The organism is Flavobacterium chilense (assembly GCF_001602525.1).
In the GTDB taxonomy this organism is placed as follows: Bacteria; Bacteroidota; Bacteroidia; order Flavobacteriales; family Flavobacteriaceae; genus Flavobacterium; species Flavobacterium chilense.
Genome location: NZ_LSYT01000001.1, coordinates 1,153,428 through 1,210,922, shown reverse-complemented (window position 1 = coordinate 1,210,922; position 57,495 = coordinate 1,153,428). Strand labels below are relative to the sequence as shown.

Annotated in this window: 54 protein-coding genes and 1 pseudogene (1 of these 55 cut by a window edge); 38 read left to right on the top strand and 17 right to left on the bottom strand. The window is 33.1% G+C overall.

Translation table 11 applies throughout. From position 1 onward, the window contains the following. From A4F88_RS05080 to A4F88_RS05060, 5 genes are all read left to right on the top strand, one after another. On the top strand, nt 1-2,055 hold a 2,055-nt coding region (locus tag A4F88_RS05080), incomplete at its 5' end, for a T9SS type B sorting domain-containing protein (protein ID WP_156062653.1). Nucleotides 2,056-2,101: 46 nt separating this feature from the next. Further along, nucleotides 2,102-3,034 carry a PorP/SprF family type IX secretion system membrane protein gene (locus A4F88_RS05075; RefSeq protein WP_068841409.1) on the top strand — a complete coding sequence of 311 codons (933 nt, stop codon included), beginning with the start codon at nt 2,102-2,104 and terminating at the stop codon, nt 3,032-3,034. Between the two features lie 12 nt (nt 3,035-3,046). Continuing rightward, entirely contained in the window at nt 3,047-4,984 is a 1,938-nt protein-coding gene (locus A4F88_RS05070) for an OmpA family protein (RefSeq protein WP_068841408.1), read from the top strand. Between the two features lie 246 nt (nt 4,985-5,230). Further along, nucleotides 5,231-7,237: an NAD-dependent DNA ligase LigA gene (gene ligA / locus A4F88_RS05065; RefSeq protein ID WP_068841407.1), complete on the top strand. Its 2,007-nt coding sequence runs from the start codon at nt 5,231-5,233 to the stop codon at nt 7,235-7,237. After that, complete coding sequence (locus A4F88_RS05060) at nt 7,224-7,919, top strand: lysoplasmalogenase family protein (protein ID WP_068841406.1); 696 nt, start codon at nt 7,224-7,226, stop codon at nt 7,917-7,919. The genes ligA and A4F88_RS05060 overlap by 14 nt, the downstream gene beginning before the upstream one ends. Here A4F88_RS05060 and A4F88_RS05055 read toward each other — a convergent pair. Both A4F88_RS05055 and A4F88_RS05050 read right to left on the bottom strand, forming a co-directional pair. Next, nucleotides 7,905-8,816 carry a bifunctional metallophosphatase/5'-nucleotidase gene (locus A4F88_RS05055; protein ID WP_068841405.1) on the bottom strand — a complete coding sequence of 304 codons (912 nt, stop codon included), beginning with the start codon at nt 8,814-8,816 and terminating at the stop codon, nt 7,905-7,907. The genes A4F88_RS05060 and A4F88_RS05055 overlap by 15 nt on opposite strands. 56 nt (nt 8,817-8,872) lie before the next feature. Continuing rightward, the gene (locus A4F88_RS05050; protein WP_068841404.1) at nt 8,873-9,652 is read right to left on the bottom strand and encodes a 5'-nucleotidase C-terminal domain-containing protein; all 780 of its coding nucleotides are present in this window, start codon (nt 9,650-9,652) and stop codon (nt 8,873-8,875) included. A 47-nt stretch (nt 9,653-9,699) separates the two neighbouring features. Between A4F88_RS05050 and A4F88_RS05045 the strand changes: the two genes are divergently transcribed. From A4F88_RS05045 to A4F88_RS04965, 17 genes are all read left to right on the top strand, one after another. Further along, nucleotides 9,700-10,212 carry a DUF6913 domain-containing protein gene (locus A4F88_RS05045; protein WP_068841403.1) on the top strand — a complete coding sequence of 171 codons (513 nt, stop codon included), beginning with the start codon at nt 9,700-9,702 and terminating at the stop codon, nt 10,210-10,212. Nucleotides 10,213-10,222: 10 nt separating this feature from the next. Further along, entirely contained in the window at nt 10,223-11,104 is an 882-nt protein-coding gene (gene dapA / locus A4F88_RS05040; RefSeq protein WP_068841402.1) for a 4-hydroxy-tetrahydrodipicolinate synthase, read from the top strand. A gap of 136 nt (nt 11,105-11,240) precedes the next feature. Further along, nucleotides 11,241-12,041: an outer membrane protein assembly factor BamD gene (locus A4F88_RS05035; RefSeq protein WP_068841401.1), complete on the top strand. Its 801-nt coding sequence runs from the start codon at nt 11,241-11,243 to the stop codon at nt 12,039-12,041. Between the two features lie 4 nt (nt 12,042-12,045). Then, nucleotides 12,046-12,363 (top strand): DNA-directed RNA polymerase subunit omega, encoded by a 318-nt coding sequence (locus A4F88_RS05030; RefSeq protein ID WP_008463064.1) that lies wholly within the window; start codon nt 12,046-12,048, stop codon nt 12,361-12,363. Between the two features lie 9 nt (nt 12,364-12,372). Next, nucleotides 12,373-13,587 carry a bifunctional phosphopantothenoylcysteine decarboxylase/phosphopantothenate--cysteine ligase CoaBC gene (gene coaBC / locus A4F88_RS05025; protein ID WP_068841400.1) on the top strand — a complete coding sequence of 405 codons (1,215 nt, stop codon included), beginning with the start codon at nt 12,373-12,375 and terminating at the stop codon, nt 13,585-13,587. A gap of 69 nt (nt 13,588-13,656) precedes the next feature. Beyond that, nucleotides 13,657-14,541 (top strand): type IX secretion system protein PorD, encoded by an 885-nt coding sequence (porD, locus tag A4F88_RS05020; RefSeq protein WP_068841399.1) that lies wholly within the window; start codon nt 13,657-13,659, stop codon nt 14,539-14,541. Nucleotides 14,542-14,595: 54 nt separating this feature from the next. Next, the gene (gene recN / locus A4F88_RS05015; RefSeq protein ID WP_068841398.1) at nt 14,596-16,248 is read left to right on the top strand and encodes a DNA repair protein RecN; all 1,653 of its coding nucleotides are present in this window, start codon (nt 14,596-14,598) and stop codon (nt 16,246-16,248) included. Between the two features lie 108 nt (nt 16,249-16,356). Continuing rightward, nucleotides 16,357-17,547 (top strand): enoyl-ACP reductase FabV, encoded by a 1,191-nt coding sequence (fabV, locus tag A4F88_RS05010; protein ID WP_068841397.1) that lies wholly within the window; start codon nt 16,357-16,359, stop codon nt 17,545-17,547. Between the two features lie 122 nt (nt 17,548-17,669). Further along, complete coding sequence (locus A4F88_RS05005) at nt 17,670-18,668, top strand: glycosyltransferase family 2 protein (protein WP_068841396.1); 999 nt, start codon at nt 17,670-17,672, stop codon at nt 18,666-18,668. A gap of 1 nt (nt 18,669) precedes the next feature. Further along, nucleotides 18,670-19,266 (top strand): dephospho-CoA kinase, encoded by a 597-nt coding sequence (gene coaE, locus A4F88_RS05000; protein ID WP_068841395.1) that lies wholly within the window; start codon nt 18,670-18,672, stop codon nt 19,264-19,266. A 59-nt stretch (nt 19,267-19,325) separates the two neighbouring features. Next, nucleotides 19,326-20,912 (top strand): sensor histidine kinase, encoded by a 1,587-nt coding sequence (locus A4F88_RS04995; RefSeq protein ID WP_068841394.1) that lies wholly within the window; start codon nt 19,326-19,328, stop codon nt 20,910-20,912. A gap of 3 nt (nt 20,913-20,915) precedes the next feature. Beyond that, entirely contained in the window at nt 20,916-21,632 is a 717-nt protein-coding gene (locus tag A4F88_RS04990) for a response regulator transcription factor (RefSeq protein WP_068841393.1), read from the top strand. Nucleotides 21,633-22,158: 526 nt separating this feature from the next. Continuing rightward, complete coding sequence (locus tag A4F88_RS04985) at nt 22,159-22,905, top strand: hypothetical protein (protein WP_068841392.1); 747 nt, start codon at nt 22,159-22,161, stop codon at nt 22,903-22,905. A gap of 3 nt (nt 22,906-22,908) precedes the next feature. After that, complete coding sequence (locus tag A4F88_RS04980) at nt 22,909-24,300, top strand: RtcB family protein (protein WP_068841391.1); 1,392 nt, start codon at nt 22,909-22,911, stop codon at nt 24,298-24,300. 12 nt (nt 24,301-24,312) lie between these two features. Then, entirely contained in the window at nt 24,313-24,927 is a 615-nt protein-coding gene (locus tag A4F88_RS04975; RefSeq protein ID WP_068841390.1) for a hypothetical protein, read from the top strand. After that, nucleotides 24,906-25,595, top strand: coding sequence for a peptide chain release factor H (gene prfH / locus A4F88_RS04970; RefSeq protein WP_068841389.1), 690 nt, complete (start codon nt 24,906-24,908; stop codon nt 25,593-25,595). The genes A4F88_RS04975 and prfH overlap by 22 nt, the downstream gene beginning before the upstream one ends. Before the next feature lie 75 nt (nt 25,596-25,670). Next, nucleotides 25,671-26,204, top strand: a complete 534-nt coding sequence (locus A4F88_RS04965; RefSeq protein ID WP_068841388.1) for a hypothetical protein — start codon at nt 25,671-25,673, stop codon at nt 26,202-26,204. A 207-nt stretch (nt 26,205-26,411) separates the two neighbouring features. Here A4F88_RS04965 and A4F88_RS04960 read toward each other — a convergent pair whose 3' ends face one another. From A4F88_RS04960 to A4F88_RS04925, 8 genes and pseudogenes are all read right to left on the bottom strand, one after another. Further along, nucleotides 26,412-27,158 carry an acyl-[acyl-carrier-protein] thioesterase gene (locus A4F88_RS04960; RefSeq protein ID WP_068841387.1) on the bottom strand — a complete coding sequence of 249 codons (747 nt, stop codon included), beginning with the start codon at nt 27,156-27,158 and terminating at the stop codon, nt 26,412-26,414. A gap of 53 nt (nt 27,159-27,211) precedes the next feature. After that, nucleotides 27,212-28,132 carry a tRNA (adenosine(37)-N6)-dimethylallyltransferase MiaA gene (gene miaA / locus A4F88_RS04955; RefSeq protein WP_068841386.1) on the bottom strand — a complete coding sequence of 307 codons (921 nt, stop codon included), beginning with the start codon at nt 28,130-28,132 and terminating at the stop codon, nt 27,212-27,214. A 154-nt stretch (nt 28,133-28,286) separates the two neighbouring features. Beyond that, nucleotides 28,287-29,125: pseudogene (locus A4F88_RS04950) on the bottom strand (ion transporter). 30 nt (nt 29,126-29,155) lie between these two features. Beyond that, nucleotides 29,156-30,517 (bottom strand): exonuclease domain-containing protein, encoded by a 1,362-nt coding sequence (locus A4F88_RS04945; protein ID WP_068841385.1) that lies wholly within the window; start codon nt 30,515-30,517, stop codon nt 29,156-29,158. A gap of 216 nt (nt 30,518-30,733) precedes the next feature. Next, a complete protein-coding gene (locus A4F88_RS04940) occupies nt 30,734-30,991 on the bottom strand; it encodes a four helix bundle protein (protein ID WP_245179029.1) in 258 nt (85 codons plus the stop codon). 65 nt (nt 30,992-31,056) lie between these two features. After that, nucleotides 31,057-31,734, bottom strand: coding sequence for a YggS family pyridoxal phosphate-dependent enzyme (locus tag A4F88_RS04935; RefSeq protein WP_068841384.1), 678 nt, complete (start codon nt 31,732-31,734; stop codon nt 31,057-31,059). A 15-nt stretch (nt 31,735-31,749) separates the two neighbouring features. Continuing rightward, nucleotides 31,750-32,637: a 3-hydroxyacyl-CoA dehydrogenase family protein gene (locus A4F88_RS04930; RefSeq protein ID WP_068841383.1), complete on the bottom strand. Its 888-nt coding sequence runs from the start codon at nt 32,635-32,637 to the stop codon at nt 31,750-31,752. An 88-nt stretch (nt 32,638-32,725) separates the two neighbouring features. Then, nucleotides 32,726-33,691: a Gfo/Idh/MocA family protein gene (locus tag A4F88_RS04925; protein WP_068841382.1), complete on the bottom strand. Its 966-nt coding sequence runs from the start codon at nt 33,689-33,691 to the stop codon at nt 32,726-32,728. A 211-nt stretch (nt 33,692-33,902) separates the two neighbouring features. Here A4F88_RS04925 and A4F88_RS04920 point away from each other — a divergent pair, with 211 nt between their 5' ends. Continuing rightward, complete coding sequence (locus A4F88_RS04920; RefSeq protein WP_068841381.1) at nt 33,903-34,544, top strand: protein-L-isoaspartate(D-aspartate) O-methyltransferase; 642 nt, start codon at nt 33,903-33,905, stop codon at nt 34,542-34,544. A 31-nt stretch (nt 34,545-34,575) separates the two neighbouring features. Here the strand turns inward: A4F88_RS04920 and A4F88_RS04915 are convergent, their stop codons facing one another. From A4F88_RS04915 to smpB, 3 genes are all read right to left on the bottom strand, one after another. After that, the gene (locus A4F88_RS04915; RefSeq protein ID WP_068841380.1) at nt 34,576-35,583 is read right to left on the bottom strand and encodes a helix-turn-helix domain-containing protein; all 1,008 of its coding nucleotides are present in this window, start codon (nt 35,581-35,583) and stop codon (nt 34,576-34,578) included. Nucleotides 35,584-35,670: 87 nt separating this feature from the next. Next, complete coding sequence (locus A4F88_RS04910; RefSeq protein WP_068841379.1) at nt 35,671-36,312, bottom strand: hypothetical protein; 642 nt, start codon at nt 36,310-36,312, stop codon at nt 35,671-35,673. 80 nt (nt 36,313-36,392) lie between these two features. Then, on the bottom strand, nt 36,393-36,848 hold the full coding sequence (smpB, locus tag A4F88_RS04905) for an SsrA-binding protein SmpB (protein WP_068841378.1): 456 nt from the start codon (nt 36,846-36,848) through the stop codon (nt 36,393-36,395). A 137-nt stretch (nt 36,849-36,985) separates the two neighbouring features. On the opposite strand from smpB, the gene A4F88_RS04900 reads away from it, so the two are divergent. Together A4F88_RS04900 and A4F88_RS04895 are read left to right on the top strand one after the other, a co-directional pair. Continuing rightward, the gene (locus tag A4F88_RS04900) at nt 36,986-37,624 is read left to right on the top strand and encodes an outer membrane beta-barrel protein (RefSeq protein ID WP_068841484.1); all 639 of its coding nucleotides are present in this window, start codon (nt 36,986-36,988) and stop codon (nt 37,622-37,624) included. Between the two features lie 95 nt (nt 37,625-37,719). Then, a complete protein-coding gene (locus tag A4F88_RS04895) occupies nt 37,720-37,947 on the top strand; it encodes a VF530 family protein (protein ID WP_068841377.1) in 228 nt (75 codons plus the stop codon). Here A4F88_RS04895 and A4F88_RS04890 read toward each other — a convergent pair whose 3' ends face one another. The 3 genes from A4F88_RS04890 to A4F88_RS04880 form a co-directional block, all read right to left on the bottom strand. After that, nucleotides 37,948-38,502: a DUF3575 domain-containing protein gene (locus A4F88_RS04890; protein ID WP_068841376.1), complete on the bottom strand. Its 555-nt coding sequence runs from the start codon at nt 38,500-38,502 to the stop codon at nt 37,948-37,950. 134 nt (nt 38,503-38,636) lie between these two features. Continuing rightward, on the bottom strand, nt 38,637-39,188 hold the full coding sequence (locus tag A4F88_RS04885) for a GNAT family N-acetyltransferase (RefSeq protein ID WP_068841375.1): 552 nt from the start codon (nt 39,186-39,188) through the stop codon (nt 38,637-38,639). A 9-nt stretch (nt 39,189-39,197) separates the two neighbouring features. Next, the gene (locus A4F88_RS04880) at nt 39,198-40,049 is read right to left on the bottom strand and encodes an aldose 1-epimerase family protein (RefSeq protein ID WP_068841374.1); all 852 of its coding nucleotides are present in this window, start codon (nt 40,047-40,049) and stop codon (nt 39,198-39,200) included. Between the two features lie 186 nt (nt 40,050-40,235). Here A4F88_RS04880 and A4F88_RS04875 point away from each other — a divergent pair, with 186 nt between their 5' ends. The 11 genes from A4F88_RS04875 to argH all read left to right on the top strand — a co-directional run bounded on the left by A4F88_RS04875 (nt 40,236) and on the right by argH (nt 54,031). Beyond that, complete coding sequence (locus tag A4F88_RS04875) at nt 40,236-42,506, top strand: M1 family metallopeptidase (RefSeq protein WP_068841373.1); 2,271 nt, start codon at nt 40,236-40,238, stop codon at nt 42,504-42,506. Nucleotides 42,507-42,975: 469 nt separating this feature from the next. Beyond that, entirely contained in the window at nt 42,976-43,614 is a 639-nt protein-coding gene (locus A4F88_RS04865) for a GNAT family N-acetyltransferase (RefSeq protein ID WP_068841371.1), read from the top strand. Nucleotides 43,615-43,675: 61 nt separating this feature from the next. Next, the gene (locus tag A4F88_RS04860) at nt 43,676-44,869 is read left to right on the top strand and encodes an argininosuccinate synthase (protein WP_068841370.1); all 1,194 of its coding nucleotides are present in this window, start codon (nt 43,676-43,678) and stop codon (nt 44,867-44,869) included. Continuing rightward, on the top strand, nt 44,862-45,839 hold the full coding sequence (argC, locus tag A4F88_RS04855) for an N-acetyl-gamma-glutamyl-phosphate reductase (RefSeq protein WP_068841369.1): 978 nt from the start codon (nt 44,862-44,864) through the stop codon (nt 45,837-45,839). Before A4F88_RS04860 ends, argC begins: the two co-directional genes overlap by 8 nt. Nucleotides 45,840-45,924: 85 nt before the next feature. Continuing rightward, nucleotides 45,925-47,058, top strand: a complete 1,134-nt coding sequence (locus A4F88_RS04850; protein ID WP_068841368.1) for an aspartate aminotransferase family protein — start codon at nt 45,925-45,927, stop codon at nt 47,056-47,058. Between the two features lie 82 nt (nt 47,059-47,140). Further along, nucleotides 47,141-48,334, top strand: coding sequence for a glutamate-5-semialdehyde dehydrogenase (locus A4F88_RS04845; RefSeq protein WP_068841367.1), 1,194 nt, complete (start codon nt 47,141-47,143; stop codon nt 48,332-48,334). Nucleotides 48,335-48,542: 208 nt separating this feature from the next. Continuing rightward, nucleotides 48,543-49,304 (top strand): glutamate 5-kinase, encoded by a 762-nt coding sequence (proB, locus tag A4F88_RS04840; protein WP_068841483.1) that lies wholly within the window; start codon nt 48,543-48,545, stop codon nt 49,302-49,304. A 99-nt stretch (nt 49,305-49,403) separates the two neighbouring features. After that, nucleotides 49,404-50,351: an N-acetylornithine carbamoyltransferase gene (locus A4F88_RS04835; RefSeq protein WP_068841366.1), complete on the top strand. Its 948-nt coding sequence runs from the start codon at nt 49,404-49,406 to the stop codon at nt 50,349-50,351. Between the two features lie 100 nt (nt 50,352-50,451). After that, complete coding sequence (gene argB / locus A4F88_RS04830; RefSeq protein ID WP_068841482.1) at nt 50,452-51,225, top strand: acetylglutamate kinase; 774 nt, start codon at nt 50,452-50,454, stop codon at nt 51,223-51,225. Between the two features lie 278 nt (nt 51,226-51,503). Further along, on the top strand, nt 51,504-52,574 hold the full coding sequence (locus A4F88_RS04825; protein ID WP_068841365.1) for a M20 family metallo-hydrolase: 1,071 nt from the start codon (nt 51,504-51,506) through the stop codon (nt 52,572-52,574). 176 nt (nt 52,575-52,750) lie between these two features. After that, nucleotides 52,751-54,031: an argininosuccinate lyase gene (gene argH / locus A4F88_RS04820; protein ID WP_068841364.1), complete on the top strand. Its 1,281-nt coding sequence runs from the start codon at nt 52,751-52,753 to the stop codon at nt 54,029-54,031. 74 nt (nt 54,032-54,105) lie between these two features. Here the strand turns inward: argH and A4F88_RS04815 are convergent, their stop codons facing one another. Then, nucleotides 54,106-55,167: a pectate lyase family protein gene (locus A4F88_RS04815; protein ID WP_068841363.1), complete on the bottom strand. Its 1,062-nt coding sequence runs from the start codon at nt 55,165-55,167 to the stop codon at nt 54,106-54,108. 218 nt (nt 55,168-55,385) lie between these two features. On the opposite strand from A4F88_RS04815, the gene A4F88_RS04810 reads away from it, so the two are divergent. Together A4F88_RS04810 and A4F88_RS04805 are read left to right on the top strand one after the other, a co-directional pair. Further along, a complete protein-coding gene (locus A4F88_RS04810; protein WP_068841362.1) occupies nt 55,386-56,387 on the top strand; it encodes a DUF2157 domain-containing protein in 1,002 nt (333 codons plus the stop codon). Beyond that, a protein-coding gene (locus tag A4F88_RS04805) for a hypothetical protein (protein ID WP_068841361.1) crosses the window boundary here: on the top strand, nt 56,384-57,495 show its 5' portion. It continues 64 nt past the right edge of the window; only the first 1,112 of its 1,176 coding nucleotides appear in the window; its start codon is at nt 56,384-56,386; its stop codon lies off the right edge, out of view. The genes A4F88_RS04810 and A4F88_RS04805 overlap by 4 nt, the downstream gene beginning before the upstream one ends.

Sequence of the window (57,495 nt, the reverse complement as noted above, 5' to 3'; positions counted from 1 at the left end):
ACACAAAACTTCTGTCTGGTAAATGCGCCAACATTTGCAAGTGTTCAGTTTAATCAGGCGAATATCGTTTGGTACACTGCTTTAACGGGCGGAACAGCAATCGCTTCTACAACTGCATTAACCAGCGGAACGTATTATGCCGCGATCAAAGACCCTGTATCTGGATGTGAAAGTACTTCAAGATTGGCTGTAACGATAAATGTTACTGATCCTGGTACACCAACAGCGACTTCTACTGCTCAGGCTTTCTGTTCAGAGAATAATCCAACTGTTGCAAATATTCAGGTAAATCAAACCAATATCGTTTGGTATAATAGTCCAACTGGAGGAGCAGCAATTGCACCAACAACAGCTTTGGCAAACGGAGATTATTATGCAGCATTAAAAGATGCAACAACAGGTTGTGAAAGTAATACGAGATTAAAAATAACAGTTACTGTTGGAGGTTCAAATGTTCCTACAACAAACAATACGGCTCAAAACTTCTGCTCAAACAGTGCTCCAACATTTGCCAGTATTCAGGTAAATGAAAGCAATGTAAGTTGGTTTAGCAGCGCTTCAGGAGGAACAGCAATTCCAACAGCAACAGTTTTAACTTCGGGTACCTATTATGGAGAGATTACGAACCCGGTAACTGGATGTAAAAGTGCTAGTCGTTTGCAGGTTACAATTACTATTGTAAATCCAATGGCAACACCTACAACGAGTTCAGCAACTCAAAACTTCTGTTCTGTAAATACACCGAGAGTTTCAAATATTCAGGTAAACGAATCAAATGTAATCTGGTATGGTACTCCAACGGGAGGAACTGCAATTCCGGCAACAACAGCTTTAACTACAGGTACTTATTATGGAGTTATTTCTAGTGGTTCAGGTTGCGAAAATCCGGTAAGACTGGCAGTTGTGGTAAATGTAAATACACCAGAAACCATAACTACACCAAAAACAGCACAAACATTTTGTTTATCAGCATTGCCAACAATAGAAAGTATACTGGTAAATGAATCAAATGTTGTTTGGTATACCAGCGCAACAGGAGGTTCGCCACTAGCAGCAAATACAGCTCTTATAGCAGGAACGTATTATGCAGGAGCACTTAGCAATACAACAAATGGTTGTGAAAGTGCTACAAGATTAGCAATAACTATTTCTTTTGAAAACGATGCTTTGGTGCCAATTACAACAACAGATGATACACCATGTGTTTTCCAGGGAATAACGTATTCAATCGCTAATGGTAAATCAGATTATGTTTGGTCTATTACAAATGGAACAATTCTTTCCGGAGGAGGAAATTCAGATGGAAGTGTAACTGTTTCATGGTCAGATATCGGACCTGGTAAAGTAAATGTAGCTTATACGAATACATGTAATGAAAGATCAGTAAAATCATTAAATGTAACAGTAGCAAGTTGTTCAGACCTTACAATTACCAATACGGTTAGTAATCCAACACCTAATTTTGGTGAACAGATAACCTTTACTGTAACTGTAAATAATGTTGGTCAGGGTAATTTCATCAATACATTAGTAAGTGATTTATTGCCTAGCGGATATGATCTGGTAAGTTCTAATACCACTTTAGGTACATACGACCCTAAAACACAAATCTGGACGATTCCAACATTAAATGCAGGGCAAAGCGTTACACTTACCATTGTTGCAGAAGTATTGCCAAGTGGTAATTATACAAACGTTGCAACTATAGAAATTTCGACTCCTTTAGATACTGATACTTCAAATAACTCGGCTTCAGTTACTGTTGAGCCAATTTGTTTGACAGTTTACAATGAGTTCACTCCAAACAATGACGGAGCTAATGATCTTTTCAGAATTGATTGTATCGAATCATATCCTAATAATGAGTTGAAAGTTTATAATAGATACGGTTCACTAGTATATAGTAAACAACATTATGAAAATGATTGGGACGGAACTGCCAATGTATCCGGAGTTGTTAATAGAGGAGATATGTTGCCTACAGGTACTTATTTTTATGTGATAACCATTGGAGATGGAACGGCTAAAAAAGGATGGTTATCTATTATGAGATAATCAGCTGTATGAGTCATCTAATTAATTAAACTTAATAAGTATCGTTATGAAACTATATATAAAATCATTAGAAACGTATTTCATTTTAATATGTTCTTTTATTACATTTTGTGCCAGTGCACAACAAGAACCGCAGTACACACAATATATGTACAATACAATGTCGGTAAATCCAGCTTATGCTGGATCTACCGGATCATTGGAGGCAACACTTTTACACCGTTCGCAATGGGTTGGAATTTCCGGAGCACCGGAAACACAATCGTTTTCAATTCACTCACCACTTCGAAATGAGAATATTGGTTTAGGATTAAGTGTCGTTAATGACAAAATTGGTCCATCAAACGAATTGTATCTTGACGGAAACTTTGCTTACTCAATTCCTTTAGGATATGAGAAAAGATTAGCATTTGGTCTTAAAGCAGGGATGAGAATGTTGAATATAGATTGGTCTAAAGGGAGATACTATAATAATAATGATGTTTTGCTGAATCAAAATATTGATAATCAAATGAAACTGGCAGTAGGAGCAGGTATTTACTATTACACAGATAAGTGGTACATAGGAGCTTCAGTTCCAAGTTTCATCCAAAATGATTATTATAATGATGTTCAGGAATCAATAGATTTCGATCGTTTGCATTATTATTTAATGGGAGGTTATGTTTTTGATCTGAATCCGAATTTAAAGTTCAAGCCGGCATTTTTAGTAAAAGCAGTAAGTGGGGCACCAGTTACAGCTGATATTTCGGCGAACTTTATGATTGCAGAAAAGTTTGTAATTGGAGGATCTTATCGAACAGATGATTCTGTGAGCGTATTGGCAGGTTTTCAAATATCCAGAAGCTTTTATATTGGATATGCGTTTGATTACACTGTAAGCGATTTGAACAAATACAATGATGGAACACATGAATTCATCTTGCGTTATCAATTTACTAAAAATCAAAGTAAAATCAAATCACCTCGATTCTTCTAAAACATAAATCCTATGAAAAAACTATATATCCTTAGTTTAGTCTTGAGTATTACCTTTGGTTTTGCTCAAAAGACTAATTTAAAAAAGGCCGATGCATTGTTTAAAAATTACTCTTATCTGGATGCATCAAAAGCCTATGAAGAGTGTTTGCAAAACATAGAGAATCCATCGACACAAACGTTAAAGAATGCCGCCGATTCGTATTACTTTATTTCAGATGCAAGAAACGCACTCAGATGGTACAAAAAGCTATACGAAGCACAAGGCAATAATTTAACAGATATCTACTATTTGCGTTACATTCAGTCCATGAAAGCTGTTATGGACTATGATGATGCTGATAAAATTACCAAAGAGTACCTCAATAAAAAAGGAGATCAAAAAGAGATTAACCGATATGTTGCACAAAAAAAACAATTAGACAGTTTAGCAAAATCAAAATCTCTTTATGACATCAGAAATTTAGAGATCAATACCAGTAAATCAGATTTTGGTGCGACTTTTTATCAGGATCGGGTTGTATTTACGTCAGCAAGAGATACAACAAGATTTAGTGATAAACTGTATAACTGGAACAATCAGCCATTTTTAAATTTATATATAGCCGAAAGAAATCCTGCAGATGGAGGTTTGTTTAACGAAAGCCTGTTTATGCCTAATGTTATGACCAAATACCACGAAGCAACAGCAAGTTTTGATGCCAGTGGAAAAACAATTTATTATTCTTCAAACATCATCAAGAATAAAAAACTCGTAATTGATCAAAACAAGGTTAATAATTTTCAGATTCTTAAAGGTTCAATTGTAAATGGAAAAGTAGAAAATCCACAAAAAGTTTTCTTTGATAATGATGATTATTCCGTTGGACATCCTTGTTTAAGCGATGACGGACAATGGCTTTTCTTCGCATCAGATATGCCGGGAGGTTATGGAGAAACCGATTTATATGTCGTAAAAATTGCAGCAGACGGAACAATGAGTTCTCCTCAAAATTTAGGGCCAAAAATCAATACAATCGGTAATGACCTTTTTCCATTTTTCCGTAACGGAATGCTCTATTTTTCTTCAGACGGACATTACGGATTAGGGGATCTCGATGTATACGAAAGCAAGTTTCTGGCAGACGGAAGTTTTTCAACACCACGAAACTTAGGAACTCCAATAAACAGTAATAAAGACGATTTTACCTTTATAATTGACAAAACCGGATCTTATGGTTATGTTTCTTCAAACAGAGCCGGAGGTAAAGGCGATGATGATATTTATTCTTTTACCAAAGGAAAACCGGTTTGCAACCAGAATATTTCGGGTAAAGTAACAGATGCAAAATCAAAATTACCAATTACAGATGTTACCATAGTTGCTTATAACTCTTATAATGAGGTTCTGGCAGAAACCAAAACCAATTTTGATGGTAAATATGCCGTTACAGTTCCTTGCAATAAAACAGTTCGGTTAGTTGCTACAAAAACAAATTATAGTAACGATGAAAAAACGGTTGAAACCACAAAAGAAAACGAAGCCGAAATTACAGATGTTGATTTTGTAATGAGCAATTATGATGATCTGGTAGTGAAGAAAAAAGGAGTTGAAAAAGTTGATGTTAATCCAATTTATTTCGATTATGACAAATACGATATTACACCAAAAGCGATTGATGAGTTAGCTAAAGTTGTATTTATCATGAGAAAATTTCCTAACATCCGAATCAAAATTGAATCACATACAGATTCACGGGGAAAAGATTCCTATAACCTGAAACTTTCTGATAACAGGGCAAAATCAACACGAGACTATATTCTTTCGCAAGGTATTGATCCTTCAAGAATAGAAAGTGCAATAGGTTATGGCGAAACCCGATTGATTAATAGATGTAAAAATGGAGTAAAATGTACAGAAGAAGAGCATTTATTAAACAGAAGATCAGACTTTATCATTATTCAGAAATAGTTTTATGTTTATATCCTAATAACTCAATTGTTAGAATAAAAATATAAAACGAAGAAACCATTTGGAAGTTGGTTTTGTTTAATTCTTTTTAAGAATAATGGGCAAGAAGAAAATCAAGTTGCATCGTTTTGCAGCTTGATTTTTGATTTTACAAAACTTTTATATTTTACACTATTTGATAAAAAAATAATCCTAATTTTGATATTCAGTTATTCTAAATCACAACCCACAGTATTTTAATATTATATGAGTATTCAAGAATCCATTCAGACTTTACGAGAAGAACTTAATCAGCACAATTATAACTATTATGTGTTAGATAATGCCACAATTTCTGATTATGAGTTTGATATTAAGCTGAAGGAACTTCAGGACTTAGAAAATAAACATCCGGAATTTTTTGACGAAAATTCACCAACACAGCGAGTAGGAGGTACGATAACAAAAAACTTCAAAACAATACCGCACCAATACCGCATGTATTCCTTGGATAATTCATATTCTAAAGAAGACTTGCTGGATTGGGAAAACAGAATTCAGAAAGTATTAGGAAACGTCGATTTGCAATATACCTGCGAATTAAAATATGACGGAGCATCTATAAGCATTACATACGAAAACGGAAAATTAGTTCAGGCTTTAACGCGTGGAGATGGTTTTCAGGGTGATGAAGTTACCAATAACATCAAAACTATAAAATCAGTTCCGTTACAATTAAAAGGAAATTATCCGGAACGATTTGATATTCGTGGTGAAATTATTCTGCCGTTTGCCGGTTTCGAAAAAATGAACCAGGAATTAATCGAAATAGGCGAAACACCTTATTCAAATCCAAGAAATACAGCATCAGGAAGTTTAAAATTACAAGATAGTGCTGAGGTAGCAAAACGTCCACTCGAATGTTTATTGTATTTTGTTACCGGAAATAACCTGCCATTTAAAACCCAATTTGAAGGATTAGAATCAGCCAGAAAATGGGGATTCAAAGTGCCTAACGAAGCAAAATTGGTGCATAACATGCAGGAAGTTTTTGATTTTATTGATTATTGGGATGTACACAGGCATAATTTACCTTATGAAACAGATGGAGTTGTTATAAAAGTAAACAGCATTCAGCATCAGGAAGAGTTAGGATATACTTCAAAATCACCACGTTGGGCAATTGCTTACAAATTTAAATCAGAACAAGTTTCAACCCGTTTAAATTCAATTACCTATCAGGTAGGTCGTACAGGAGCAATTACACCTGTTGCAAATCTGGTACCCGTACAATTGGCAGGAACCATTGTAAAAAGAGCTTCTTTGCACAATGCTGATCAAATAGAAAAACTGGATATTAGAATAAATGATACCGTTTTTGTCGAAAAAGGAGGAGAGATCATTCCTAAAATCATCGCTGTTGATTTAGCACAGCGTCCGGAAGATTCAGCACCAACACAATATATAACTCATTGTCCGGAATGTCAAACCGAATTAGTTCGAAATGAAGGAGAGGCCAATCATTACTGCCCTAATTTTTACGGATGTCCTCCGCAAATTATAGGCAGAATCCAGCATTATATTTCAAGAAAAGCAATGGATATTGAAGGTCTTGGCGGTGAAACCGTTGCTTTGCTTTTTAAGAATAATTTAGTGCATAACTATGCCGATTTATATGAGTTAAAAGTAGAGGATATTTTGCACTTAGAAAGAATGGCAAAAAAATCTGCTGAAAACCTGGTTAATGGTGTAGCAAAATCTAAAGAAATTCCGTTCGAGAGTGTGCTTTTCGCACTCGGAATTCGTTTTGTGGGAGAAACTGTAGCTAAAAAATTAGCCAAACATTATAAAAATATAGATGCATTAAGTCAGGCTTCCTTAATGGACTTAATTCTCGTAGATGAAATTGGAGAACGAATTGCTAAAAGTGTGATTGAGTTTTTCGAAAATGAAGAAAACAAGAAAATTATTGAGCGTTTAAAAAGTTATGGAGTTCAGTTTGAAGTTGTAGAAAAAATTAACCCAAATGCTACTGAGAAATTTATAGGAAAAACATTTGTCGTTTCAGGTGTTTTTGCCCAGTTTTCAAGAGATGAGCTAAAGAAAACCATCGAAGATAATGGAGGAAAAGTGGGAAGCTCAATTTCGGCAAAAACAGATTTTGTTGTTGCAGGAGATAATATGGGGCCGGCAAAATTAGAAAAAGCCAACAAGCTAAATATTCCGATATTATCTGAAGAAGATTTTATAACTAAATTAAATGAAAGCGAATAAACCGTCGTTGATTTTATTCTTTTTAGCCCTACTCTGTACAATTATATTTGATTGGACAGAGCAGGATTTTTTAGCCATTTATTCTAAAGCCATCATACTTCCGGCAATTTTTATCTATTTTTTAATCAGTAATGAATTTAAAATAGGAAAAATAGAAGGTGTAATTTTTTTATTTTGTTTTATCGGTCAGGTTTTTGACTTAATGAATATTGAAGTTTCAGAAATTGGAGGTGTAATTAGTTTTCTCGTCGTTTATCTTCTAATAGTTGTTCTTTTTCTACGGGAACATGAAAAAATAAAACTAACCAAAAAAGATATTCTGCCTGTATCGATAGTCATTATATTTATTGTTTACTTGCTCGTTTCTGTACTTACGATGCAGTTCGACAACATGAAAAGATTCAGTTTTATTTATACTTTTTACGGAATCGTACTAAGTGTTCTGAGTTATTTTGCATTTGTAAGTTATATTACAAAAGGAACTCATATCGCCTTATTAATGTCGCTAATGGCAATTAGTTACATTTTTTCAGACATCTTCTACATCTTTAATCAATATTTTGCCTATTCAATAGTCCTCGTTTTAATTCGGGACATAACTCAAATTCTGGCTTATTTTTTTATGGTGGAATATTTCCTCGAAAAAGCCAGAATTCAAAAAAAGAAACTATACAATAATTGATCTTCCCTGGTTGGTGTGAGCTTTATTCTTATCAAAATAAAAGTCAATTCGGCCTAAATTTATCCCGTAGCATCCCACCTGATTTACCAGTACATTTTCACCAGCCTTATTTTTTACAATAGTTGGTTTGTCTAAAAAAGTATGCGTATGTCCGCCAATAATTAGATCAATATCCTGAGTTTGCTCTGCCAGTTTTAAATCAGAAATTTTAGATTCATCATCTTTATATTTATAACCTAAGTGCGAAAGACAAACTACCAAATCACATTTTTCCTTTTTTTTCAATAATTGCGTCATATCCTGTGCAATTTCTACAGGATCATTGTAAACCGTTTCCTTGTACATTTGTTTGTCAACTAAACCCGCAAGCTCAATTCCTAAACCAAAAACACCAACTTTAATTCCGTTTTTGTTAAAGATTTTATAAGGCTTAACAAGTCCGTTCATTACGGTATTCTTAAAGTCGTAATTAGAATTTATAAACTCAAAAGTAGCATGCGGCATTTGTGCATGTAAACCATCAAGACCATTATCAAAATCATGATTTCCAATTGTTGAAGCATCATATTTCATCATACTCATCAGTTTGAATTCCAATTCACCACCATAATAATTGAAATATGGAGTTCCCTGAAAAATATCTCCGGCATCCAGTAAAAGAACATTTGGATTTTCCTTACGAATAGTTTCTATAAGTGCTGCTCTTCGCGATACACCGCCTTTATTTGGATTACGTGGATCATCAGCCGGAAAAGGATCGATATGGCTGTGAACATCATTAGTATGTAGAATCGTTAAGTGCTTAATATCGTTAGTTTCAAAACTGCTTAATGATAAACCTAAACTTAGTAAGGCAGTACTTGCAGCGGTTTTTTCGATAAATTCTCTTCTTTTCATTTTGTATGTTTTTTGCAGAAACGCCTGTATGTTTTTATAATGTATTTGAAATGCTGTTATTCTTCTGTGATTCTGATATTTTTTGCTACCGGAATCGTATCAACTTGTTTAAAATAATCAATCAATACATTTCGAAGTTTATAATTCAAATCATATTTCTGAATTCCTTTTGCGAAAAAAGTCATGCTGTCTCCGCCATTTGCCAGGTAATCATTGGTAGCAACATAATATACCTTATTAAGATCAAGAGGTTTTCCCTGAATTAAAATGTTTTTTGCTTTATTGTCTTTACCAATTGTAAAAGTCATTCCGGACAGAGGCTGAGGTTTTTTCTCCTTAATTATATAAGCAGCAATTTCAAGAATCTGATCTCCTTTTAAAGCAACAACAACCAGATTGTTTTCAAAAGGCATTATTTCAAAAGCAGTTCTGGTAGTTACATTTCCTTTTGGTAAAATAGCGCGAATTCCGCCATGGTTTAATAGACATAAATCAATGCTTTTTTTCTCGCGGGGAGTAAAAACAAGATTTCCTCTTTGTAAACAAACATCAGCTAATAAGTTTCCAATGCTGGTTTGCCATTTTCCGGTGCTTTTGTCTAGAGTTTCAGGGCAATAAGCCAGAACACTGTCTAAGTCCTTATTAATATGATCACGATAAGGTTTTATAAAGCTTTCAATAGCGGGAGTTTCAGTACCTTTTTCAGTGATTGGAAGTTGTTTTCCTTCAATTTTAGTTAAATTATAATTTTTCTGACTGCAGGAAAATATAAAAAAAAGTGTTAAGAATATAACAAAAAGTTTCAAAAATCCGTTATACTTTTTTAGTTTTACCATCTTAAATGCGACTTAAATAATTAATTTTGTAATTTGGTAAAAGTACTATGTTTTTGAATTATATAAAGGAATTTTTTGTAAAAAAATCATTAAAAAATAACTTACATAATGTAAAAAACGAAGTGTTTACAAGTAATATACAAACAATTGGTTTACTGATTGATGAAAGTAATTTTCAGCATTCGAAAGAATTAGAAAAGGAACTGCTTATGCAGGGAATAGCTCCTCAGAACATTAAAATTGTTGCGTATAAAAGTAAATTTAAAGAGAAAGAAACGTATTCGCGACCTACTTTTGGTAAAAAACACATCAATTGGAATGGTGAGATTACAGCCGTTTTTCTAAATGAATTTATAGAAACAGAATTTGATCTTTTGATTAGTTATTATGACATCGAAACAGCTATTTTGATGATGATAACCAACAAATCAAAAGCAAGATTTAAAGTGGGATTTGCATCTGTAGACAAAAATCTAAATCGATGGATGATTGATACCACTATAGAAAATTACAAACTTTTCGTTTTCGAATTGTTTAAATATTTAAAGAGTATAAAATAAAAATTAGAATATGCAATCATTAATAGGAACTGGTGTTGCGCTTGTAACCCCATTTAAAAAAGACTTTTCAGTAGATATCGAAGCTTTACAGCGCATTGTTAATTTTTCGATAGATGGTGGAGTTGAATATCTTGTAGTTATGGGTACAACAGCAGAAAATGCTACTCTGACACAAGCCGAAAAAGAATTGGTAATTAACACCGTAATCGATACTAATAAAGGAAGATTGCCTATAGTTCTTGGAGTTGGAGGTAATAATACCTTACAGGTTGTTGAAGAACTTAAAACAAGAGATTTTTCTCCTTTTGAAGCTATCCTTTCAGTTTCACCATATTATAATAAACCAACTCAGGAAGGTATTTATCAGCATTTTAAAGCAATTGCAGAAGCTTCTCCGGTACCGGTAATTTTATACAACGTTCCGGGAAGAACATCCAGTAATATGCTGCCATCAACAGTAATTCGTCTGGCTAATGATTTTGATAATGTTGTAGCAATAAAAGAAGCGGCAGGAGATGTAGTACAAGCTATGCAACTAATTAAAAATGCGCCAAAAGATTTTCTTGTAATTTCAGGAGACGATATGATTGCTTTGCCAATTGTTTTAGCTGGTGGAGCAGGAGTAATTTCTGTTATTGGACAAGGTTTTCCGAAAGAATTTTCAGAAATGATTCGTTTAGGTTTAAATAAAAAGGTAAGCGAAGCGTTTAAAACTCAATACGTTTTATCAGATTGTATTGATATGATTTTTGAGCAGGGAAATCCTGCCGGAATCAAACAAGTCTTTCAAGCCCTTGGTATTGCTGAGAACACAGTGCGTTTGCCTTTAGTAAGTGTAGATGATTCTCTGGCAAACAGATTGAATGAATTTGTAAAAAACAGCATAAAATAAGAGTGTGATTGCCGGTATTTTAATATACCAAAAAATATTTTGTAGTAGCTAAATTAATAACTAAATTTGCCACCGGAACTTCGGTGTGATTTTGCTTTGGCATAATTGTCTAAGAAATCATAATAAAAGTAAGAAAATGAAAAAAATAGTATCTCTATTAATTGTTGTTGTCCTTTTTTGTTCTTGTAGTGAATACCAAAAAGCATTGAAAAATGAAGATGTTGCGGCGAAGTTTGAAGTAGCAACAAAAATGTATGATGCTGGTAAATATTCAAAAGCGATTCGTCTTTTTGAACAATTAGCCCCATCTTACAGAGGAAAACCTCAGGCAGAGAAACTTTTTTACATGTTTTCACAATCCTATTATAAAACAAAACAATATTATCTGGCAGGTTACCAGTTCGAAAGTTTTGTTTCAGGATATCCTCGTAGCGAGAAAGTTCAGGAAGCAGCTTTTCTTGGTGCTTTCAGTTATTCAAAATTAGCTCCGGTTTATAGTTTAGATCAGACAGATACAGTAAAAGCATTAGAAAAATTACAAGCTTTTATCGATAATTATCCAAACTCTGAATATATAGTGCAAGCCAATGAAGCTGTAAAAATGCTGAATGGTAAACTGGAGAAAAAAGCATTCGAAAATGCAAAAGGATACAATACTATTTCAGATTATAAATCAGCATTGATTGCTTTTGATAATTTTATTGCTGATTTTCCGGGAACACCTTTTAAAGAAGATGCATTGTTTTACAAATACGATTCAGCATATAAATTAGCGATAAACAGTATTCCTTCAAAAATGGAAGATCGTTTAAATGTTGCAAAAGCAGCTTATAATAACTTGATTAAGTTTAACAGCGCAACAAAATATAAAAAAGAGGCAGACGAAATGAACGCCAGAGTTGAGACAGATTTACAAAAATTTACTAAAATAAAATAAAGTCATGGATTTAAAAAAGACGAATGCTCCTGTAAATACAATAACATACAATAAAACAGTTATTGAAGAGCCAACAGGAAATGTGTATGAGGCAATTACCATTATGGCTAAAAGAGCAAATCAAATTAATTCTGAAATTAAAAAAGAATTAACTGAGAAATTAGAAGAGTTTGCTACTTATAATGACAGTCTTGAAGAAGTTTTTGAAAATAAAGAGCAAATTGAAGTTTCTAAATTTTACGAAAAATTACCAAAACCACATGCTTTAGCAGTTCAGGAATGGTTAGACGGTAAAACATACCACAGAAGTTCAAACAAATAATATAGTATAATGTCAGTTTTAAACGGGAAGAAAATTTTACTAGGTGTTTCTGGTGGAATTGCAGCCTATAAAACAGCCTCATTAGTACGACTTTTTATAAAAGCAGGTGCGCATGTCCAAGTGATCATGACACCTGCTTCTAAGGATTTTGTAACACCACTTACGTTATCGACGCTGTCAAAAAATCCTGTACACTCCAGTTTCTTTAATCAGGAAGACCAAGATGCGGTCTGGAACAATCATGTTGAATTGGCACTTTGGGCAGATCTCATGTTAATTGCTCCGGCAACTGCTAATACGTTGTCAAAAATGGTAACAGGAAACTGCGACAATCTTTTAATTGCTACTTATTTATCTGCTAAATGTCCTGTTTATTTTGCTCCTGCAATGGATCTGGATATGTATAAGCATCCGTCAACTTTGTCTGGTTTTACCGCTTTAAAACAGTTTGGGAATATCATGATTCCTGCTGAAAATGGTGAATTGGCAAGTGGTTTGTCCGGAGAAGGCAGAATGGCTGAACCGGAAAATATCATAGCTTTTCTGGAAGCCGATTTAGAAAGTAAATTGCCATTAAAAGGAAAAAAAATACTAATTACTGCTGGTCCAACATACGAAGCAATAGATCCTGTACGTTTTATAGGAAATCATTCCTCCGGTAAAATGGGCTTTGACCTGGCAAATGAAGCGGCTAATTTAGGCGCAGAAGTTGTTTTAGTAGCCGGACCAACACATTACAAAGTAAAATATAGTCAGATACAAGTTGTAAATGTAGTTTCGGCACAAGAAATGTATGAAGCATGTCACTTGTATTTTGATCATGCAGATGTAGCAATTGCTGCCGCTGCAGTGGCTGATTACAGACCTAAAGTTGTAGCTTTACAAAAGATTAAAAAAGCATCAGATGAATTTTCGATAGAGCTTGAAAAAACAAAAGATATTTTGGCGTCGTTAGGAGCAATCAAGAAAAAACAGTTTTTAATTGGGTTTGCTTTAGAAACAGAAAATGAAATTGAGAATGCTAAGTTGAAAATTCAGAAAAAAAACTTAGATTTGATTGTTTTAAATTCCTTACAGGATGAAGGAGCCGGTTTTAAGAAAGAAACCAATAAAGTGACCTTTATTGATCAAAAGTTTAAAGTGGAACCGATGGAATTAAAATCAAAAGAATCTGTTGCAGTTGATATTTTAAACAAAGTAATTTCACATTTTTCGGAATTGTAACAGTTTGGAATAGAAACCTGCAAGTATGAATAGTAATTCTATTTGTGCTAAATCAAATATTATCTTTGTATGAATAAACTAGTTACTCTTTTAGTATTTTTATCTTTTGGCTTTGTACAAGCTCAACAGTTAAATTGTACCGTGACTATTAACACTGAAAGATTACCCAATCCCAATCAGCAAGTTTTTAAAACACTTCAAACATCATTATCCGAATTTGTAAATAAAACAGACTGGACAGGTGCAGTTTTAAAACAAAACGAAAGAATCAATTGTTCGATGTACATTACATTGTCTTCTAATAGTTCAGATCAGTTTACGGGGACAATTCAGATTCAGGCTTCCCGATTGATTTACAATTCAACCTATTCATCTCCAATACTAAATTATAACGATAAAGATTTTAGTTTTAGATATACAGAATATGAACCTTTATTATTTAACCCAACTACATTCGAGTCAAATTTAGTTTCAGTTGTTTCTTTTTACAGTTATTTAATCCTGGCTATTGATGCAGATACGTTTCAGCCAGCCGGAGGAAGTCAGTATTTCGAAACAGCACAGAACATTGCAAATGTTGCGCAACAAGGAGGATTTAAAGGCTGGAGTCAGGCTGATGGAGTTCAGAATCGTTACTATTTGATCAATGATTTTGTTTCGCCAACTTATAGCGATTTACGTCAGGCTATGTACGTATATCATAATGGCTTAGATGGTATGAGCGACGATCTGAAAGCATCTAAAGAAAAAATTAAATCAGGAATATTGTTAATTGGAAAGCTAAATTCAGTGAAACCCAATGCATTTTTGACCAGAGTATTTTTTGATGCAAAATCAGATGAAATTGTTTCTATATTTTCAGGTGGACCAAGTATTCCGGTTACAGATTTGACTGATGTATTGAACAAAGTTTCGCCGTTGAATTCTACTAAATGGTCTCAGATTAAATTTTAATTGATTTTTCAATTCACTTTCTTTAAATAACTTTTATACTCACAAAATTTCCTTATGATAACGTCCTTGTCGATTAAAAACTATGCTCTGATTGAAAAATTAACTATAGATTTTTCAAGAGGTTTTTCTATAATTACAGGTGAAACAGGTGCAGGTAAATCTATTATTCTTGGCGCAATTGGATTAGTTTTAGGAAAAAGAGCCGACTTAACTTCGTTAAAAAATAAAGAAGAAAAATGTGTAATCGAAGCACATTTTGAAATTTCAAAATACAACCTAAAGGAATTTTTTGAAGCAAATGATCTCGACTATGAAGATGAAACCATCATTAGAAGAGAAATATTACCTTCAGGAAAATCCCGTGCTTTTATTAATGATAGTCCCGTAAATCTTCAGGAATTACAGGACTTAAGTTTGTTTTTGATTGATATTCATTCGCAACAGCAAACTCAGGAATTATCTGATGAGAGCGTTCAATTTAAAATTATTGATGCTATTGCTAATAATGCTGAAACCATTCAGTCGTATCAGGATGTTTTAAAAATATACAAGTCAGAGAAAAGCAAATTAAACGCATTGTTAAAAAAGCAAAGCGATTCAGGAAAAGAACAGGAGTATAATACTTTTTTATTGAATGAGCTGGTTACTGCCAAATTAAAATCAGGCGAACAGGAAGAATTGGAAGCTGATTTTGAAAAACTAAATAATGTTGAAATTATAAAAGAATCAATTGATAAGTCGCTTGCAATTGCAAACGAAGAACAATTTGGTGTTTTTCATAATTTAAATGAAATCAAAACGGCATTACAAAAAATAGCTCTTTTTTCACCAGAGTATCAGGCTATATTTGAAAGAATTACCAGTTTGGCTATTGAATTTGATGATGTTTCAAAAGAGCTGCAAAATTCTTCTGAAAAATTACTTAATGATCCTGAAAAATTAGAATTAGTAAGTCAAAAAATACAGTTGATTTATAATCTGCAAAAGAAACATCAGGTAACTACTGTAGATGAATTAATTGAAATTCAGGCTAATCTCGAAAGCAAATTGTTTGAACTTGATAATATAGAAGAAGAAATAGCGGCTTTATCAAAATCAATAGAAGAAAAAGTAGTTCAGTTAGATGCTATCTCGGATACAATACATGAAAACAGAACCAATGCAATTCCGGTTTTATCTCAAAAATTAGTTTCAATTTTAGAAACACTGGGTATGCCGAATGTTCGTTTTAATATGGAGCTTTTACCGTCAGAAACCTATTTCCAAAACGGAAAAGACGAATTACAATTTTTATTTTCTGCTAATAAAGGGACAGATTTCGGGTTACTTAAAAAAGTAGCTTCAGGAGGAGAAATGTCAAGGATTATGCTGGCTGTCAAAGCGATCCTTGCACAATATTCAAAATTACCAACTTTAATTTTTGATGAGATTGATACCGGGGTTTCCGGAGAGATTGCTATCAGGATGGGGGAGATTATGAAAGAAATGAGTACTACCATGCAAATTTTTGCTATTACGCATTTACCTCAGATTGCAGCCAAAGGAGATTCTCATTTTAAAGTTTCAAAATCTACAGTTGATGAAGATACACAATCAGAATTAAAGCTATTGTCTCATAACGAAAGAGTTACAGAAATTGCTCAAATGTTATCTGGAGCAGTCGTTTCTGATTCGGCTTTAAATCATGCTAAAGCCTTGTTGAACTAAAGAAATGATTTATATTTGTCAACTTAAAGCTAATTAAACAAACGTAAATAAATTGATCATTTATTCTATTTAAATGATTAATTGAAAAAACGAGTAAACAATAAAAATATGATTATAGAACCTAGAATGAGAGGATTTATTTGTTTGACAGCCCACCCAAAAGGATGCGAACAAAATGTTAAAAATCAAATAGAATATATAAAATCAAAAGGACCAATTGCAGGTGCAAAAAAAGTATTAGTTATTGGAGCTTCAACAGGTTTTGGATTAGCTTCAAGAATTACAAGTGCTTTTGGATCTGATGCTGCAACTATTGGAGTATTTTTTGAAAAACCACCAGTTGAAGGTAAAACGGCTTCTCCGGGATGGTACAATTCTGCTGCATTTGAAACAGAAGCTCACAAAGCAGGTTTATATGCAAAAAGTATCAATGGAGATGCTTTTTCAAACGAAATAAAAAGACAGACTTTAGATTTAATCAAAGCAGACTTAGGTCAGGTTGATCTTGTCATTTACAGTTTGGCTTCGCCGGTTCGTCAACATCCGGCAACAGGAGTTTTACACCGTTCAGTTTTAAAACCAATCGGACAAACTTTTACAAACAAAACAGTTGATTTTCATACTGGAAATGTTTCAGAAGTTTCTATTGCTCCGGCAAATGATGAAGATATTGCAAACACAGTTGCTGTAATGGGTGGTGAAGACTGGACAATGTGGATCGATGCTTTAAAAGCAGAGAATTTATTAGCAGACGGTGCTACAACAGTTGCTTATTCTTATATCGGACCATCATTAACAGAGGCTGTTTATCGTAAAGGGACAATTGGTCGTGCAAAAGACGATTTAGAAGCTACAGCATTTTCTATTACAGACAACTTGAAATCTATTGGAGGAAAAGCCTATGTTTCTGTAAACAAAGCTTTAGTAACACAAGCAAGTTCTGCAATTCCTGTGATTCCGTTGTATATTTCTCTTTTATATAAAATTATGAAAGAACAAGGTATACATGAAGGATGTATCGAGCAAATTCAGCGTTTGTTTCAGGACAGATTATACAATGGATCTGAAGTTCCTGTAGATGAAAAAGGCAGAATCAGAATCGATGACTGGGAAATGCGTGAAGACGTTCAGGCTCAGGTGGCTAAACTTTGGTTAGAGGCAACTACTGAAACTTTACCGGGAATTGGAGATTTAGCAGGATACAGAAACGATTTCCTTAATCTTTTCGGATTTGAATTTGCAGGAGTAGATTATAAAGCTGATGCAAACGAAGTTGTTGAAATTGAAAGTATCAAGTAAGCATAAAACAATATAAAACAAAAAACCATCAATCAAAAGTTGATGGTTTTTTTGTGAATATAACATATCTTTGTTAAAATTTTTGAATTTAAATATTGCCACTTTAATACGCATATTCCGTTATGATTTTTTCTTTAATTATACCCGTGTATAATCGCCCGGATGAAGTAGATGAACTTTTAGAAAGTCTGTCGAAATCTGATTATAATGAAGCCTTTGAGATTGTTCTTGTCGAAGACGGGTCATCCATACCATGTAAGGATGTAGTGATGACTTATCAGGGAAAATTGAACATCTCTTATTATTCCAAAGAAAATTCAGGACCAGGAGATTCAAGAAATTTTGGAATGCAAAGAGCAAGAGGTGATTATTTTATCATTTTTGACTCAGACTGTATTATTCCGCCAAATTACTTAACAGAAGTTCGAAAAGCATTAAATGCAGAATATGTAGATTGTTTTGGAGGACCGGATAAGGCATTAGACAGTTTTTCTAACATTCAGAAAGCTATTAATTTTGCTATGACTTCTTTTCTTACTACCGGAGGAATTCGTGGAGGTTCTGAGAAAATTAATAAATTCCAGCCCAGAAGTTTTAATATGGGAATATCGAAAAAAGCTTTTGAAGCATCTAAAGGCTTTGGAAATATTCATCCGGGTGAAGATCCGGATCTTTCGATACGTTTATGGAATTTAGGATTTGAAACCAGATTGTTTCCGGAAGCTTATGTGTATCACAAACGCAGAATTGATTGGGAAAAATTTGCTGTTCAGGTAAATAAATTCGGGATAGCAAGACCTATTTTAAACAGTTGGTATCCAGAGCATAATAAGTTAACTTTCTTCTTTCCATCAGTGTTTCTGCTAGGATTGTTATTAGCTTTTTTACTATTAATTTTCAATATAGATATATTATTACAATTATATTTTGTATATTTCGTTGTAATTTTTCTTACATCAAGTGTTCAGAATAAAAGTATTAAAATTGGATACTTATCTGTAATTGCAGTATGGAAACAATTTTATGGTTACGGAACAGGATTTTTAAAATCGTTTTTTAAAATAATTATTTTAAAACAAAAACCACAAGAAGCGTTTCCTCGTATGTTTTTTAAAGTATAATATGACTAAAGTTATTGGCTTAACCGGCGGAATAGGAAGTGGGAAGACCACAATAGCAAACTATTTCAAAGAAATGGGAGTTCCTGTTTACATCGCTGATGATGGAGCTAAAAGAGTAATGCAGTCAGAAAATATTATACAGCAAATAAAATTAACTTTTGGAAATTCTCTTTTTGAAAACAAAGTTCTAAACAGATCTAAACTGGCTGAAATTGTGTTTAATAATGCAGATAAACTGGCACAATTAAATGCTATAGTGCATCCGGCCGTAAAGCAGGATTTTGAATTTTGGCTACTGGAAAATAAGAATTTTCAATATGTGGTTTACGAAGCGGCAATTTTGTTCGAAAGTGGTCGTTATAAAGATTGTGATTTTATTATAACCGTTACTGCTCCAGAAGAAATTAGAATTGAAAGAGTTCTAAAAAGAGACAATACCACACGTGAACAAGTTTTAAGCAGAATGAAAATGCAATGGAATGATGAAAAACGAATTTCATTAAGCAATTTTGTAATTAATAACAGTAATCTTAAAATTGCTAGAGAAGAAGTTGTTAAAATTCTTAAAATTTTAAATATAAAACAAAATCAGTCTTAAATGTTAATATTTGGTTAATGTATTATTTAGTATATTGTTAAAATATTAATTTTGTTTCGATGAATAAATTATTTTTTAGAATACTTGTTTTACTGATGAGTTTATCCTTGATAGGGATCATTCTGGTTCAAGTATATTGGTTCAATTCGTCGTTTAAAAACAATGACGAGCAGTTTAAATACCACGTTACCCAAGTAATAGGAAATGTTGCCGATAAACTTGAAAAACAAGAAGAATATAGCTATTATGCAGACTATAATCATCTAAAAGAAAGTACAGGAAAAGCGCCTAAAAAAGAAGATTTACTTGAGGTTTATTATGTTCAAAGAAATACAAAAACAAATAAAACTATTGTATACTCCAATACCCTTTCTTCAGAAGATTACGGTGTAAATAATTCGTTATTTAATAAAAAGTTCTCCAGCGACAGATTTAAAAGCTTTAATTCAAAAAGAGTAACTGAAGTCTACAATAACAACAATGTAATTGATCAAAATTCTTTAAGTCAAAGTGTTATTCCTGATTTAAAAATTGAAAAATCCGGAAATTTAGATATTTTAAGTAAAGTTCAGAGAGAGATTTCTGTTAAAGACTTTGCAGATGCGTTGCCAATAGATGAAAGAGTTTCTAAAGAAAAGTTGCAAAATTTACTTAAAAAAGAACTTGCAGAATATGGTGTAAATACCAAATTTGAATTTGGAGTTCTTAATAATGGTTTACCAACTAAAATTAAGTCAGAAAGCTTTCATTATGATAAAGATGCCAGTTATCATGTGCCAATTTACACTGATAATGAAGGGAATAGCAAGTATGAATTATACATCACTTTTCCTCATAAAAAGAAGTTCTTACTATCAGAATTGTTGAGTATTACAATATTGTCAATAATTTTCACATTAATTATTATAGTTGCTTATACAAGTGCATTAAATCAATTATTACGTCAAAAACATATTTCTGAAATCAAAACAGATTTTATTAATAATATGACGCATGAGTTTAAAACACCAATTGCAACGATAAATTTAGCACTAGATGCCATTAGAAACCCTAAAATTATTGAAGATAAAGAAAAAGTTTATCGCTATCTTCAAATGATTCGGGACGAGAATAAAAGAATGCATGCCCAGGTTGAAAATGTGTTGCGTATTTCTAAATTAGAAAAAAGAGAACTCGATATCACAAAAGAACCAACAGCAGTTCATGAAATAATTGACGATGCAATTGAGCACGTAAACTTAATTCTGGAAGACAGACAAGGAACAGTCGTAAAACACTATAATGCCGTAAGAACAACATGTTTGATCAATGAAGTGCATTTTACAAACGTGCTGGTAAATATTTTAGAAAATGCTATAAAATATTCGCCTGATGTTCCTGAAATTGAAATTTTTACAGAAAATGTAAAAGACGTTATTCTGATAAAAGTAAAAGATAATGGTTTAGGTATGAGTAAAATAGCTCAAAAAAGAGTTTTTGAGAAATTCTATAGAGAGCATACCGGAGACTTACATAATGTAAAAGGACACGGATTAGGTCTTGCTTATGTAAAAAGAATAGTAGAGGATCACAATGGTCAAGTATATGTTGAAAGCGAAAAAGGAAAAGGTAGCACCTTTATAATAAAAATACCATTAATAAATTAAAATATGGAAAATAATAACAAAAGAATACTTTTAGTAGAAGATGACCTTAATTTTGGGGCAGTTCTTAAAGATTATCTAATGTTAAATGACTTTGAAGTTACTTTAGCTAAAAACGGTATGGAAGGTTTCGAGAAATTCAAGAAAGATGTCTATGACTTATGCATTCTTGATGTAATGATGCCTTATAAAGATGGTTATACTTTAGCCAAAGAAATTAGAGAAAAGAATAGCGAAGTGCCAATTATCTTCTTAACTGCAAAGTCAATGAAAGAAGATGTATTAAAAGGATATAAAGCCGGTGCTGATGATTATTTAAATAAACCTTTTGATTCAGAAGTTTTATTAATGAAAATCAAAGCTATTATTCAAAGAAAATCAGCTGATACAAAAGCAGAACAAGTACAATTTGAATTTAATATTGGTAAATTCCATTTAAATTCAAAACTTAGATTCTTAACTTTCCAGGATGAAGAGCCAATTAAATTATCTCCAAAAGAGAATGAATTGCTTAAAATGCTTATCATTCATGAAAATGACTTAATGCCAAGAGAATTAGCATTGACTAAAATCTGGAGAGACGATAACTATTTTACTTCAAGAAGTATGGACGTTTACATCGCTAAACTTAGAAAATACCTAAAAGCTGACGAAGATGTTGAAATTTTAAACATCCACGGAGAAGGTTTTAGATTGGTTGTAAAAAGCAAAGTTTCTGAATAATAAATTCACCTGCAAAATATAAGCTCTGAGAAATCAGGGCTTTTTTTATGCCTGCAAAATAGCTATAAATTACTATTGCTTAATGTTGTCATTTCGACAAGCAGAAATCTGGGCTATAGGTTTAGTTTTCAGAAAGATATTGTGTTTTTTTATAGTTTGAAAAGTACATGAATTTATTTTTTGATGAATTTTCTTTAAAATAAATTTGGAAAATCAAAAAAGTATTCTGAATATTTGCACACGAAAAAAATAATAACCCTTTAAAAACGAAGAAAAATGTTTGTACTTACATTGACATCACAAAGCTTCACACCAAACGAATTTGGTGCAGCGCTTCTTCGTGGCTTATTTCAATCCTAGAAATACATTTTTAGATATATAAAAGCCCGAAGACATTTAGTTTCGGGCTTTTTTTTATTCTAGACACTTCAAATTTTCCCGAAAAACCGATTTTATTATTTATCCTGTCAGGGATAAAATGTTTAAGCCTGTTTGGCTGTTAATTTAATGCACTATAATTTTTTTAATGCAAAATTATACGGTAGATGAGTATGCTTTATGTACTCGTTTTAAAAGTAAGAAAAGGAAAAAAAGATTAGTAAAACAAGATTTTGAAAAACAACTTATCCAGTTAAGAAAGCTCGAAGTCGAACTCTGGAAGAAACGAAGAGATTTACCATTAGTTCCATTAGCGAATCCTTATCAAAAAGGATGGCAACGAAATTTTATACTGAGAGAAGATGTATCAAGATCTAATGAAGCTGAATTTTACAGAACATTATTAGACAAAATAAATACATGGCAGTTTTCTTCTGAAAAATCTTTTAAAAGAAAGAAAAAGAGAAAAAGGAGAAATGTATATGTTGAAAAGTTTCAAACTGTAAAAGAATTTTTAGAATGGGAATGGAAAAGTCCAAAGTTGGGATTGACAGAGAAAGAAAAAGTACATTTTTATAAAAGGGAACGTTGGTGCAGCAATTTTAAGCGCTATAAAACTCATTATGTGTTCAACGAACCCTGGCGTTATGTACTTCGCGTAAGTCCGTATATGATCACACATACAAAGATGGTCGATTCAGATTTGGAAAGTGAAATCCAGCTTCTCGATAATTACATTACTAATCTTAATTTAAGATATAAGATAAACAAATTAGTAGATGGTTTTTCTCATCGTTGGAAGTATTATCAAAATGAAAATCCAAGAGAGCAAAATCCAATTAAAAATAAAAGTCTGCACCTATTGTACCAACAATATACAGACGAAATGATATAAATCATGGGAAATAAATTATCCGGAAAAGACCTGATTAAATTGGGCTTTCCAAAAAACAATTCAATAAATATCGCTTTAGGGCAGATAAACAGATATAGAAAAAGAGAGAAAAAAGAATCTATTCTAACAGAAGCAAAAGATGTACTGCTAAATCCTGAAAAATATGAAGGAAACGGTACCTGGGGTAAAGTAGCTGAGGGGTTGATAAATCCGGTTCAGGTAAGAATGCATCAGCTTAAAACGACCAGAGCACCTTTTACCATTTTTGGTGAAAATGAAATAGATCAGCAGGCAAAATTTCAATTATACGATTCGTTGAAATTGCCGGTTTCAGTTGCCGGAGCTTTAATGCCGGATGCACATTCAGGTTATGGACTCCCAATTGGAGGCGTTTTGGCAACAGATAACGCTGTAATTCCATACGGAGTAGGAGTTGATATTGGATGCCGAATGAGTCTTTCTATTTTTGATTTGCCGGCTTCTCATTTTAAAGGAAGAGAACATCAGCTGGAAGCAATTTTGAAGGACAATACTAAATTTGGAATGTATGAAACTCATGCTTCAAGAGTGGATCATGAAGTATTTTATAAAAGTGAATTTCAGGATATTCCATTACTGAAAAATCTTTTGCCAAAAGCCTATAAACAATTAGGAAGTTCTGGAGGAGGAAACCATTTTGTAGAATTTGGAATTGCTAAAATTGAAAATCCGGAGAACGAATGGAAGCTTGAAAAAGGCGAATATTTTGCTGTTCTTTCGCATAGTGGTTCTCGTGGTTTAGGTGCAAACATAGCGAAACATTATACCTATTTAGCGACAAAACAATGCCCGTTGCCTAAAAACGTACAGCATTTGGCCTGGTTAGATTTGAATACGCACGATGGTCAGGAATACTGGCTGGCGATGAATTTAGCTGGAGAATATGCTAAAGCCTGTCATGATGATATTCACAGACGAATTGCCAAAGCCATTGGAAAAAGAGTAGTGGTAACGATTGAAAACCACCACAATTTTGCCTGGAAAGAAATGGTAAACGGTCAGGAATGTATTGTACACAGAAAAGGAGCAACGCCTGCGGCAGAAGGTCAATTAGGAATTATTCCAGGCTCGATGACGGCTACGGGATATATCGTAAAAGGTAAAGGAAATACAGAAAGTTTAAACTCGGCTTCGCATGGTGCCGGACGTTTGTTTTCAAGAGCCAAATGCAAAAGTACTTTTACGCAAAGTGAAATTAAAAAGGTTTTGAAAGCTAATGATGTAACCTTGATTGGAGGCAATATTGACGAAGCTCCAATGGCTTACAAAGACATTACAAAAGTGATGGCGAATCAAAGTGATTTGGTTGAAGTTTTGGGAACTTTTACGCCAAAGATTGTTAGAATGGATCGCTAAAGAAGTAAAATTATGGAAAGATTTCAGGATGAGAATAAATGGCTAAGGAATTTTTACAATGAAGTTTTAGTAAGATGCCCAAAATGTGATAACAAGGCAACTTTGAAAGAAGTGCCTAAAAATTGTGAATGTGGAAATTGTACTGTAATGACTTTTGAGTGTAAGAAATGTTTTCACAAGATTGATGAACCTGTTTATCAATATAAGACTTTTGGGAAGCACTATTGTGGCAATTGTTTTGAAAAATTTGATTTAGAATCTCAGATCTTTAAAAAAGTCCCTGAAAGGTATAAAGTTAAATGCCCGCATTGCAATTTTCAGGAAGAAATACGCCCCAAGACTTATGCATTTAAAGTAGAACCTGAAAAGGATGGTTTAATACGTGATTGCTGGTATAATTTACCGCTTTGGTTTCAAAAAGAAGTCAAAGAAAATATTTTTTGGGCTTACAATCAAGAACATATAACGTATTTAGAAAGATACATTAAAGCCAGTTTAAGAGAAAGAAATAATAATGGAAGCGGCAATGGAACTATGATTTCAAGGCTTCCAAAATTTATTAAAGAAGCAAAAAACAGAACAAAGCTTCTTAAAATATTAGAAAAATGGAAAGAATCATTCAAATAACAGCGGGTCGCGGACCTGCAGAATGTACCTGGGTTGTTGCCCAGGTACTTAAAAAAGTTTTAGAAGAAGCACAAGATCAGAATTTAGATACTGTGTTACTGCAAAGAGAGGCTGGACAAGAAAATGGAACTGTTGAAACAGCATCTATTGCTGTAAAAGGTAAAAATGCTGACAATTTTGTAAATTCCTGGATTGGAACCATTCAATGGATTGGTCAGAGTCAGTTTAGGAAAATGCACAAACGCAAGAACTGGTTTATAGGGATTTTTGAGATTGAGGCGCAGAAAAATACATCGGTTTCTGAAAATGATATTCAATATCAGGCTATGCGAAGTTCCGGCGCCGGCGGTCAGCATGTAAATAAAGTAAGTTCAGCAATTCGTGCGACACATATTCCAACGGGAATTGCAGTTGTGGCAATGGACAGCCGTTCACAACACCAAAACAAAAAACTGGCAACAGAAAGGTTATTAAAAAAATTAGATGACGAAAAACTAATTCAGCTTAAAAATCACGTGGGCAAACAATGGGAAAATCAGCTGAATGTTGAGCGAGGAAATCCAGTCAGAGTGTTTACTGGAAGTGATTTTAAAAAGAATAAAGTTGAGAAAAGTTATAAAGGAACCCGTCAAAAACTAAAAAGCGATTTACGAAATGAGCATAATTAAAAACTTGGTCACAAAAAACAATGATGATATGCGAATTATATGTGACCAAAAAAATAATAAATATCGACACATAAAATGAAAACAACTGATAAATACCTTTTTCAGGCATTGGATAATTATCCGTTTTGGCTTGAAGGAACTATAGAATCTTTAGATTATGCTTTTTCTTATGATGATAAAAACACGATGGTTTTGTGTTTGTACGGAAGAATTCAGGCAGAACAATTAATGAACTATGAGGAAGCGAAATCTTATTTTCAACAAGCTTTGTCTATTAATATTCATGCGCTTGAAGTATATCCGTATTATTTAAAAACATTGATTTTAAATGAAGATTACAAAGAAGCACAAAAATTAATTGATTTTGCTTTAACGGTGAAAGGAATTAATAAATCTGAAATTTACATCAAAAAAGCCATTCTTTTAGAAGCTCAAAATGAGTTTAAAAAAGCATTAAAAGAAATTAAAAATGCCAAACTTCATTCGTTGCAATTCAATTACGAATCGGATATTTCTGATGTAGAGAAAAGAATTGAAGGCAAAATTGATTTGTTAAAGAAGAAGAAAAAGAAAAAATCTAAGAAAGATTCTAAAAAGAAATCGAAATGATTTTGATCAAAAAACGATGCAATTTGCATCGTTTTTTTTTTTTGTTTTTATCAAGTGTTGATATACATCAAGTTTGTCAATTTCGACGAAGGAGAAATCTCCACAAGAAGCTCTACAAAGATTGGACATGCGTTATGGAGTTACTAGCGAAGATTTCTGCTTCGTCGAAATGACAATATTGCGGAAATTAGCGCTAAAAAATACGGTTTATTTCCAATGCAATTCTAAAGCAAAACAAGTTTTTTCACCTTTGGTAATGCTGAATGTTGCTGTGGTATGATCATCGTCTTCACTTTCGTGAATCACTACATTGTCCTGAAGTGAAAGCTCTTTCATGAAATTCATTTCGAAGCTTTTAACTTCTTGTTTCAGGATTCTTTTTGGATCAACATGATCCAGGCACCATTCCAGATATTTTACGTTATTTACATGGTTTACAATGTCTAAATCAGATAGGTAAACTGTTTTTTCAAAAACAGCTTCTTTTTCATGATTGATGTTTATTTTGGAGAAACCTTCTTCAGTTGCTCTGTTTTCAGGGAATAATTCGAAATGTTCGTATGGAAGCGCCAAAGCTTCCGGACGACGAATTTGTGTGTTAAAAACAGCCCAATAGGTTTCGCAGCCTACAATTTTCTTTCCGTTAACATACATTTCCAATGCACGAACAGAACGTGAATTTTCTAAGCTGTTAATCCATGTTTTTACAGTTACAACATCTTGCCATTTTGGTAAGGCATGAACTTCTACGCGCATTCGGCTTAAAACCCATGCCTGATGAAATTCCTGCATATCGTAAAAACTAATTCCGCCAACTTCAGAATGTGCAGCAGCAGTTAATTGTAAAATATTACAGAGATCTGTATATTTTAAAAATCCGGCCGGTGTACATTGGGTGAAATTGATTTCCCAGTCTTTGCTTAAAACTGATGTGAAATTTGGAGATATTGGCATTTTTTTTATTTTTTTAGAGAAAAGAGTAAAGATTATAGAAAAAAGATTTGATTTTACTTTAGAAGATTTTCTATGTAATTTATAATTTCTTTTCTATCTGTTGCGTAATCAAACCATTTGGTTTTTTCGTTTCTTTTGAACCAAGTTAATTGTCTTTTGGAAAATCTTCGTGTATTTTTTTTGATTTCATCTATGGCAAAAGGCAAAGAGAATTCTTCGTCAAAATAACTAAATAATTCTCTATAACCGACGGTTTGAAGTGCATTTAACGCTTTATTAGGATACAAAGCTTTTGCTTCTTCGAGCAAACCTTCGTTCATCATAATATCAACACGCTGGTTGATTCGGTTGTAAATTATTTCTCTGTCTGCATCTAAACCAATTAAAACAGGAGTGAAGTTTCTATTGTTTTTCTTCTGGTTTAAGAAGGAAGAATACGGTTTTTGGGTTCCAATACAAACTTCTACAAAACGCATCATTCGCTGTGGATTTTGTAAAGTCTGCGGATTTTCTAAGGTTATTTTTTGATAATATTCCGGATCCAGATTTTTTAGTTGTTCCTGAAGATATTCAATTCCGAGTTTTTCGTAATTCGAATTTACTTTAGCACGAACTTCGGGATCAATTTCCGGAAATTCGTCGAAACCTTTTAAAATAGCATCAACATATAAACCTGAACCACCAATAAGAATGACAAAGTCATTGGTTTGAAATAGCTCTTCAATTTTAATCAAAGCTTCTTTTTCGTAATCTCCAACAGTATAATTTTCGAAAATTGATTTATTCTGAATAAAATGATGTTTGGCAGAACTTAGTTCTTCGGGATTAGGAACAGCGGTTCCAATGGTCATTTCTTTGAAAAACTGGCGACTGTCGCAAGAAACGATTTCGCATTTAAAATGTTGTGCCAAAGCAATACTTAAGGCTGTTTTGCCTATTGCTGTTGGTCCGACAATGGTAATTAGGTATTTCATATTGTTTTTAGCCCGGATGGAAATGAAAACCCCGGACTTATATTTGTTCGTTTTTTTTGGGATAAAAAAGCGACTTTAGAAGCTCTTTTTATGCCTTTAAAAAACAACAAAGATAAGGAGGAGTTGTAATGTACAGCCGGATTAGCTTCTAAATTTAATTATTAGGTAATGTTTTACCGCATTGATAGCAATATTTGGCACTGTCAAAATGAACTTGAGCATTGCATTTTGAACAGGTTTTTTGGTACTCACAGAGCTGTTTCTTAAACTGGTTTTGGCAAATTCAGCAGTTACAATTCCAGTAGGAACAGCTATGATTCCGTAACCCATAATCATTACAAGAGATGCTAAAAATTGCCCTAAAGGAGTAATTGGCGAGATATCTCCGTAACCTACTGTTGTTAGTGTTACGATCGACCAGTAAATACCAACCGGAATGCTGGTAAAACCACTTTCTTTTCCTTCAACAACATACATTAACGATCCGATTATTACAGCACTGATTACAACAAAATAAATGAAAACCAGTATTTTTTCCTTGCTTGCTTGTAATGCTTCTTTCAATTGAGCCGACTGATGTGAGATTTGTGGAATGTGCAGAATTTTGAATAATCGTAAGAAACGCAAAACCCTAACTATAGTAAGTACATTTGTTGCCGGGAAAAATATGGAGAGGTACATGGGTAAAATAGCCAGTAAATCAATAATTCCATAAAAGCTGAAAACATATTTAAGAGGTTTTTGAATAGAAATAACTCTTAAGATGTATTCTATCGTGAAAAATATCGTGATAATCCATTCGCAGATCAATAGCTGATTGTGATATTTTTGATTGATTCCTTCAACCGTATCCAGCATTACTAAGAGTACACTGAGGAGAATTAAGCCAAGAAGAACCAAATCGAACATTCTGCCCAAAATGGTATTGGTGCCGTAGAGAATGATTTTAGTTTTTTCTCTGAAAATCTCGTATTTTGATTTTCTGTTTTTCATATCAACCAAAATAATGAAAGTTTTAAATTGTTAGAAATGAAGGGTTTTAAGTGACTTGCTTTTACGGATATAATTTTGAATTATATTTTTAACATCACGGTTGTGCTGCATTGGGATTAAAATATTTTTCAGGATATCGATATTGGTAATCTGGTAATTAAGGTCGTAATAAGCGTAACCTTTGTAAATTCCGTTTTCGATTAAAATTGCGCTTCTTTCGTTTACATTTCGACCTCTGTCCAGTAAAATCATACTTTTGTTTTCAAAACTGTTTTCGGTAATAAATTGCTGTACTCGCAGGTTATAAACCTCTGGTGTAATTTCGCCAATGCATGCGCCATCACATTCTTTGATTTTATATTGAAAACATTCTTTTTTGGTGTGATACAAACCTGTTAGCTTTTGGCATAAATGGTATTTTGCAGTGAATTTAAAAAGTGCATTTTTTCCTTCCTGTAAAGAGGCAAATGAAGTAATTTCTTTTTTACGGCCATCAGCTTTTTCCAGCTTTAAGTTCATATATCCTTTAGCGTCTTTTTCAGCATATAAGGCATATTGAAAAATAGTCTTGCGTTGTGCGCGGTTGTATCTGGGTTTGTTTACTTTTATTTCTTCGCTTTCTTTTAAAAGAGCAATGAGTTCACTTCCGGTTTCATCATAGGTTATAGTGAAGACTTCTGCCTGAATTTTTTTGCTTTTTGTTGTAATTCCGGTAAAGTGCTGATTGATTCTTTTTTTGATATTTTGGCTTTTACCAATATATATCAAAGTACCACTTTCGTTATAAATATAATAAACGCCTGTTTTAGTTGGCATTTGTGCCAGAATATCTAAGAATTTTGGAGCAATTCCTTTTTCGACTTCTAATTTTATAAAATCTTTTACGATTGTTTTTTCTAAGTCTTTTTCTAAGAGCATTTTAAACAACTTTGTGGTAGCCATTGCATCTCCGCTGGCGCGATGCCTGTCTGCCATTGGGATACCAAGGGCACGAACCAGTTTGCCTAAGCTATAAGAAGGTTGTTCAGGAATTAATTTTTTTGCCAGTTCAACTGTGCAAAGGGTTTTGGCTTCGAAGTTGTAACCTAAGCGTCTGAATTCGGTACGTAGAATTCGGTAATCAAAAGAAGCATTGTGTGCGACAATAATACAATCGGTAGTGATTTCTATAATTCGTTTAGCAACTTCAAAAAACTTAGGAGCAGAACGCAGCATAGCATTATTGATTCCGGTTAATTTAACCACAAAGGGCTGAATCGGAATTTCGGGATTAACAAGACTAATGAATTGGTCAACTACTTCATATCCATCAAATTTATAGATGGCAATTTCAGTAATTCCTTCTTCATTAAACTGTCCTCCAGTGGTTTCTATGTCTAGTATTGCGTACATATTCAATGTCAATATCAAAAATCAATGACAATCACAATATTAAAGGCAATCATAAATTTCAATTTTGAAATATTGATTTTTGCCATTGATATTGATTTTTGAAATTGATATTGTTATTGAAAAAATTATTTTTTGTTTATTATCATTTTTGATGAAATTGCGATTAGTTGCTCTACTTCAATGAGAAGTTTGTTTCTTTTGTCTCCATCACCTTCTTTAATGTAATCCAGAATTTTTTAATGAGTTTCTGGATTCTTTTAACTCTTTCACAACTAATGAAACTTTGAAAACAAAGTCTTTGTCTGTTATGGTTCCTTGTGTTTCTCCAAAATTTAATGATGCACTTCCGGATGATCTAATTAATTGATTTTTATAGTATTCATTTTCAAATATTCTTTCTAATTGCCTTGAGAAGAAAATACATTCTCCTGCAAATCGAACTAATCTATTTTCAAAATTGAATATTTTTTCCATTCAAGGTATTAATTTTTAACTTTTATCATTGATATTGATTTTTGCAATTGATATTGATATTGAAATCAACGGCCCCCAAAAATACTGCTGCCAATGCGAACCATTGTACTGCCACATTCTATCGCAAGTTGATAATCTCCGGACATTCCCATTGAAATTGTCGAAAAATTATCCAATGTAGAGGTATTTTGTGATACTTCTTTTTGCTTTTGTATCGAATCAAAAATCGATTTTAAATGTATAAATTCTTTTTTTATCTGGTTTTGATCTTCAGTAAATGTTGCCATTCCCATTAGTCCTAAAATACGAATATTTTTCATCGCTTTAAAATCAGATGAAGAAATAAGTGCATTTAATTCGTTTTCGTCTAAACCAAATTTAGATTCTTCTTCGGCAATATATATTTGAAGAAGACAATCTATTATTTTGTTGTTTTTTAAAGCTTGCTTGTTGATTTCCTGTAATAATTTCAAGCTGTCAACTCCATGAATCAAACTTACATAAGAAGCCATGTATTTGACTTTATTTGACTGAACATGACCAATCATATGCCACTGGATGTCTTTTGGCATTTGTTCCCATTTCTCTGTCATTTCCTGGATTTTGTTTTCTCCAAAAATGCGCTGACCTGCTTCATAAGCCTGCATCAAATCGGATACAGGTTTTGTTTTTGAAACAGCAACGAGAGTTACATGTTCTGGTAAACTAGCTTTGATTGTATTTAAATTCGATTGAATCGACATGATGATATTTGTTTTTTATAAAAACTGCTTCGAGATTTTCTCTGCTTTTTTACTTTCACTATAATCATAAAAACCTTCACCAGATTTTACACCTAGTTTTCCGGCTCTTACCATATTTACCAATAATGGGCAAGGAGCATATTTTGGGTTTTTGAAACCTTCGTACATTACATTTAAAATAGCCAGGCAAACGTCAAGACCAATGAAATCAGCTAATTGAAGAGGTCCCATTGGGTGTCCCATTCCTAATTTCATTACCGTGTCGATTTCATAAACACCAGCAACTTTATTGTATAACGTTTCAATTGCCTCGTTTAGCATTGGCATTAAAATTCTGTTAGCAACGAAACCAGGATAATCGTTTACTTCAACCGGAGTTTTTCCAAGTTTTACAGATAAATCCATGATAATTTTAGTGACTTCATCGCTGGTATTGTAACCACGAATAATTTCGACTAATTTCATGATTGGCACCGGATTCATAAAGTGCATTCCTATAACACGTTCAGGATGTGCTACTACAGATCCGATTTGTGTAATTGAAATAGAAGAAGTGTTGGTAGCTAAAATAGTATTATGAGAACAAGCTTCATTAAGTTGTTTGAAAATATTAAGTTTTAACTCTACATTTTCTGTAGCGGCTTCAACAACCAGATCAACGCCAACAACCCCATCCTTAATATCAGTATACGTAATAATATTGGTGATAGTTTTGGTAACTTCTTCCTGAGTAATAGTTCCTTTGGTCAGCATTCGGTCTAAATTGGCTGCAATAGTTGCCATTCCTTTGTCTAATGATTTCTCAGAAACATCAATAAGTTTTACAACAAAACCACTTTGTGCAAATGTATGGGCAATTCCGTTACCCATTGTTCCTGCACCAATTACAGCTATAGTTTTCATTTTATGTTAGGTATTATATTTATGATTTAGCCACGAACTCACCAATTGATTCGTGAATTCGTGGCTAATTTATTTTTTAAACGTTCAATTATTTATCGAAACAATCAATAATCTGATATGCGACTCTTAAGGCATCAGTTGCCTGTTCAAGTGTAACAACAGGAGTTGTATCTGTATTAATAGCATTTGCAAATGATTCTAATTCGTCCAGAATGGCATTGTTTTGCTCCACATCAGGATTGGTAAAGTAGATTTGCTTTTTTACTCCTTCGGCATTTTGTAGTATCATATCAAAGTCTCCCGGAATTTCAGGAGCATCTTTCATACGTACTACCTCGCATTTTTTTTCTAAAAAGTCAACCGAAATGTATGCGTCTTTTTGAAAGAAACGAGTTTTACGCATATTTTTCATCGAAATTCTACTGGCGGTTAAATTGGCAACACAACCATTTTCGAATTCAATTCGGGCATTGGCAATATCCGGTGTGTCACTAATAACAGAAACACCACTTGCGTGAATGTCTTTTACTTTTGAATGAACAACACTTAATATTGCATCAATATCATGAATCATCAAATCCAAGACTACAGGAACATCTGTACCGCGAGGATTAAACTCAGCTAAACGATGTGTTTCGATAAACATAGGATTTTCGATCATGTTTTTTGTAGCAATAAACGCCGGATTAAAGCGCTCTACATGACCCACCTGACCTTTTACATTGTATTCTTTTGCCAAAGCAATAATTTCTTCGGCTTCATCAACAGTATTAGCAATTGGTTTTTCTATAAAGATATGTTTTCCTGATTTGATAGCTACTTTGGCACATTTATAGTGCGAAAGTGTTGGAGTTACAATATCGATTACATCGACAGCGTGGATTAATTTTGCAATTGTGCTGAAGTTTTTATAGCCAAACTCTTTTGAAATTCTTTCGGCATTTTCTTGATTTTCGTCGTAAAATCCAACTAATTCGTATTGGTCAGATTGTTGTAATAAGCGTAAATGTATTTTACCAAGATGACCAGCACCTAAAACTCCTACTTTTAACATGAGAATGTATTTTAAACAAAAATATAATTTATTTGTCGAAAGTAAAAATGAATTTAGCTAATTATGAATTGTGAATTGGGAATTATAAATTATAGGTAACGGCTTTTGACTTGCGACTTTTGGCTTTCGACTTTATTAATTTAATAATTAAAAATCAATATTTGATTTCCTATTTAGTTTCTTATTTTTGCCAAAATAAAACCTACCCATTTTGAAAGATACTGCCAAACATCAAGGACTTCGTAATCAATTAGTAAGCACTTTAGAACAAAAAGGGATTACTGATAAAGCAGTTTTGGATGCGATAAAAAAAATCCCAAGACACCTTTTTTTAAATTCAAGTTTTGAAGATTATGCTTATCAGGATAAGGCATTTCCTATAGGAGCTGGTCAAACTATTTCACAGCCGTATACCGTTGCTTTTCAATCGCAGTTGTTAGAAGTAAAAAAAGAACATAAAATTCTTGAAATTGGTACTGGTTCAGGATACCAAACAGCAGTTTTATGCATGCTTGGTGCTAAAGTTTTTAGTGTTGAAAGACAAAATGAGTTGTTTAAAACCACTTCAAATTTGTTTCCAAAATTAAATATTCGCCCTAAACACTTATCGTTTGGTGATGGTTACAAAGGGTTGCCTGGTTATGCACCTTTTGATAGTATCATTGTAACGGCTGGAGCACCATTTATTCCACAGCCTTTAATGGCACAGCTAAAAATAGGAGGCAGGCTGGTTATTCCGTTAGGAGAAGATGTTCAGATTATGACGTTATTAATCAGGAAAAATGAAACTCAGTTTGAAAAACATGAGTTTGGAGAGTTTCGATTTGTTCCTTTGTTAGAAGATAAAAATTAAAAAAGAAAGCCCGGTTAAATCTGGGCTTTTTTTATTTTGATGCTAATTCCAGGGCCCGGTTTAGATTTTCTTTTTCAATTTTAAGAATGTAGTTAATAAATATAGATTTATCATTCTTTATTTGAGTTTCCTCCAAAATAGAAAAATACTCACTTTTACTATTTTGATCACCTTCAGTTATGGCATACAAATAATTGTTTTGAAGTAAAATCCAATTTAATATTAAATTCGCCATTTGAAGATTTCCATTTTCAAAAGGATTGATCTCAAGTATTTTTAAATATGCTTCTGAGCCCAAAATGATAGGATGAAGATTGTTTTTATGTGTTTCATACCAATTGAAAAATAAATTCATTTCGCGTATAATTAATGAATCATTTTTATATTTTCCTGAATTTTCAGATTCGATCCCTTTAAAGATCAGATGATGTATTAAAAGAAAATCTTTTTCGTTTAAAGCTGTTTTCTTCTGACTTAAATCTTTAATGTATAATGTCACTTCCTGAAAATTAATTGCTTCAAGATGGTTCTGCATGCTTTTCCCTGTAATAGTAAGCCCGTCATTTATAACAGATTTAGTTTCTTCAAGTGTTAGAAAATTTCCGTTTAAATAAATGCTTTTAAAAATAAATTCCAGTTCTAAGTTTTTTGAAATTTGGCGCAATTCAAAATGATTAAAGGATTGGATTTTGTTTTTTAAGATTTCAATTTCATCCAGTATAGTTTGAACAGAGGATATGATGATAGAATTTATTTCCTTTTTGTTGTTTTGAATTTCTTGCTCTGCCAAAAGAAGGGCTTTTAATGCAAATTCTTCATCACCAATTTCATAAAGAATCTTTTCTTTAAGCCATGCAATCATTAAAGTTTCATAGTCAATTTCTAAAAGCTGTGCTAGTCTTGAAATTTGATCTTTAGTTGGTTTTCGTGTGCCTGATTCAAATTTACTAATCAATGCCTGATCGATACTTAAAAGCTGAGCTACTTCGCGGGTTTTATATCCTTTTTGTTCCCTGGCATTTTTTAGAAGCGATTTCATTTATAAATGATTTTTAATGTCTTGACAAATTTAGTCATTTTTAATTGTACAAAAAAAAGCAACATTTTAGGTGTTGCTTTGTGGTTTTTATTTTGGAGGTAACGAACCGTCTTTTCTCATTTCTTTAACTACAGCCTGCATAATTGCATCAACAGTAGATCCTAGATCTGTTACATAATCTGATTTTGTAGTTCCCGTCCAGATTAATTTATTTTCTTTTAATGAAAAAATATTGGTTTCAACCATATACGATGTCGTTTCCTGATAATATCCCGGATCGTAGAATGCAGGGGAGTACATTCCGTACCAGTTCCCAAAACCATAACCGTACATTCCGGAATAAATACCATCAAAACCCCCATAATAGATACCGGTATAACTTCCGGGTACATAAGTGGTCTCTTTTTCGGCACTCACTAAGCGCATAGTAATAACACCGTCAAAGTTTTCGTCTTGCAGGATTTTTAATTTTTGTTCCTGAGTAAGGTGTTTTACGGTTTCGTTCAGGTATTGATACGAAGTTTTAAATATTGGATTACTGGCGGCAATTCTGTTTTCAGCAACTCTTCTTGATGCTTCATCTTTTACTAATGCAACAACCAGAACTTTTTTGAAATGTTCCTGAGCAACTGTTATTTTAGGATCTCGCCAGCTATTAACAATAGAAGTGTTACTGCTACAACCTGAAATTGCCATAACGGCAATAAACAAAATGAAGTACTTTTTCATATTTTAAAGTTAATTGTTTCTATAAAATTAACGATAAAATATTAATAAACAATTCTTTACAATAAAATTAAAAAGTATTGTTAATTGTAAGCTTTCTTGATTCGGTCTAAATCTCGTTTTGTGTCCTGCTCTTTCAGAGATTCACGTTTATCGTAGTTTTTCTTTCCTTTACAAAGACCTATTTGTAATTTGGCAAGTCCTTTTTCATTGGTAAAGAGTTTCAGCGGAACAATTGTTAATCCTTTTGCCTGAACACTTTTGTGAAGGCTTTTTAATTCTTTTTTGTTCAAAAGCAATTTACGTTCGCTTCTTGATTTATGATTAAACTGATTGCCAAATGAATATTCTTCAATATAGGTATTGATAGCAAAAAGTTCAAGGTTAGTAAACTCACAAAAGCTTTCTGTAATGTTAGCTTTTCCCAGACGAATAGATTTAATTTCGGTTCCGGATAATACAATTCCTGCAGTGTACGTATCGATTATCTCATAATCAAATCGTGCCCTTTTATTAAGTATGTTGACTGTTTTTAACATGGTGCAAATGTAAACAAAATTGAAAAACTTTGACAATCAAAGATAATTAAAGATTTTTTTTAATCTATGATTTAAATCATTTTTGCCCATAAAGCTTACGACTAAGTTTGTTAAATAATTTAAAAAATAAACTTAAAATGAAAAAACTTTTAACATTCGTAAGTATTGCATTAATTGGATTAACTGCAAAAGCGCAAGATTCAAATCAGGGTTTAAAAGGGGCCTGGTTTGCAACATCCCAATTTGGTTATCAGCAAACTAAAACTGCCGATGTAAAGAATACGAGTTTATCTGTATTGCCAATTGTAGGTACATTTGTCACGCCTTCGGTTGCTGTAGGTGCGGGTATAGGATATATTAACATTAAAGCAGATTCAGATGCGGGAACTGCAGCAAAAACAGATTTAATTGTTATTGAACCTTTAGCCAGAAAATATTGGAATATTGCCGGTTCTTTGTATTTCTTTGGGCAATTAGCATTGCCTGTAATTACGGGAAAAGAAAAAGAAAGTGAGTTAAAAGTTACTCAGGTTGGTGTTGCAGTATCAGGAGGATTTGATTACTTTATTACAAAAAACTTCTCAGTTGAGTTTTCATATGATTTGGCAAACTTTACTTCTACAACTCTGGATCCTAAAAATGGCGAAAAAACAACTGTAACTAATTTTGGATTAGCACATGTAGCAAATGTTGATTCGTATTATAACACAGCTTTGAAAGGAAGTGCACCAAATCTAACATCTCCGCTTTCTTTTGGATTTAAATTCATATTCTAAATTTTAATGAATTGTTTTAGGTCAATTCGTTAATTTTGCAAAAAAGACCGTACTTTTTCAAGGACGGTCTTTTAGTATTATTTAAAATATATAACATGGAAAATCAGTCAAAAGACCCTCTTCACGGAGTTACACTTCAAAAAATAGTAGAAGCATTAGTAAATCATTATGGTTTTGATACCTTGGCAGAATTAATTCCTGTAAAGTGTTTTATTTCGAATCCAAGTGTAAAATCCAGTTTGACTTTTTTAAGAAAAACCGATTGGGCTCGTAAAAAGGTAGAAGATTTATATGTGAAATCGTTACCTAAATTTGTTGAATAATTACAATTTATAAGAAATCATAACACCTCCACGATACGGAAGCCATTCTCCACTTTTGTTCCAGTTTACCGTTTTTTCATATCTGCCAGGAGTTCCGTCATTATAATATCCATGATAGAAACCTTGATGCCAGCCACCTCCTGCAAAAATATCGATTAAAAACTTATCACTTAGTTTGATGTTATATCCAACTGTAACACCTAAGCGATAACCAAAACCGTGTTCATATTTGTTAGTATCCCAGTAATTCCATTTTTGAATTTTGTACATGTCTGGTCCGGCATGTCCACCTATATAAAATCCATTGTATTTTTCTTTAAAGTGGTAACGTACTTCGGGAGTTAATGTATAAAACTCCATAGGGCTGTGACCATTAAAAGACTGCCAGAAAGAAGCCATTACATCAACACTAAAAGTCATTTTATCGCCAATGCTAGTTTCAATACCTACATTAGGTATTGCTAATAAAGCGGTTGCGGCATTAAATTTAACAAAGGTTTGACTTTGAGATTGAATCGAAAAAAAAAGAACAAGGGCAATAAGTATTTTTTTCATAAAAGTAAGGCTTTCGTGGTATTTAAATAAAGCTTCAGTGCTTATTTCGCGTGCAAATATAACGCAAACCACAGATTACTATTATATGATAACTTTAATTTAACAAGAATATTTTTTTGCAGTATGAAATGAAATTACTTAGGTTCTAATAAAGAATAAATTACCTTGTCTAAAAAGCGGCCTTCATAAAAATCAGATTCTTTTAAATGTGCTTCTTTTACAAAGCCACATTTTTGTAATACTTTTTCGGAGGCATAATTTTCCGGATCAATTATGGCTTCAATAGAGTGTAAATTTAAATCTTCAAAGCCATAAGTAATTAATCGGTTTACAGCTTCGGGAATAATTCCTTTACCATGAAACTCAGGTAATAAAATATAACCAATTTCAGCACGATAATTTTCAGGCTGTAATCTGTAATAACCAATAATGCCTAATAATTTAGAATTGTCTTTTAATGTTATTCCCCAATTAATTCCCATATTAGTTATGATTTTATCTTCAATCATAGCAATATGTTCCAAAGCGTCTTCAGAATTTTTTACCAATGGACGTGGAATATATTTCATGGTTTCAGGATTTGAACGTAATTCAAAAACTTCGTTAACATCTTCGTCTGTTATTCTTCTTAAAAGTAAACGTTCTGTATCTAATACAGGAAATGGAGTAAAGTTAAATTGTAACATTTTCGTGGATTATAATATTGTGATACTAAATTTTGAATGAAAAATTTGTTTTGGATCTAAAACTAGTATTCCTTCTTTTTTAAATAAATTTCCTGAATTTTCGGAAGTGTCAGAATAGCCCAGCCAAGGCTCGATACAAACAAATGGTGCCTGATCTTTAGTCCATATTCCTAAACTCGGAAAATCTTCAAAATCAACTTTTACATAAGGTATTGAATTTTCGAGAATAGTTAATGAATTTGATTTTAATGTTTTAAAAATTAATGCATCATTTTCAAACAGTTGATAATGTAAAGGAACAAGATTGTTTTTGGTCTCCAAAATTTTGGTTTGATTCGAAATTAAATCATTCTCCAAAAGATAATATTTTAAAATCTCCTCTTTTTCAAATTGAAAAGCATAATTTTCAAAATTGTCAGGCAATGCTATTGCAGGATGAGCTCCAATTGAAAACGGCATTTTAGAATTATCTTTATTGATTACTTTATATTCAATGTTTAATGAGGCTTCTTCAAGAGTATATATCAGTTGTAATTCAAAATCAAAAGGATATTTTTTCAAAGTTTCAGGAGTTGAATTCAATGAAAAAATGGCACTATTTTCAGTTCTGTCGATCAATTGAAATTCCATATCACGTGCAAAACCATGTCTTGATAATTGATATTCTTTTCCGTCAATTGTATAACTGTTATTTTTTAAAGTTCCCACAATAGGAAAAAGTACTGGTGAATGCTTTGCCCAGAATTTAGGATTGCCTTCCCAGATATATTCTTTATTCTGATTGTTTTTTAATGAAAATAATTCAGCTCCGGAGTGGTTTATAGTTGCAGTTAGGGTTGAATTTGAAATAGTTGTATTCAAAATTTTTAAGATTGTAAGGGGTTAATTTTATATTGATGTAAATATATTTGATAAATTTTATTTTTTCAGGAAAATCCTTCAAAATATTTTTTTGATAAAATTTTGCTAAAATTGAATTTATGATTCTCATTTTCTCTGTAAATAGCTTTTTTTTTCATTAATTTGCTACATAAACAGCTAAAAAATATGAAAATACAATCTTCAAAAGCCTTATTAACCATGGCTTTGTTTGTTGGAATTTCCTCTGTATGGGCGCAACAAACGCCTGCACCAGCAGCAGTGAATCCAGTTAATAATTACAATTACCACGATGCGTTTGGGCCAAATTTTTATACCAAGAACGGAACACCAACGCGATCTGCCAGCGGTCAGCCAGGAGTTGAATATTGGCAAAACAGAGCTGATTATCAGATAACAGCAAAGTTAAACGGAACAACAAATGAGATTGTTGGTACAGACGAAATCACCTATACGAATAACAGTCCGGATAAAATGTCATTTGTCTGGTTGAATTTAGATCAGAATTTATTCAAAGATGATTCCAGAGGAAATGCTGTTGTGCCTTTAACAGGAAGCCGTAATGGGGCACAGGGACAGGTTTTTGACGGAGGAAATAAAATCAAATCGGTAAAAGTGATTTCTGTTGGAAAGAAAACGACAGAAATTGAAGCAAAATACGTAGTTACAGATACCAGAATGCAAATCTTTCTTCCGGAAGTACTAGCATCAAAAGGAGGCTCTGTAAAAATTAAAATTGAATTCTCATTTATTGCTCCTTTTGAAGGATCAGACAGAATGGGAGTTTTAGAAACTAAAAATGGTAAAATTTTTACAATCGCACAATGGTATCCGCGTATGTGTGTGTATGATGATATAAAAGGCTGGAACACGGCACCTTATTTAGGAGCATCAGAGTTTTATTTAGAATATGGTAATTTTGATGTAAAACTTACAGTGCCTGCAAATCACTTTGTAGTAGGTTCAGGAGAATTAATAAACGGAGCAGAAGTATTACCTGCAGATCAGTTTAAGCGCTATAAAGAAGCTTCTTTAAGCGATAAAACAGTTTCGATACGTTCTGCTGAAGAAGTAGCTGCAACTGCAAATACAAATGCTTCAGGGCAAAAAACATGGCATTATCAAATAAAAAATGCCCGCGATTTTTCTTGGGCATCATCTCCGGCTTTTATTCTTGATGGAGCTAAAATTAATTTACCAAGCGGTAAAAAAGCTTTGGCTTTATCAGCTTATCCTGTAGAAAGTGCAGGAAAAGATGCTTACGGACGTTCGACTGAGTATGTAAAAGGTGCAATCGAGCATTATTCTAAGCAATGGTTTGAATATCCTTATCCGGTAGCGACAAACGTTGCAGGAAACGAAGGAGGAATGGAATATCCTGGAATTGTTTTTTGTGGATGGGAATCAAAAGGACAAGATTTATGGGGAGTAACAGATCACGAATTTGGACATATCTGGTTTCCTATGATTGTAGGTTCAAACGAAAGATTGTTTGGTTGGATGGATGAAGGCTTTAATACTTTTATCAATTCATTAAGTACTGCCGAATTCAATAAAGGAGAATATGTTGAAAAACCAACAGATTTACACAAAGGAGCAGAGTCATTTACAAGACCTGAATTAGAAACAGTAATGAGTTCTCCTGATAATATGAAAGAAGCTAATATTGGGATGTTGTGTTATTTTAAACCAAGTACAGCTTTAATAATTTTGAGAGAACAAATATTAGGAAAAGAGCGTTTTGATACTGCTTTCCGTACTTATATCCAACGTTGGGCTTATAAACACCCGCAACCTGATGACTTTTTCAGATCTATGGAAAATGTTGCCGGTGAAGATTTAAGCTGGTTCTGGAGAAGCTGGTTTGTAAACAACTGGCGCTTTGATCAGGGAATTAACTCAATTAAGTATATAAAAAATGACCCGTCAAAAGGTGTTGCTATAACAGTTGAAAACTTTGATAAAATGGCATTGCCAATTATTCTGGATGTGAAAACAAAAAGCGGAAAAGTTTCAAGAGTAAAAGTACCGGTAGATGTTTGGCAACGTAACAATGTCTGGACTTTTAAACATAATTCTACTGAAGAAATTGAAAGTATAACACTTGATCCGGATCATATTTTCCCTGATCATAATGATGCAAATAATATATGGACATCAGGAAATGGAAAAATAGAGAAAGATATAATTTTAGATGGTTATTTAGGATTATATTCAACTGCTAGAGCACCATTAAAAATTGAGTTTACAGAAAAAAACAGCACTTTGAATGTTGAAATTACAAACTATCCTAAGTTCTCAGTAGTGCCTGTTGAGAATGAAAAAGATACGTTTCAATCTACAGGAGCTGGGTTAAAATTTAAATTTAATGAGGCTAAAACAGGATTTGATATGATTATTCTGGGTAATGGACAAACAATTCCGTTTACTAAGAATTAAAAATACTTAAAATTAAAACTTTGTAAACCCGATAGTTATATTTTTCTATCGGGTTTTCTTTTGTTTAAAAACAACAAAACATTAAAAAAATGTTAGAATTTATTTTTTTTGTTTTGTAAATAAAAAAATAGTGTACTTTTGCACCGATGAATAAAATAAGTTTACATATAACTTCTTTGTCACGGACAAACTCACCGATTACTTCTCCCGAAGTACGGATACTATCTCTATAGTATTCACTGAGTTTTATAGCCGTATATTTATTCATATCCATTTTTCATTTTGAAATCACATAATTTGTCCATTGGACAAACATATCCTAAAAGTATTTATTATTTTGTAAATTTTCTTAATCAATATTTTGATTTTGAGAATGTTACTTCTATTTTGCTTAATTTTATTGGATTCAATTCTGGATTTCAAACTAAACAATATGCTTTAATTTTTAACTCTAACTTCAATTATTGAAATGAAGATCTCTATTGTTGTTACCCAGGAAGAACACTTCAAATTCGCACAGGAAATTTGCGATACGATAGAATCATCTGCCTTGTTGAGAGGTACGGGGATTGCTAAAAGAACTCCTGAGTATATTCAGAAAAAAATGTCGAATGGTGATGCAATGATTGCTCTGGCAGACGGGAAATTTGCTGGATTTTGTTACATCGAAAGCTGGCAACACGGAAAATTCGTAGCACATTCTGGGTTAATTGTACATCCGGACTACAGAAGTTTAGGATTGGCAAAAAAAATAAAATCAAAAGTTTTTGATTATTCTTTACAGAGATATCCGGATGCTAAGATATTTGGAATTACAACCGGTTTGGCTGTGATGAAAATCAATTCAGATTTAGGTTATAAGCCTGTTCCTTTCTCAGAATTAACAACAGATCCAAGTTTTTGGGCTGGATGCAAAACCTGTACAAATTATCAAATTCTGCAAAGCAAAGAAAACAAAATGTGTCTTTGCACTGGAATGTTATACGACCCAAAAGAAAAACAAAAAACACCACCAAGACATCCTTTTAATGAGGCTGTTTTAAGCAGACTTAAAAAAATTAAGCAAGCTTTATTCCTGAATAAAATATTGTCTGTTTTTTTAACTTAAAATTAAATTAGAAAAAATCTCAAACTGCTACATACGAAAGTATTAGCCAAAATTATAAAAAATGAAAAAAGTAGTATTAGCTTATAGCGGAGGATTAGATACCTCGTATTGTTTGAAATATTTAAAAAATGAAAAAGGATACGAAGTTCACACTGTTCTTGTAGATACAGGAGGATTTTCTTCAGAAGAATTAACAGCTATTGAAAAAAGAGCTTACGAGTTAGGAAGCGCACAGCATGCCAACTTAACGATTTTAGACAAATATTACGATAAAGCTATAAAATACCTGATTTTCGGAAATGTATTAAAGAACAATACATACCCATTATCAGTAAGTGCAGAGCGTGTTTTCCAGGCTATTGAAGCTATAAAATATGCGAAAAAAGTAGGAGCAACTGCAATCGCTCACGGAAGTACTGGTGCAGGAAACGATCAAATTCGTTTTGATTTGATTTTCCAGACAATTGCTCCGGAAATCGAAATTATTACGCCAATTAGAGATTTAAAATTGTCAAGACAAGAAGAAGTGGATTATCTGGCTCAAAACGGAGTTCACTATTCTTGGGAAAAAGCGCAATACTCTATCAATAAAGGACTTTGGGGAACTAGTGTTGGAGGAAAAGAAACTTTAACTTCAAGTCAGCCATTACCAAGTGAAGCATATCCTTCTCAATTGCAAAAAGAAGGTGAAGAGAAAGTAACACTTCATTTTGAACAAGGGGAATTAGTAGGTCTAAACGGAAAAACTGATAAACCTTCAAATAATATTGTGGCTCTTGAAAAATTGGCAAGTGCATATGCAATTGGTAGAGATATTCACGTTGGAGATACAATTATCGGAATTAAAGGAAGAGTTGGTTTTGAAGCTGCTGCGCCTTTAATCATCATCAAAGCGCATCATTTATTGGAGAAACATACTTTAGGAAAATGGCAGCAATATTGGAAAGAGCAACTAGGAAACTGGTACGGAATGTTATTTCACGAAGGTCAGTTTTTAGATCCAGTGATGAGAAACATTGAAACTTTCTTGCAAGACACACAAAAAACAGTAAACGGAACGGTTACAGTTTCATTAAAACCATATCATTTCTCACTTGACGGAATCGAATCTAAAAACGATTTGATGAACACAGGTTTTGGTCAATACGGAGAAATGAACAATGCATGGACATCTGACGATGCAAAAGGATTTATCAAAATTCTTGGAAATGCACAAAACATATTTTCATCTGTAAATCAATTAGATCATGATTAATGTCGGAATTATTGGTGGTTCAGGCTACACGGCTGGAGAACTCATCAGAATTTTAATGTATCATCCCAAAGTAAACATTGATTTTGTTTACAGTACTACAAATGCTGGAAAACCGCTTTCTATAGCGCACCAAGATTTGATGGGAGATATCGAAATGAATTTTACTGATGTCATAAATCCAGATGTGAATGTTGTTTTCTTGTGTTTAGGTCACGGAAAATCGATTTCATTTTTGAAAGAAAATCAGTTTGCAAGTCATACTAAGATTATCGATTTAGGAAATGATTTCAGATTGAATAAAGACGCTCATTTCGAAGGAAAAGATTTTGTTTACGGATTGCCTGAAATCAATAAAGCCGAAATCAAAAAAGCAAATTATATCGCAAATCCAGGTTGTTTTGCTACAGCTATTCAATTGGCTTTATTGCCTTTAGCAGAACATAATTTATTGAATAATGATGTTCATATTAATGCAACAACCGGAAGCACAGGAGCAGGAGTAAGTCTTTCAGAAACTTCTCATTTCAGTTGGAGAAACAACAATATGTCACATTATAAAGCTTTTGAGCACCAACATTTGGGAGAAATCGGAGAAAGTTTAGTTCAGTTGCAAGACGATTTTGACAGCGAATTACTTTTTATTCCAAACAGAGGAGATTTTCCAAGAGGGATTTTCGCAACGCTTTATACATTATGTGATGACAGTTTGGAGCAATTGGTTGCTAAATACGAGGATTTCTATAAAAACGAACCTTTCGTAACCGTAACCACAACAAACATCAACATGAAGCAAGTGGTGCAAACGAACAAATGTATCATTAGTTTATTGAAAAAAGGAAACCGGGTTCTCATAACATCAATTATCGATAACTTAACCAAAGGTGCTTCAGGACAAGCGATTCAAAACATGAATTTAATGTTCGGTTTAGAAGAAACCACAGGTTTACATTTGAAACCAAGCGGATTTTAATAAAAGTAAAATGTTAGAAGTTAGATGTTAAACGTCTTTACTTAAACTTCTCACATTTTACAAATAACATTTAACTTTTCAAAAAATGAACTTATTCAACGTTTACCCATTATACGACATCACTCCAGTAAAAGCAGTAGATTGTACAATCATTGACGACAAAGGAGTAGAATATTTAGATTTATACAGCGGACATGGTGTGATTTCTATCGGACACACACAGCCAGATTATGTTGCAAAATTGAAGAATCAGATAGATAACTTAGGTTTTTATTCGAATGCGATTCAAAATCCTTTACAGGTGGAATTGGCTCAGAAATTAGGAAAACTTTCTGGTCTTGAAGATTACGAATTGTTTTTATGCAGTTCTGGCGCCGAAGCCAATGAAAATGCTTTAAAATTAGCTTCTTTCCATAACGGAAAATCAAGAGTAGTGGCTTTTCATAACTCTTTCCACGGAAGAACTTCTGCAGCTGTTGCTGTTACAGATAATAAAAAGATCGTTGCGCCAATTAATGCACAGCAAGTTGTTACTTTTTTACCTTTAAATCAAATCGAATTAGTTGAAGCTGAATTAGCTAAAGGCGATGTTACAGCAGTAATTATCGAAGGAATTCAAGGAGTTGGAGGTTTAGACCAAGGGACAACTGAATTTTTTCAGGCTTTAGAAAAAGCATGTAAAAAACATGATGTTGTTTTGATTTTAGATGAAGTGCAATCAGGATATGGAAGAAGCGGGAAATTCTTCGCTTTCCAACACCATGGAATCAATGCTGATATCATTTCAGTTGCAAAAGGAATGGGGAACGGATTTCCAGTTGGAGCCATTTTAATTTCTCCAAAATTCGAAGCAAGTTTCGGATTATTAGGCACAACTTTCGGAGGAAGCCATTTGTCTTGTGCAGCAGGAATTGCAGTTTTGGATGTAATTGAAAAACTGAATTTACAGAAAAATGTAAATGAAGTTTATGAATATTTTTTAGAAAAAATCAAAGAAGTTGAAGGAATCAAACAAGTAAAAGGAAAAGGCTTAATGCTTGGAGTTGAGTTTGATTTTGATGTAGCGGCTTTAAGAAAGAAATTAATCATCGAAAAACACATTTTTACAGGAAGCGCCAACAACAAAAATCTATTAAGAATTTTACCGCCATTAACTGTGAAAAAAGCGGATATCGATACGTTTGTAAAAGCTTTAAAAGAAAGTTTAGAAGAACTTTAATCGTTTAATCGTTAATTCGTTTAATCGATTAACCGGTTAAACGAATTAACGATTAAACCAACTAACCAATTAAACCCAAAAAATGAAACCATTATCAATTGAAACACGCAATGCGGTTTTGCGGACTATGGCAAAGCTGGTCGAGCAGGAGCGGAATGAGATAATCTTGACTAATCAGGAAGATCTTGCCGATTACGACGGCTCAGATTTAGCGATGGAAGAACGCTTGAAAGTAGATGATAAAAAAGTCGATGAGATGATTTTATCATTAAACCAACTAGCTTCTCAGGAAGATCCCGTTGGCGTTGAGCGTTTCCATTTTACACACGATAATGGAATAAAAGTTATAAATAAAACCGCTGCTTTCGGAACGATTTTAATTATTTACGAATCGCGCCCAGATGTTACAATAGAAGCGGGCGGAATCGCTTTTAAATCCGGAAATAAGATTTTATTAAAAGGCGGAAAAGAGTCTTTAAAATCAAATTTGAAAATCGCAAGCCTTTGGCATAAAGCTCTAGAAGAAAACGGAGTTTCGAAAGACTGGGTAGAATATCTGAATTACAACAGAGCAGAAACTCAGGCATTTTTAGAAAAACCAACTCAAAAAGTTGATTTAATTGTTCCAAGAGGAGGAGAAAAATTAATTGAGTTTGTAAAAGCACACGCAACCTGTCCTGTAATCGTAAGCGGACGAGGAAATAATTTTGTTTACGTTCATAAAGATGCTGATAGAGATTTAGCTTTAAAAGTAATTTTAAATGCCAAAACTTCTAAAATTTCAGCCTGTAATGCATTAGATAAAGTTTTAATAGATTCTAAACTTCCAAATTTTGAAGGTTTTACAGCAATGCTGATTGAGGCTTTAATAGAAGCAAAAGTGGAAGTTATTGTAGATAAGTCTTTAGAAAATTTCGAAAATACGAAAACGCTTCAAAACGAAGATATTTGGTACGAAGAGTTTTTGGATTATAAAATCGTAATTGGAACAATCGATTCTCAGGAACATGCCATTGATATGATTAATAAATACTGTGGAGGACATTCTGCAGCAATTATTACCAGAGATAACGAAGTTGCACAGGAGTTTATGGAAGCAATAGATGCCGCTGCAGTGTACCAAAATGCATCAACCCGTTTTACAGACGGCGGGCAATTTGGCTTGGGAGGAGAATTAGCGATAAGCACTGATAAATTGCATCAACGCGGTCCAATTGGACTTCAGCATCTTGTAACAAACAAATGGTACGTGTATGGAGAAGGACAAATTAGGTAATTAGACTTTCTCAGATTGTTAGACTTCTTAGAATTTTAGATTTTAAATTGATGATTAACGATTTTTGATTTCAGATTATTAGAATTTAATTATAGATAAAGCTTTGCGAACTTAGCGTTTGCAAACAGAAACAATATAAAAAAACCTTGCGCCCTTTGCGTTAAAAATAACTTAGTGCCTTAGCGCCTTCGTGGCAAAAACAAAAGACATGGCAAAAAAACGGATTTTATTAAAAATAGGAAGTAATACTTTAACCAAAGAAACCAATCATATTTCGCGGGGAAAGATTGAAGACCTCGGAATACAGATTGCAGCTTTAAACGACGAATATGAATTTATCATAGTGAGTTCAGGAGCAATTGCGGCGGCAAAGCAGTTTGTAAAGCTGGATAATCAGGATAAAGATGTTTTTGTAAAACAGGCTTTAGCTTCAATCGGACAGCCTCATTTAATGCGGATTTATAATGAAAATTTCAAGGATTTGGGACTAAATACTTCGCAGTGTTTACTTTCTTATTCTGATTTCGAAAAAGAGCAAACTAAAAAGAACATTGTAAATACTATTAATGTACTGGTTAAAAATAATTACATTCCGATTATCAATGAAAATGATACCGTTGCGACAGATGAGATTCGGTTTGGAGATAATGATAAATTAGCGGCTTTAACGGCGGTTCTTTTAAATGTTGATATTCTGATAATTGCTACCAATACAAACGGAATTTACACGAAAAATTCTATTCATGATGAAATTCCGGAAACGATTAAATTAGTAAATGATTTAAAAACATTGGAAAAAGAAATCGGCGAATCAAAATCATCACACGGAACAGGCGGAATGCAGTCTAAAATAGAAGCAGCCGCAATAGCAAAAGCAGCCAACATAGAAACCTGGATCGTCAACGGATTAAACGATAATTTTATTTTAAAGGCATTAAAGGACGAAATTCCTTTTACCAAGATTATTTAATAGTTTATATAGCCACGAATTCACGAATTAATATTCAAAGATTATCAAAACTAATTCGTGAATTCGTGGCGAAAAAAAACAAACTCAAAACAAAAAGACATGAATTATATTTCAATACAAGATATCGACTCATTATCAAAATGGGTTAAAAGCGCGATCAAGATCAAAAAAGATCCGCTTAAAAATAAAAAATTAGGTAAGAACAAAACCTTAGGAATGTTATTCTTCAACCCGAGTTTAAGAACGCGTTTGAGTACTCAAAAAGCAGCTTTAAACTTAGGAATGAACGTTATGGTAATGAATTTTACCAACGAAGGATGGACGTTAGAATTCGAAGACGGAGCTGTAATGAATTCTGGCGCTTCAGAACATATTAAAGAAGCTGCAGAAGTAGTTTCTCAATATTGTGATATTATCGCAATCCGTGCTTTTGCAGGTTTGGTAGATAAAGAAAAAGATTATCAGGAAACTGTAATTTCAGGATTTTTGAAGTATGCAACAGTGCCAATCGTAAACATGGAAAGCGCTGTTCGTCATCCAATGCAGTCTTTGGCAGATGCCATTACAATGGAAGAATACAAAACAAAACACAAACCAAAAGTGGTACTTTCGTGGGCACCACATCCAAAAGCTTTACCTCAGGCAGTTGCCAATTCATTTGTAGAAATGATGCAGATGCAAGAAGATATGGATTTTGTAATTACACACCCAGAAGGTTATGAACTAAGCCCGGAAATTACAAAAGACTGTACAATCGAATACGATCAAAACAAAGCGTTCGAGAATGCCGATTTCGTTTACGTAAAGAACTGGAGTAATTTCAACGATTACGGAAAAGTAACCAACAGTGACCCAAATTGGACCGTTAGAGCCGAAAAAATGGCGTTAACCAACAACGGAAAATTCATGCACTGTCTTCCAGTTCGTCGTAACGTTATTGTAAGCGACGAAGTTTTAGACGGAGAAAATTCAATCGTAATCGAACAAGCGAATAACAGAACGTATTCGGCACAATTAGTTTTACAAAAGATTCTTAAAAAATTGTAAATTTAGGGGCAAAGGCTCAAAGCTCCAAAGGTTCAGAGGTTTTACAGCCTTGAGAAACCTTTGAACCTCTGAACCTCTGAACCTCTGACCCTTGAAAGAAATGAACGTATCAGTAATAAAAATAGGTGGAAACATCATCGACAATCCAGCAGAATTAGAGCAATTCTTAACCGATTTCTCTAAAATTGAAGGCTATAAAGTTTTAGTTCATGGCGGAGGAAAATCGGCTACAAAAATGGCTCAGAGTATTGGTTTGGTTCCGCAAATGATTGACGGGCGCCGAATTACAGATGCTCCAATGTTAGACGTTGTAGTAATGATTTACGCCGGGCAAATCAATAAACATATTGTAGCGCAATTGCAGGCAAAAGACAATAACGCAATTGGTTTTTCTGGAGCTGACGGAAATTTAATTCAGTCAACAAAAAGAAATCACCCCACAATTGATTACGGATTTGTAGGCGATGTAAAACAAGTCAATACCAAATTACTGGCAACTTTATTAGAAGCAGGAGTTGTTCCTGTTTTCTGTGCGATTACACACGATAAAAACGGACAATTACTAAACACAAATGCTGATACCATTGCAAGCGAATTATCAATTGCATTGTCAGAAGTTTTTGACGTCACGCTGACATATTGTTTTGAAAAACAAGGTGTTTTGCAAGATTCAGAAGACGATTCATCTGTAATAACAGAAATCAACGAAGCCTTGTACAATCAACTAAAAGAAGAAAAAGTAATCCATTCCGGAATGATTCCGAAACTGGATAATTGCTTCAACAGTTTATCAAGAGGTGTAAAGAAAATCAAAATTGGGCATCACAGGATGCTTCAAAATTCAGATATTCCGCACACAACGATTACATTATAAAAAATGTTACCACGAATTGACACCAATTTTCTCTGTTAAAAGAGAAAATAATTTTAGACGTACATTAAAAAGTTTATTTTGATTTTAAATCTGTAATAAAAAAATAATTTGTGAAAATACGTGTAATTAGTGGCAAAAAAACGGAACTGCGCAGTGCTTTTAAATATTAATTTAAGAAATTTGCGCAAATTAAAAATGTCGCATATTATTTAGTTAAGAAAGTAAAAGCTTAAAAAAAACTTAGCGACTTAGCGCCTTTGTGGCAAGAGCACAACAAAATGAAAAATATAGATACGCTTACCCAGGAAGCAATTAGTTTATTAAAAAGCCTAATCGAAACCCCTTCATTTTCGAGTGAAGAAGATCATACGGCGCTTTTAATCGAAAATTGGTTCAATCAAAATGAGATTCCTTTCAAAAGAGAAAACAATAATGTGTGGGCCTTCAACAAGTATTTCGACGAAAAGAAACCAACACTTTTACTAAACTCGCATCACGATACCGTAAGACCAAACCAAGCTTATACAAACGATCCGTTTAAAGCAATCGAAAAAGACGGAAAATTATTTGGATTAGGAAGTAACGATGCCGGTGGATGTCTGGTTTCCTTATTAGCAACATTTGTTCACTTTTACGAAAATCAAAACCTTTCCCATAACATTGTAATTGTGGCTTCCGCCGAAGAAGAAAGCAGCGGAAAAAATGGATTAAACAGCGTTTTAAAGAGTCTTCCGGAATTAGATTGTGCGATTGTTGGAGAACCAACTTTAATGCAATTAGCCGTTGCCGAAAAAGGTTTATTGGTTTTAGACGTAAAAGTAAAAGGAACTGCAAGTCACGCCGCGCATCAAAACGACGATAATGCCTTATACAAATCAATTCCGGTAATGGAATGGTTTAAAAACTATAAATTCGACAAAATCTCAGACGTTCTTGGCCCTGTAAAAATGACCGTGACACAAATTAATGCAGGAAAACAACACAACGTTGTGCCGTCAGAATGTGATTTAGTTGTGGATATTCGTGTAACAGACCGTTACACAAATGCTGAAATTCTGGAAGTGGTTAAAGCAAATGTAAATGCCGAAGTAACACCAAGATCAATGCATTTAAATGCATCATCAATTCCAATTGGGCATGGTTTAGTTCAGGCTGGAATTGCATTAGGAAGAACAACGTATGGTTCGCCGACGCTTTCAGATCAGTCTGTTTTAAGCTGTCAGTCATTAAAATTAGGACCAGGAGAAACGTTGCGTTCACATTCTGCAGACGAATTTATTTTTGTAAATGAAATTGAAGAAGGAGTCGACCTGTATATCAAAATACTAACTGATTTCTTTAAATTATAATATTTTTTAGGAGCTAATCCCGCTATCCGTTCCAATCTTTTGTGCCGAACCCCGGCACAAAAGGATTTCCACTACTATCGGGGCTAGAAACACCATCAGTATAAACAATGACATTAGATCTAAATTAGAAAACAATCTAAGAAGTCTAAAATCTAAGAAGTCTAAAAATCTAAGTTATGAAACTTTGGGAAAAAGGAATACCAACAGATAAACAGATCGAACAATTTACAGTCGGAAACGACAGAGAATTGGATTTGGTTTTAGCAAAATATGATGCTTTAGGTTCAATTGCACATGCCAAAATGTTGGGACAGATCGGTTTATTGACTCAAGAAGAAACAACATCTTTAGTTGATGCATTAAACGAAATCATCGCTGATATCGTAGTTGGAAATTTCGAAATCGAAGATAGTTTCGAAGATGTACATTCTAAAATCGAATATCTTTTAACAGTAAAACTAGGCGATGCAGGAAAGAAAATCCACACGGCACGTTCTCGTAACGATCAAGTTTTAGTGGATGTTCATTTGTATTTAAAAGACGAATTAAAAGCAATTAAAGAACAAGTAAAAACCTTGTTTGATTTGTTGATGGAATCGGCAGAAAAACATCAAAATGTTTTATTGCCAGGTTATACGCATTTGCAAATCGCAATGCCATCATCCTTCGGAATGTGGTTTTCAGCTTATGCTGAAAGTTTAATTGATGATATTACAATGTTAAATGCAGCTTCAAAAATTGTAGATCAGAATCCATTAGGTTCTGCTGCAGGTTACGGAAGTTCATTTCCAATCAACAGAACATTTACAACAAAAGAATTAGGTTTTGAAACTTTAAAATACAATGCTGTTGCAGCTCAAATGAGCCGTGGAAAAGCGGAGAAAACGGTTGCTTTTGCGATGACAAGCGTTGCAGGAACATTATCAAAATTTGCGATGGACGTATGTTTGTATATGAGCCAGAATTTCGACTTTATTGGTCTTCCTGCGCATCTTACAACAGGTTCCAGTATTATGCCTCACAAGAAAAATCCGGATGTTTTCGAATTAATCAGAGGAAAATGTAACAAGATTCAGGCACTTCCATACGAAATCACATTAATCACAAATAATCTTCCAAGCGGTTATCATAGAGATTTGCAGCTTTTAAAAGAAGGTTTGTTTCCGGCAATTCAAAACCTGAAAGCTTGTTTAGATATTGCTATATTTTCAATTAAAGATATTACGGTTAAAGATCATATTTTAGAAGATAAAAAATACGATTACTTGTTTACGGTTGATACTTTAAACGAAATGGTTGTAGAAGGAATGCCGTTTAGAGATGCTTATAAAGCCGTTGCAGAACAATTAGAAGCAGGAACATACAAATCCCCAAAGGAAACCAAACACACGCACGAGGGCAGTATCAACAATTTATGCTTAGATGCGATTAAAGATAAAATGAAAGCAGCTTTTTAAATTGTTTTCCCCATAAAAAAACCGATTTGTTTATCAGACAAATCGGTTTTTTTATGCAAAATTTTAGTGTATTACTAACTTTTATTATTGCAACTGGCAGATATTGTACCAGTAGTACTAACTTGGAGGGTTGCTCCGGCACCACAGGATTTGTTGGTTACATATTCTTCAACTTTTCCTATCGGAATTGTGGTGTAAGTATAAGAAGGTTTATTTACTGTTGTGCCAAAATCCATTGGACCTTTTCGGCAATGATCGAATACAATTCCAACAGTACCACCATCTGTGCTTATATATTCTTTAAATACTTTATCAACTTTGGCGAAATCAGTTCCTTCAACATAGCAAGTAGCGTTTTTAGCTCCTCCACCCAGACCAATTGCAAGAGAACCCGGCTCTGATGTGTTGTAATAGCAATTCAGAATATGAATTTCTGCATTTCTGGCACGGGGCATTCTTTGTTTGCAGCCTTCTGCCCAGTAACAATTTTTAAAAGTTATACTATAATGTCCATCAGCAGGAAAATCATTTTTTCCTGAGCCAATAAGATCACTAAATCTATGATCTTCAGCTCCTCCGGAACCTCCGGATTTTGGAGCTTTTAAATATGTGAATTTACACCATGAAACGGTAACATTATCTGTTTTTCCTTTATTATCATAATTACCATCCTGACCATCCTGAAATTCGCAATGATCTACCCAAAGATTAGTACAATCTGCAGTCAAATTATCCTGACCATCAATGTCATAAGCACCAGGTCCAACAAAAATAAGATTTCTGATAATTACATTATTAGAACCAGATTTTAAATATAAAATTCCGGCTCCGGGATTAGATTGGTTTTCGTTCACAAGTTTAGCGCCAGGGAGTCCAATAATAGACTTATTTGAAACTATTTGTTGTATAGGCTGCCCGCTGGGTATAGTTATTATTCCAGATACTAAAATTACTTCAGGAGTTGGCAGTTTTATTTTTGCGAGCAAATCCTCATAAGTTTTTACAATTACAGGAGTCGAAGTTCCGCCTCCAGTTGTGGCAGCACCAAATCCCTCTGGTGAAACCATATAATAATTTTGTGCAGAGAGATTGAATAAACTCAATACAAAAAAGAGTAAGAAAAGATTTTTTTTCATTTTTAAGTCAGTTTTTTGGTTTTGTTCAGATAGTTAAATGTAATCGATTACACAAATCTAATTTAATAATGTTTACAAACTATAATTTTAATGAAATATTATAATTGAACATAAAAATTTTTAATTATTCGTTTTTTACTTAGTAAGTATTTTTTTACTATGGAAGATTTTATTAAAACAAAAAAGAGTATTTTTGAGTATGCTATAAAATTCAAAAGATGAATAAATTTGATGATCAGGCCACTAAAGAACTATTAGAACGGAATTTAATTACAGAAAATCAATATCAGGAAATTACTTCATACCGAAATTTGAATATTTTTTCGTTAAATGCAGAATTGAAATTATTTCTCTATTTATCGGTTTTGCTATTTACATCAGGTATTGGAGTTTTAATTTATAAAAATATTGATAGTATTGGTCATATTGCCATTCTTTCCTTATTATTAATTGTTATTGGAATCTGCTTTTATTTCTGTTTTAAAAACTCAAAAGGTTTTCAGAAACAAGAAACAGCTTTCGAAAATCCGGTCTTAGAATATTTGGTTTTAGCAGCCAGTATTCTCACCTGTATTTTTATAGGATATCTGCAATTTCAATATAAACCGTTTGGCACACATTACGGACTAGCTACTTTAATCCCAACAGTAGTAAGTTTCTTTTGTGCTTACTATTTTGATAATAAAAGTGTTCTGGCAATCGCGATTACAGGTTTGGCAGCTTATGTCGGACTTTCGGTCACACCTCAGGACTTATTAAATAATATTAATTTCTATGCTGATCAAAGCTTAAGTTATTCAGCAATAATGTTAGGTATTTTGCTTATTTTATGGACGATTTACAGTTCTAGAATCGAGTTAAAAACGCATTTCAATCTTATCTATTTAACTTTTGCTTTACACATTATAAGTATTGCGGCAATTAATAGTTTAGTAAATTATTACGAAGATGCTATTTGGTTTCTTTTTGTAATTGTTTTAGCAGCTTCCTCTTATTATTTCTATAAAATTAGTCATAAACTTAAAGCAATTTCATTGTACGTTTTTATGATTGTTTACGCCTATATTGGTCTGAATATATTTTTAATACGAATTTTTGAAAATGTTGATTTCTCAGATGTTTGGGAGTTATTTATCTTAATTCTTCCATTTTATTTTATAGGCTCGATTGTGATGTTTATAAAATTGATTAAAAACTTTAATAAAGCAATTGCGGTATGATAGTACATGATAAAAGCTCATTAGAAAATTTAAGCTTAGTTGAAGAAGCCAATTCTTTACAATTGGCAGGTTTTATTAGTAAAGAACAAAAAGATCTGATTAAAAAAGAATTGCCTGCTTTTAGAAGGCAGAGTAACCTATTGGTACGATTAGGATTCTTTTTGCTCGGTGCCTTTTTTTATTTATCAATTTGCGGTGTAATTGCATTACTCGGATTGACGGGTTCTAATTCTGAACGTACTTTTTTTAATATTTGCTGTTATATTTTTGCAGCTGTTGGTTTTGCCGGCGCCGAAATTTTGGCCAATCAAAAATATTACGGACATGGTTTGGATGATGCTTTTGTTTTAGGAGCAATTTTAAATATAGGATTTGCTATTGCAATTACAACAGAAGGTTATGAATTAAACATTGCTTTTTTTGTTGCCGTAACTTCTTTTTTAATGTATAGAAGGTACCTTCATTTGCCATCTTTACTGGTTTTTTGTTTTGCAGCTTCGGCAGTCCTGTTTTACGGAATGTTTGAATTTGGGCTTATAGGACAAACGATTTTACCATTTGTTGTAATGCTCGTTTCGGCGTTGTTTTATTTTGTAACCAAAAGAATAATTAATAATCTCAAAAAAAGTTATTTCTATAGCGGACTTTTACTAGCCAATAGTTTCTGTTTGATACTCTTTTATCTTTCTTGTAATTATTTGGTAGTAAGAGAACTATCATTAGAATTATTAGGAAATGAAGTGAGGGCAGGCAGTGATATCCCGTTTGCTTTTTTCTTTTATGCTTTTACTTTTATTGTTCCTGTTGTGTATTTGGTTCAGGCTTTAAAAACAAAAGATAGAATCATGCTTTGGATAAGTTTTTTAGCTATTGCATTTTCAATATTTACCATTCGGTTCTATTACTCAGTTTTACCAATAGAAATAGCACTTACCTTGGGCGGATTAGTTTTGTTTGCTATAACTTATTTCTCAATCAAAAAAATAAAAGATAATGAAATTGGTTTGACATTTAAACCGGACCGAATCAATAATTCGAATGCTATTCTGAATGCTGAAAATTTAATTGTGGCTTCAGCATTTGGTTTAAAACCGGAAGTAAAAGCAGA

Coding starts and splice junctions, on each gene's coding strand:
- A4F88_RS05075 (WP_068841409.1), top strand. CDS start 2,102: ATGAAACTATATATAAAATCATTAGAAACGTATTTCATTTTAATATGT.
- A4F88_RS05070 (WP_068841408.1), top strand. CDS start 3,047: ATGAAAAAACTATATATCCTTAGTTTAGTCTTGAGTATTACCTTTGGT.
- ligA (WP_068841407.1), top strand. CDS start 5,231: ATGAGTATTCAAGAATCCATTCAGACTTTACGAGAAGAACTTAATCAG.
- A4F88_RS05060 (WP_068841406.1), top strand. CDS start 7,224: ATGAAAGCGAATAAACCGTCGTTGATTTTATTCTTTTTAGCCCTACTC.
- A4F88_RS05055 (WP_068841405.1), bottom strand. CDS start 8,816: ATGAAAAGAAGAGAATTTATCGAAAAAACCGCTGCAAGTACTGCCTTA.
- A4F88_RS05050 (WP_068841404.1), bottom strand. CDS start 9,652: ATGGTAAAACTAAAAAAGTATAACGGATTTTTGAAACTTTTTGTTATA.
- A4F88_RS05045 (WP_068841403.1), top strand. CDS start 9,700: ATGTTTTTGAATTATATAAAGGAATTTTTTGTAAAAAAATCATTAAAA.
- dapA (WP_068841402.1), top strand. CDS start 10,223: ATGCAATCATTAATAGGAACTGGTGTTGCGCTTGTAACCCCATTTAAA.
- A4F88_RS05035 (WP_068841401.1), top strand. CDS start 11,241: ATGAAAAAAATAGTATCTCTATTAATTGTTGTTGTCCTTTTTTGTTCT.
- A4F88_RS05030 (WP_008463064.1), top strand. CDS start 12,046: ATGGATTTAAAAAAGACGAATGCTCCTGTAAATACAATAACATACAAT.
- coaBC (WP_068841400.1), top strand. CDS start 12,373: ATGTCAGTTTTAAACGGGAAGAAAATTTTACTAGGTGTTTCTGGTGGA.
- porD (WP_068841399.1), top strand. CDS start 13,657: ATGAATAAACTAGTTACTCTTTTAGTATTTTTATCTTTTGGCTTTGTA.
- recN (WP_068841398.1), top strand. CDS start 14,596: ATGATAACGTCCTTGTCGATTAAAAACTATGCTCTGATTGAAAAATTA.
- fabV (WP_068841397.1), top strand. CDS start 16,357: ATGATTATAGAACCTAGAATGAGAGGATTTATTTGTTTGACAGCCCAC.
- A4F88_RS05005 (WP_068841396.1), top strand. CDS start 17,670: ATGATTTTTTCTTTAATTATACCCGTGTATAATCGCCCGGATGAAGTA.
- coaE (WP_068841395.1), top strand. CDS start 18,670: ATGACTAAAGTTATTGGCTTAACCGGCGGAATAGGAAGTGGGAAGACC.
- A4F88_RS04995 (WP_068841394.1), top strand. CDS start 19,326: ATGAATAAATTATTTTTTAGAATACTTGTTTTACTGATGAGTTTATCC.
- A4F88_RS04990 (WP_068841393.1), top strand. CDS start 20,916: ATGGAAAATAATAACAAAAGAATACTTTTAGTAGAAGATGACCTTAAT.
- A4F88_RS04985 (WP_068841392.1), top strand. CDS start 22,159: ATGCAAAATTATACGGTAGATGAGTATGCTTTATGTACTCGTTTTAAA.
- A4F88_RS04980 (WP_068841391.1), top strand. CDS start 22,909: ATGGGAAATAAATTATCCGGAAAAGACCTGATTAAATTGGGCTTTCCA.
- A4F88_RS04975 (WP_068841390.1), top strand. CDS start 24,313: ATGGAAAGATTTCAGGATGAGAATAAATGGCTAAGGAATTTTTACAAT.
- prfH (WP_068841389.1), top strand. CDS start 24,906: ATGGAAAGAATCATTCAAATAACAGCGGGTCGCGGACCTGCAGAATGT.
- A4F88_RS04965 (WP_068841388.1), top strand. CDS start 25,671: ATGAAAACAACTGATAAATACCTTTTTCAGGCATTGGATAATTATCCG.
- A4F88_RS04960 (WP_068841387.1), bottom strand. CDS start 27,158: ATGCCAATATCTCCAAATTTCACATCAGTTTTAAGCAAAGACTGGGAA.
- miaA (WP_068841386.1), bottom strand. CDS start 28,132: ATGAAATACCTAATTACCATTGTCGGACCAACAGCAATAGGCAAAACA.
- A4F88_RS04945 (WP_068841385.1), bottom strand. CDS start 30,517: ATGTACGCAATACTAGACATAGAAACCACTGGAGGACAGTTTAATGAA.
- A4F88_RS04940 (WP_245179029.1), bottom strand. CDS start 30,991: ATGGAAAAAATATTCAATTTTGAAAATAGATTAGTTCGATTTGCAGGA.
- A4F88_RS04935 (WP_068841384.1), bottom strand. CDS start 31,734: ATGTCGATTCAATCGAATTTAAATACAATCAAAGCTAGTTTACCAGAA.
- A4F88_RS04930 (WP_068841383.1), bottom strand. CDS start 32,637: ATGAAAACTATAGCTGTAATTGGTGCAGGAACAATGGGTAACGGAATT.
- A4F88_RS04925 (WP_068841382.1), bottom strand. CDS start 33,691: ATGTTAAAAGTAGGAGTTTTAGGTGCTGGTCATCTTGGTAAAATACAT.
- A4F88_RS04915 (WP_068841380.1), bottom strand. CDS start 35,583: ATGAAATCGCTTCTAAAAAATGCCAGGGAACAAAAAGGATATAAAACC.
- A4F88_RS04910 (WP_068841379.1), bottom strand. CDS start 36,312: ATGAAAAAGTACTTCATTTTGTTTATTGCCGTTATGGCAATTTCAGGT.
- smpB (WP_068841378.1), bottom strand. CDS start 36,848: ATGTTAAAAACAGTCAACATACTTAATAAAAGGGCACGATTTGATTAT.
- A4F88_RS04900 (WP_068841484.1), top strand. CDS start 36,986: ATGAAAAAACTTTTAACATTCGTAAGTATTGCATTAATTGGATTAACT.
- A4F88_RS04895 (WP_068841377.1), top strand. CDS start 37,720: ATGGAAAATCAGTCAAAAGACCCTCTTCACGGAGTTACACTTCAAAAA.
- A4F88_RS04890 (WP_068841376.1), bottom strand. CDS start 38,502: ATGAAAAAAATACTTATTGCCCTTGTTCTTTTTTTTTCGATTCAATCT.
- A4F88_RS04885 (WP_068841375.1), bottom strand. CDS start 39,188: ATGTTACAATTTAACTTTACTCCATTTCCTGTATTAGATACAGAACGT.
- A4F88_RS04875 (WP_068841373.1), top strand. CDS start 40,236: ATGAAAATACAATCTTCAAAAGCCTTATTAACCATGGCTTTGTTTGTT.
- A4F88_RS04865 (WP_068841371.1), top strand. CDS start 42,976: ATGAAGATCTCTATTGTTGTTACCCAGGAAGAACACTTCAAATTCGCA.
- A4F88_RS04860 (WP_068841370.1), top strand. CDS start 43,676: ATGAAAAAAGTAGTATTAGCTTATAGCGGAGGATTAGATACCTCGTAT.
- argC (WP_068841369.1), top strand. CDS start 44,862: ATGATTAATGTCGGAATTATTGGTGGTTCAGGCTACACGGCTGGAGAA.
- A4F88_RS04850 (WP_068841368.1), top strand. CDS start 45,925: ATGAACTTATTCAACGTTTACCCATTATACGACATCACTCCAGTAAAA.
- A4F88_RS04845 (WP_068841367.1), top strand. CDS start 47,141: ATGAAACCATTATCAATTGAAACACGCAATGCGGTTTTGCGGACTATG.
- proB (WP_068841483.1), top strand. CDS start 48,543: ATGGCAAAAAAACGGATTTTATTAAAAATAGGAAGTAATACTTTAACC.
- A4F88_RS04835 (WP_068841366.1), top strand. CDS start 49,404: ATGAATTATATTTCAATACAAGATATCGACTCATTATCAAAATGGGTT.
- argB (WP_068841482.1), top strand. CDS start 50,452: ATGAACGTATCAGTAATAAAAATAGGTGGAAACATCATCGACAATCCA.
- A4F88_RS04825 (WP_068841365.1), top strand. CDS start 51,504: ATGAAAAATATAGATACGCTTACCCAGGAAGCAATTAGTTTATTAAAA.
- argH (WP_068841364.1), top strand. CDS start 52,751: ATGAAACTTTGGGAAAAAGGAATACCAACAGATAAACAGATCGAACAA.
- A4F88_RS04815 (WP_068841363.1), bottom strand. CDS start 55,167: ATGAAAAAAAATCTTTTCTTACTCTTTTTTGTATTGAGTTTATTCAAT.
- A4F88_RS04810 (WP_068841362.1), top strand. CDS start 55,386: ATGAATAAATTTGATGATCAGGCCACTAAAGAACTATTAGAACGGAAT.